This is a genomic window from Microbacterium aurum, assembly GCF_016907815.1.
Taxonomy (GTDB): domain Bacteria; phylum Actinomycetota; class Actinomycetes; order Actinomycetales; family Microbacteriaceae; genus Microbacterium; species Microbacterium aurum.
This window is the reverse complement of the sequence record NZ_JAFBCQ010000001.1, coordinates 2,708,172-2,762,528: the sequence shown is the minus strand read 5'-3', so window position 1 is coordinate 2,762,528 and position 54,357 is coordinate 2,708,172. Positions and strand designations below refer to the sequence as shown.

Here is a 54,357-nt window from a genome sequence, read left to right as displayed (position 1 = left end):
CGCGGAGGTCTTCGCGCGCGGCGAGGAGGAGGCCGACATCGAGGTGCGCTGGGCGAGCCTCGACGAGGTCGTCGACGCGGTGCTCGCGCGCCGCGTGCAGAACCCCTCGCTCGCGATCGGCGCGCTCGCCGCACACGCCGCGCGCGCCCGCGGGTGGGCGACGCTCGCGCCGGGCGACGCGCCGTGGCCGCAGCGCCCCCGTCCCCTCGGGGAGACACCCGGCCGGGGCGCGTAGCGCCGTGCGTGCCGATCGCGCCGTCGAGGCGTACCTGCGGCACATCTCGATCGAGCGCGGCCTGTCCGAGCACACCGTCGCCGCCTACCGCCGAGACCTCGCGGCGTACCGCGGCTGGTTGAGCGACCACGGCATCCTGGACACCTCCGAGGTGACGCCCGCGATCGTCGCGCAGTTCGCCGCGGAGCGCGCCTCGGCCCAGCCGCCCGCGGCGGCGACATCGCTCGCGCGCCTGCAGTCCTCGGTGCGCGGCCTGCACCGTTTTCTCGTGCGGGAAGGGCTCGCCGACACCGATCCCAGCGAGCGGCTGCGTCCGCCGAAAGCCCCGCAGCGGCTGCCGAAGGCGCTGTCGATCACGCAGATCGAGGCGCTGCTGGATGCCGCCGGCCCCGCCCCCGGCGACACCGGCGCGACCGGCGACGACCTCGTGCTCCGCCTGCGCGACCGCGCCCTCCTGGAGTTGCTGTACGCGACGGGGGCACGCGTCTCGGAGGTCATGCAGCTCGACGTCGACGACCTCGCGCACGGCGACGTGCTGCGGGTGCGCGGCAAGGGCTCGAAGGAGCGGATCGTCCCCGTCGGGTCGTACGCCCGCGCCGCGGTGGACGCCTACCTCGCGCGGGCGCGTCCCGAGCTCTCCCGCCGGGGACGGGCGACCCCGCGGCTGTTCCTCGGCGCCCGCGGCGCGCCGATGTCGCGGCAGGGCGCGTGGCTGGTGATCCAGGCGGCCGCCGAGCGGGCGGACCTGCAGGCACACGTGTCGCCGCACACGTTCCGCCACTCCTTCGCGACGCACCTGCTGCAGGGCGGCGCCGACGTCCGTGTCGTGCAGGAGCTGCTCGGCCACGCCTCGGTCGCCACGACGCAGATCTACACGCACGTCACGGTGGACGCGCTGCGCGACGTCTACGCCACGTCCCACCCTCGCGCCCGCTGAGCGCGCCCCCGTCCACCCCGCCCGTCAATCCCGCGGATCGGCGTCGGCGCCGGGGACGGCGAAGGTGCTGACGACGGCATTTGTCACGGTCGCTGCGGGGACGGCGGGACCCTCCGACGGCAGAAGATCGAGCCATGGCCTCTTCGGGCGGCATCCGGTCGCTGTTCACCCGCACCCCTGCCGCGTCCGCCGTCCCGGCTGCGACGCCCGCCGACCGCGCGGACTTCGCCTACCTGGCGGATCGGGACGTCTACCTCGACTCGGCCTGCCAGACCATGCGCCCGCAACCGGTGATCGACGCCGTGACGGCGTACTACACCGAGGACAACGCGTGCGGCGGGCGCGTCCGCTACGACGCGGGCCGCCGGGTCGACGAGCAGGTCGCCGCAACGCGGGCGGCCGTGCTCGGCATGCTCGGGCTGTCCCGGCAGCGCTACGCGTGCTCCTTCACGCTCAACACGACCTACGGCCTCAATCTGCTGCTGCATCAGCTGCCCGCGGGCCGCTATCGCCGCGTCGTCACGACGCACACCGAGCACAACTCGGTGTTCCTCGCGACGATGGCGTTCGCGCGGCGGACCGGCATCCCGCGTCTCGTCGTCGAGCGCACCGCGGGGGTGGTGCAGGTCGACGACGACGCCCTCGTCGACGCGCTCGTCGTGGTCAGCGCGATGGACAACGTCCACGGCACCGTCACCGCGAACCTCGCCGACCTCGTCGCCCGCACGCACCGCCGCGGCGGGACGGTGATCGTCGACGCCGCCCAGGCGGCGCCGCACGCCCTCGCGGCACTGCGCGGAACCGCCGCCGACGCGGTGTGCTTCTCGGCGCACAAGATGTACGGCCCGTCGCTCGGTGTCGTCGTCGCCAGCCGCGACCTGCTCGCCGCGCTCGAGCTGACCTTCGTCGGCGGCGGCCAGGTCGCCGCCGTCACCGAACACGACTTCGTGCCCGCCGACGAGCCCCACACCCGGCTCGAACCCGGCCTGCAGGCGTGGGCGGAGATCATCGGGTTCGGCGCCGCGCTGCGGTGGTTCGCGCGGCAGGAGGACGCCATCGCGCAGCGCGAGGGGAGCCTCGCGGCGCGCCTGTACGACGGGTTGCAGAGCCTGCCGCACCTGCGGGTCGTCTCACCCGCGGCATCCGCCGTCGTCTCGGTGCTGCCCGAGCGCGTCGACGCGCACCGCCTCGCCGTGTTCCTCGCAAAGGCGCACATCTCGGTGCGCAGCGGCCACTTCTGCGCGCACCACTGGCTGGCGGAGCGCGAGGCGCTGCCTCCGCTCGTCCGCTTCAGTCTCGGCGCCCACAACACCGGCGCCGATGTCGACCGTGCCCTCGAGGTCATGGGCCGCATGATGCGGGGGCTGTGACATGGTCTGCATCGTCGCCTTCGTCGTGGTGCTCGTGCTGTCCGCGGTGTCGGCGAAGTACCGCCGGCTTCTGGGACGTGCGTGGGGCTGCTTCGCCCGCCGTGTGACGCTCCGTCCGTGCGACACCTCGTTCCGCGACGACGTGAAGAGCTCCCTGCTCGCTCCGCTCGCCGTGCGGGCGCCCGCACTGGTCAAGCCCGCGAGCATCGCGATCGAGGTCGTCGCGTGGGTCATGGTGCTCTCGCTGATCGTGAGCCTGTACCTGCTCGGCCGCTCCGGCCTGAACCTCTTCGTCTACGGCACGTGCGACAAGCAGGACACCCAATCGTGCGCGCTCGCCGCCGAGGCGTGCTCCATCGGCAGTGAGACGCCGGGATTCTGGGAGTCGATCGGCCGCGGCGACGTGCTCGGTGCGTTCGGCAACGAGTTCGGCTCGGTCGGGCAGACCATCGCCGCGATCCCGAGTCGACTGAAGACGTGGGATGCCGCGGAGTACACCGCCGCGAACGCGACGTACCTCGGCGGCTACCGGGACGGCCTGCCGGTCGCTCTCGAGGTGCTCGACCCGGGCTGCCGGTTCTGCGCCGAGCTGTTCCGCAACATCGAGGAGTCCGGCTTCGCCGACACCCACAACGTGACCTACCTCGCCTACCCGATCTCGTCGGGGTTCGGATCGAAGTTCCCCAACTCGCCGCTCGTCGCGTCCTACCTCGCCGCGACGCAGGCCTTCGAGGCCGAGCGCGCGGGACTGTCCGGCACCACCGGCGACTGGTACATCCTCGAGCAGCTGTTCACGGGCCAGAACGCGGCGGGCACCGGCTGGCAGGAGTGGATGAACGAGGCGGATGCCGACGACGCCCGCGCCCGGCTGCAGGACTGGCTCCGCGACGCCGGCTACACGGACGCGGAGGTCACGGCGATCGACCGGCTCGCGGCATCCGACGCCGTCGCCGAGACCCTCGCGCACACGCGTCGCGTCGTCGAGGACGACATCCAGACCGTCGCGATCCCCACCCTCATCGCCGGCGGGAGGCTGCACGCGGGCCTCGCCGACGCGGACACCCTCCGCGACATCGGCCGCTGAGCCCGCTGGTGCCGCGCAGGTCCCGCGCGCGTCGCTCGGGTGCTCCGCCGCGCGTCCGGCCGAGCACGGCCCGGCCGCTGTGCGAGAATCGGTCAGACGCGAAAGAAGGCAGGAGTGTCGGTGACGGACAAGGCGCGGGGGACGAAGAAGGCCTCCTCGGAAGACATCCCGATGGGGCCCACAGGCCGGCCCTATCACGGCTTCCCGACCCCGCCGCCGCTGTCGGCCCACGGCCCCGCGCGCATCATCGCCCTCTGCAACCAGAAGGGCGGCGTCGGCAAGACGACCACGACCATCAACCTGGCCGCCTCCCTCGCGCAGTACGGGCGCAAGGTGCTCGCCGTCGACTTCGATCCGCAGGGCGCGCTGTCGGCCGGCCTCGGCATCGCGACGCACGACATCCCGACGATCTACGACCTGCTGCTGGACACCAAGCGCGACCCGCACGAGGTGATCGTGCACACCTCGGTCGAGGGCCTCGACGCCATCCCCGCCAACATCGACCTCTCCGCCGCCGAGGTGCACCTCGTGAACGAGGTCGCCCGCGAGACGATCCTCGCGCGCGTGCTGCGCAAGGTCGCGGGGGAGTACGACGTCATCCTCGTCGACTGCCAGCCCTCCCTCGGCCTGCTGACCGTCAACGCGCTCACCGCGAGCCACGGCGTGCTCATCCCGCTGGAGTGCGAGTTCTTCGCGCTGCGCGGCGTGGCGCTGCTGATCGAGACGATCGACAAGGTGCGCGACCGGCTGAACCCGTCGATCGAGCTCGACGGCGTCCTCGCCACGATGTACGACCCCCGCACGCTGCACTCCCGCGAGGTGCTGGAGCGAGTCGTGGAGGCGTTCGGCGACGACGTGCTGGAGACGGTCATCGGGCGGACGGTGAAATTCCCCGACGCCTCGGTCTCGGGCGTTCCCATCACGACGTTCGCGCCGGAGCACGCCGCGGCCCAGGCCTACCTGCGGCTGGCGCGGGAGCTGGTCGCCCGTGGCGCCGTCGCCTGATCCTTCGGCACCCGCAACGGCCGACGAGGCGTCCGAGCCGGCTCGCCCGGCGCACGAGCCCGCCATCCCGACCCCCGAGCCCGCCGAGGGGTTTCGCGTCTCGCTCGGCAACTTCGACGGTCCGTTCGACCTGCTGCTGACCCTGCTCGGCAAGCACGAGCTCGACATCACCGAGATCGCGCTCAGCAAAGTCACCGACGAGTTCATCTCGTACCTGAAGGGCCTGGATGCCGAGGAGGAGCTGGAACAGGCATCCGAGTTCCTCGTCGTGGCGGCGACCCTCCTCGACATGAAGGTGGCGGGGCTGCTGCCGCAGGGAGAGCTGGTGGATGCCGAGTCGGTCGCCCTCCTCGAGGCGCGCGACCTGCTGTTCGCGCGGCTGCTGCAGTACCGCGCGTTCAAGGAGGTGTCGGCCTGGTTCGAGCGGAGCCTCCGCCGCGAAGACCGCCGCCACGTGCGCTCGGTCCGCCTCGACGAGAAGTACCGCACGGCCGTGCCCGAGCTCGTCTGGACGCTGTCGAAGGAGGACTTCGCCGCGCTCGCGATGCTCGCCTTCGCTCCCAAGGAGATCCCGCATGTCGGGCTGGACCATCTGCACGCGCCGCTCGTGTCGATCCGCGAGCAGGCGGCCGTCGTCGTGACGCTGCTGCGCGACGCGGGGACGCTGAACTTCCGCGAGCTCGTCGCCGGGGTGACGCAGACCGGCGTCGTCGTGGCCCGGTTCCTCGCCGTGCTGGAGCTCTACCGCCACGCCGCCCTCTCGTTCGAGCAGCTCGAGCCGCTCGGCGAGCTGACCCTGCGCTGGACCGCCGAGCGCTGGTCCGAAGAGAACCTCGCCACCCTGGGAGCCGACTATGACCGCTGACGTCACCGACATCGCCGACGACACCCCGCCGCGCTCGCAGGAGCCCGTCGACATCGCCCGGCGGCTGGAGGCGATCCTGCTGGTCGTCGACGAGCCGCAGAGCCTCGTGGCGCTCGCCGCCGCGGTCGGCTCGCCGGTGCCCGCCGTGCGCCAGGCCGTCGCGGGGCTCGTCGCCGACTACGACGGCGAGACCGGCGGTCCGCGCCGCGGGTTCGAGCTGCGCGAGGTGGGCGGCGGCTGGCGGCTCTACGTGCGGGAGGAGCACGACGATCTCGTGAGCGAGTTCGTGAACGCGCAGGCCCCCAGCCGGCTTTCGCAGGCGGCGCTGGAGACCCTTGCGGTCATCGCCTACAAGCAGCCCGTCACCCGCAGCCAGGTCGCCTCCATCCGGGCCGTCAACGTCGACTCCGTCGTCCGCACGCTCGTCGCCCGCGGTCTCATCACCGAGCTGTTCACCGATCCGGAGACCGGCGCCATCAACTACGGCACGACCGACGCGCTGCTGGTGAACCTCGGCATCAACTCGCTCGACGAGCTGCCGCACATCTCGCCGCTGCTCGACGACGGGTCGGACGGCTTCGACGCGGAGACCCTCCGATGAGCGCGCAGAATCCGGCGGATGCCGAGGGCGTCCGGCTGCAGAAGGTGCTCGCGAACGCCGGGGTCGCCTCGCGCCGCGTCTGCGAGCAGTACATCGTCGAGGGGCGCGTGCGCGTGAACGGGCAGGTCGTCACCGAGCTCGGCACGCGCATCGACCCGGCATCCGACCTCGTCGACGTCGACGGCACCGCGATCCAGCTCGACGCCACCAAGCGCTACATCATGCTGAACAAGCCGACGGGCGTCGTGTCGTCGATGAAGGACGAGCAGGGCCGCCCCGACCTGCGCCGCTACACGCGGGAGTGGCCGGAGCGGCTCTACAACGTGGGGCGGCTGGATGCCGAGACCAGCGGCCTGCTCGTGCTGACGAACGACGGCGACCTCGCGCACGTGCTCGCCCACCCCTCGTTCGGGGTGACGAAGGTGTACATCGCGAAGGTCGACGGGCGTGTGACGGCGCAGACGATCGCACGACTGGTGAAGGGCGTCGAGCTGGAGGACGGGCCGATCGCCGCCGACAAGGCGCGGCTGCTCGGCACGGAGGGCGGGACGAGTCTCGTCGAGCTCACGCTGCACTCCGGCCGCAACCGGATCGTGCGCCGCATGATGGCCGAGGTCGGCCACCCTGTCGTCGACCTCGTGCGGCGCCAGTTCGGCCCCCTGCACCTGGGAACCCTCCCGGCGGGGCGCGCACGCGAGTTGACTACAGTGGAACGCGGTGCGCTGCTGACGATCGCGCGCCGCAGCACCCCCGACCCCGAGCATGACTGAGTGACGCCGTGACCGATACCACCGCCGCCGAGGCGCGTCCGCGCGCCGCGCGCACGTCGGGGACGGTGCGCGTCGTCGGAGCCGGCCTGCTCGGGTCGAGCATCGGCCATGCGCTGCGCGGCCTCGGCGTCGACGTCGTCCTCGCCGACGCTTCGCCCGCGCAGCTGCGCCTGGCGATCGACTACGGTGCCGGGCGTGCCGCCGCGGACGATGACCGGCCGGGACTCATCGTCGTCGCGACGCCCCCCGATGTCGTCGCCGACGTCGTCGAGCGCGAGCTGGCGTCCTACCCCGGCGCCGTCGTGACCGACGTCGCGAGCGTGAAGCTCGAGCCGCTGCACGAACTGCGCGCCCGCGGGGTCGACCTCACCCACTACATCGGCTCGCATCCGCTGGCCGGTCGCGAGCGCGGCGGGGCGATCTCCGCCCGCGCCGACATCTTCGTCGGCCGGCCGTGGGTGGTCTGCCGCGACGGGGAGACCCCGGCATCCGACCTCGCCCTCGTCGAAGGACTCGCGCTCGACCTCGGGGCGACGCCCATCGAGATGACGCCCGAGGAGCACGACCGCGCCGTCGCGCTCGTCTCGCACGTGCCGCAGCTGGTGGCCTCGCTCCTGGCCGGGCGGTTCGTCGACGCGCCCGACGGGTCGCTGCGGCTCGCGGGTCAGGGGGTGCGCGACACGACGCGCATCGCCGCGTCCGCCCCCGAACTGTGGGTGCAGATCCTCGGCGCGAACGCCGCGCCGGTCGTCGACGTGCTCGACGCGCTCGCGGACGACCTGCGCGCCGTCGCCGACGCGCTTCGCGCGCCGGAGCGGCCCGGCGCCCGCCGCGCCGTCGCCGACACGATCCGCCGCGGCAACGACGGCGTGGAGCGGCTGCCCGGCAAGCACGGGCAGAACCGTCGCTTCGAGAGCCTCGTGGTCATGGTCGACGACACGCCCGGTCAGCTCGGCCGCCTGTTCGGCGAGCTGGGCGAGCTCGGCGTCAACGTCGAGGACCTGCGGCTCGAGCACTCCCCGGGTGCCCAGTTCGGCCTCGCCGAGATCAGCGTCACCCCGAGCGTGCTCCGCCACGCCGAAGAAGGCCTCGCCGAGCGCGGCTGGAAGATCGCGAGCATCCCCTCATGAGCCTTTCGTCATCTGCCGAGACCGGTGCCGCGCCGGTCACCATCGCCATCGACGGCCCCGCCGGCTCGGGCAAGTCGAGCGTCTCCAAGCAGGTCGCGCGCGAGCTCGGCTACGGCTATCTCGACACCGGCGCCGCTTACCGCGCCCTTGCGTGGCACGCGCTGGCGCAGGATGCCGACACCGCCGACCCGGGCGCCGTCCTCGCCGCTGCGGCGGAGTTCCGCTACGCCATCTCGCTCGACCCCGACGACTACTGGGTGCGGGTCGGGGAGACGGATGTGACGGACGCGATCCGCGAGCCGCGGGTGTCCGACGCCGTCAGCGGCGTCGCGCGTGTGCCCGCGGTGCGCGCGCAGGTGACCGAGCTGTTCCGGGCGCTCGTGGCGGAATCGGGACTGCCGGGCGTCGTCGTGGAGGGGCGCGACATCACGACCGTCGTCGCCCCCGACGCGCCGGCGCGGATCCTCCTCACCGCCGCTGCCGAGGTGCGCGCGGCCCGCCGCAGCGCCGAGCTCACGTCGCACGACGCCGCCGCGGTCGCCGAGGCGCTGCACCGGCGGGATGCCGCGGACAGCACCGTCGTCGACTTCCTCACCGCCGCGGACGGCGTGACGGTGGTCGACTCGACCCACCTCGATTTCGCACAGACCGTGGCCGCCGTCCTCGACGTCGTCGCCGCGGGGAACATCCACTGACGGGAGCGCAGATGAGCGCCAACACGCACGACGACGCCGAGTACGAAGCCGGCCCCGACCAGCTCGAGGAGAAGCTCGCCAACCTCGACGAGGAGCTGGCCGATCAGCGTGCCGTCGCGCTGCGCGCGTCGCTGTCGGACTACGAGCTCGATGAGGAGGACGACGAGCTGCTCGCCGGCTTCACGGCCGGCGGCGAGGTCGTGCAGACCCTGCCGGCGCTCCCCGTCGTCGCGATCGTGGGGCGGCCGAACGTCGGCAAGTCCCAGCTGGTCAACCGGATCCTCGGCCGCCGCGAAGCCGTCGTGGAGGACACCCCCGGCGTCACCCGCGACCGGGTGACGTACAAGGCGGAGTGGATGGACCGCCGGTTCTCGCTCGTCGACACCGGCGGCTGGGAGCCCGACGCGCGCGGCATCGACCGCTCCGTCGCGGCGCAGGCCGAGGTCGCCATCGAGCTGTGCGACGTCGTGCTGTTCGTCGTCGACGCCATGGTCGGCGCGACGGCGACCGACGAGGCCGTCGTGAAGCTCCTGCGCAAGACAGACAAGCCGGTCTTCCTCGTCGCCAACAAGATCGATGACGCCCGGCAGGAGCCCGAGGCGGCGGCACTGTGGAACCTGGGTCTCGGCGAGCCGCACCCTGTCTCGGCGATCCACGGCCGCGGCGTCGCGGACCTGCTCGACGAGGTCATGAAGGTGCTGCCGGAGGTCTCCGCCGTGGCGAAGGCCGAGCTCGGCGGCCCCCGCCGTGTCGCCATCCTCGGCCGCCCGAACGTCGGCAAGTCGTCGCTGCTGAACAAGGCCGCGGGCGAGGAACGGGTCGTCGTCAACGAGCTCGCCGGCACGACCCGCGACCCGGTCGACGAGATCGTGGAGCTCGGCGGCAAGCTGTGGCGGTTCGTCGACACCGCCGGCATCCGTCGCCGCGTGCATCTGCAGCAGGGCGCCGACTTCTACGCGTCGCTGCGGACCTCGGCGGCGCTCGAGAAGGCCGAGGTCGCCGTCGTCGTCCTCGACGTGTCGGAGTCGATCAGCGTGCAGGACCTCAACATCATCGACCTCGTTCTCGAGTCGGGCCGCGCGCTCGTGCTGGCGTTCAACAAGTGGGACCGCCTGAACGACGACGACATGGAGAACGCCGATCGGCGTCGCTACCTCGAACGCGAGATCGAGCAGGACCTCGCGCACGTGACGTGGGCGCCGCGCGTCAACATCTCCGCACGCACCGGGCGTCACCTCGACAAGCTCGTGCCGGCGCTCGAGACGGCGCTGGAGTCGTGGGATCAGCGGATCTCCACCGGCAAGTTCAACGCGTTCCTCGCGGAGCTCGTCGCCGAGCACCCGCACCCGTTGCGCGGCGGCAAGCAGCCCCGCATCCTCTTCGGCACGCAGGCCTCGACCCGCCCGCCGACGTTCGTGCTGTTCACGACCGGGTTCCTCGACCCCGGCTACCGCCGGTTCATTCAGCGGCGCCTGCGCGAGATCTTCGGTTTCGAGGGCACGCCGATCGTGACGAACGTGCGGGTGCGCGAGCGCCGCCAGCGCTGACCCGGCCGCGGCGGCGCGGAAGTGGTTGCTCAGCGCACGACGAGACTCGCGAACCGCTCGACGGGGAGGTCGTCGAGCCGGAGCGGTGCCGCCTCGGCGTCCCCGACGCGGGGGAGCGGATGCCGGGTGCCCGTCTCGCGGAACCGCTGCACCGCCCAGCAGTCCACGCCGGCGTCGGCGAGGCGGCAGCCGAGCTCGCGCAGGCCGTCGTCGTCGATCGCGGCGGGGTGCACGGTCGTGCGCACCTCGATGTCGAGCGGCCGGTCGCTGCCGGCGCGCAGCACGCGGTTGCCGAGCACCAGCTCGAGCGAGCGCCAGGCGGCGTCGGCGCTGGGCGCGCGGCCGGTGACCTGGGCGTAGCCGGACGGCAGGGCCTTGATGTCCAGGCCCACCCAGTCCACGTGCGGCAGCGCGCGGGCGAGGAGCCCCGGGTAGGCGCCGCCGGTGTGCAGGCCCACCAGGAACCCGAGCGCCCGCACCATCCGCATCGCCGGGATCAGGGCCCGCTGCATCGTCGGCTCGCCGCCGGAGAAGACGACCGCGTCGAGCAGGCCGATGCGGTCGCAGAGGAGGTCCGTGACATCGCTCCAGGTGACCTCGCCCTCCGCCCTCGGGTCGATGAGGGCGGGGTTGTGGCAGTAGAAGCAGTTCCACGGGCACCCCTGCAGGAAGACCGTCGCGGTCATCATGTCGGGCCAGTCGACCGTCGAGAACGGCGCGATGCCGGCGATGTTCAGCTCACAGGCTGCAGCGGTGCGGACCATGACTCCTCCTGCGCGGTGGGGGCGACGAAGTATCTCCGCTCCTGAGCTTCGCCCTTCTTGCCGATGTTGAAGCCGGCTACGGGCCGGAAGTAACCCATCACCCGCGTCCACACCTCGCACGCGGCGGCGCACGTGGGGCAGCTCTCGTGATGGCCGGAGACGTAGCCGTGCTGCGGGCAGATCGAGAACGTCGGCGTGATCGTCAGGTAGGGCAGCCGGAAGCGTTCCAGAGATCGGCGCACGAGTTCGCGGCAGGCGGATGCCGACTCCATCGCCTCGCCGAGATACAGGTGCTGCACGGTGCCTCCGGTGTATTTCTGCTGCAGCGGCTCCTGCATCGCCATGGCCAGGAACGGGTCGCTCGTGTAGCCCACGGGCAACTGGGAGGAGTTGGTGTAATACGGGTTCGCCGTCGATCCGGCGTGGCGGATGCCGCCGGGGGCGGTCATGCCCGAGGTGAACCGGGCGATGTCCTCTTTCGCGAAGCGGTAGGTGGCGCCTTCGGCGGGGCTCGCCTCCAGGTTGTACATGTGGCCGGTCTGCTGCTGGAACTGCGTGATCCGGGTGCGCACGTGATCGAGCAGGCGCATCGCGAGGGTGGCCCCGGCATCCGTCGTGATGTCGTCGGCGTCGCGGGTGAGGTTGCGGACGTACTCGTTGAGACCGTTGACGCCGATCGTCGAGAAGTGGTTGTCGAGGGTGCCGAGGTAGCGCAGCGTGTAGGGGAACAGGCCGCCGGCGAGGTGGCGCGAGATGACGGCGCGCTTGGCTTCGAGGCTGTCGCGAGAGATCTCGAGCAGCTCGTCCAGGCGGGCGAGGGCGGCGCTTTCGTCCCCGGAGTGCAGGAAGCCGAGGCGTGCGCAGTTGATCGTGACGACGCCGATGGAGCCGGTCTGCTCCGCCGAGCCGAACAGGCCGTTGCCGCGTTTGAGGAGCTCGGTGAGGTCGAGCTGCAGGCGGCAGCACATCGACCGGATCATGTGCGGGTCGAGGTCGGAGTTGAGGAAGTTCTGGAAGTACGGCAGGCCGTACTTGGCGGTCATCGCGAACAGGGCCTCGACGTTCTCGCCGTCCCAGTCGAAGTCCTTCGTGATGTTGTAGGTCGGGATGGGGAACGTGAACGCACGCCCGTCGGCGTCGCCGGCCGTCAAGACGTCGATGAAGGCGCGGTTGATCATCGCCATCTCCGGCGCGAGGTCGCCGTAGGTGAACGGCTGCACCTCATAGCCGACGAGGGGATGCTGGTCGCGCAGGTCGTCGGGGCAGGCCCAGTCGAACGTGAGGTTGGTGAAGGGCGTCTGCGTCCCCCAGCGGGAGGGGACGTTGAGGTTGTAGACGAACTCCTGCATCGCCTGGTGGACCTGGGCGTCGGTGAGGCCGTCGAGGCGGACGTAGGGGGCGAGGTAGGTGTCGAAGGAACTGAAGGCCTGTGCGCCGGCCCACTCGTTCTGGAGGGTGCCGAGGAAGTTGACCAGCTGGCCGAGGGCGCTGGACAGGTGCTTCGGGGGAGTGCTGGAGATCTTGCCGGCGACGCCGTTGAACCCCTGCTCGAGCACCATCCGCAGCGACCAGCCGGCGCAGTAGCCGGCGAAGACGTCGAGGTCGTGGATGTGGAGGTCGCCGTCGCGGTGCGCCGTTCCCGCCTCGGCGGCGTACACCTCGTCGAGCCAGTAGTTCGCGATGAGCTTGCCGGCGGAGTTGAGGATCATGCCGCCGAGCGAGTACCCCTGGTTCGCATTCGCGTTGATGCGCCAGTCGGCGCGCGCGAGGTACTCGTCGATCGTGCTCTTGACGGCGACGGCGCGCGCGGGGGAGTCGGGGGTGGTCATAGCGGGGATCCTCTCTCAGGCTGTCGGGGCGATGCGACCACAATATGTAGTGGCGATGCACGCTGTCGCGTCTATATGTGGCGTGTCGCGATTGTGTCCTGACCACATGGACCGTGAGTATTCCGCGGGCTTCGGTGCGGGGTGCGCGGGTCACGAGGGGCGCGGGGCAGGCCCGTCTCTGCGCGTCGATGACGGCGATGGTCGCCGGGAGGCACGCGGCGCGGCGCGGTGTGACAGGCTGAACGGGTGACGATCGTGCCGCCCGCCCCCGGTGAGCCGCGCCGCCCGTCTGGGCCGCGCGACCCCGGTGATGCGTGGGTCGTGACCGAGGACGGCGCGAAGTACTGGGGCCGGTTCGGCGCGGCAGGGCTGCTCGCGGTCGACCCTCGCCGTGGGGTGCTGCTGCAGCATCGCGTCTCGTGGAGCCACTTCGGCGACACGTGGGGGCTGCCCGGCGGAGCGCGGCACGAGGGGGAGTCGGCGTGCGACGCCGCGCTGCGGGAGTCGGCCGAAGAGGCCGGGGTCCCGGCATCCGCCGTGCGTCCGCGCCTTCTCAGCGTGTACGACATCGGGGTGTGGAGCTACTCGACGCTGGTCGCCGACGTCGTGGCGCCGTTCGAGCCGGTGATCAGCGACCCGGAGAGCCGTGAGCTCGCGTGGGTGCCGGTCGACGAGGTGGACGCGTATCCGCTGCATCCCGGGTTCGCGGCGGCGTGGCCGCAGCTGCGGGCGCTGCTTGCGGTGCACCCGGCCGTCGTGGTCGACGCGGCGAACGTCGTGGGATCGGTGCCCGACGGATGGTGGAAGGACCGCGCCGGCGCGACGGCGCGGCTGCTCCAGGGTCTTCGTGCGCGAGCGCGCGAGGGGACGGATGCCGCGGAGCTCGCGCTGCCGGCGGACACGTGGTTCCCGACGTTCACGGTGGTCGTCGAGGGTCAGGCGCGCGAGGTGGGCGCGGACCCGGGTGCGGGTGTGGACGCCGGCGCAGGCGCGGGGGTCGAGGTCGTGCGGGCGCCGGGGTCGGGGGACGACGCGATCGTCGCGGAGACAGCGCGCCTGGTCGATGCCGGGCGCACCGTGACCGTCGCGACGAGCGACCGCGCGCTCGCGGCCCGGGTCACCGCCCTGGGCGCGACGGTGCGCGGCGCGGGCTGGCTGCGCGACCTGCGCTGAGGCGCGGGACCCGGCATCCGCTCTCTGCGCCCGGCATCCGCCGACCGCTTCCGGGGTCAGCCCGTCAGTCGCCGTCCCAGCGCGCGGGGTCGTCGCGGCCGCGCAGGCGGTCGATGTCGCGGCGCTCTCGCTTGGTGGGGCGCCCGGCGCCGCGGTCGCGGACGGCGAGCTGGGCGACGGGTTCCCGGACCGGCGTGCGGTCCTCGGCGGCCGCGGCGGCCAGTGGCGCGCTGACGCGCTTGGTGAGCAGCTGGCGCACGAGGAGGATGCGGTCGAAGCCCGCGATCCGCACGCGCACCTCGTCGCCGATGCGCACGGGCTGCGCGGCTTTGGCGCGGTCGCCGCCGATGCGGACGTGGCCGGCGCGGCACGCGGTGGTGGCGGCGGAGCGGGTCTTGTAGACGCGGACGGCCCAGAGCCACGCGTCCACCCTGACCGATTCGCTCACCGTGGCTCCTCCCGCAGCAGGCGGACGATGCCGTAGGCGAGCAGCCCCTGCCCGATCGTGTACGTCAGCATGACCCAGGGGCCGGCGAGGAGGCCGGTCTGGTCGGGCAGGAACAGCCGCAGCGCGAGGATCGTGTCGGAAGCCAGGAAGAACGCGCCGCCGGCGGTCGTGATCGCGCCGCCGCGCGTCGCAGCGACCGCCGTGCCGCCGAGGACGAGGCCGTACAGCGCGACGGCGATCGCGAGGGTGCCGAGGCTCGGCCACAGGACCGCGACCATGAGCACCCACCACACGACGTAGCCGAGGGTCCAGCGCGGTACCGCTCGCCGCGGGAGGAAGCGGAGGAACAGGAGGATGTAGGCGAGGTGCGCGAGACCGAAGCACAGCAGCATTGCGGGCAGCTCGTCGTCGAGGAACGGGAAGAAGAATCCGGCGCCGTCGCCCAGCCATGAGAAGGCGAGCGCGACGAACAGGACGGATGCCGCGCGGGTTGCGGTGGAGGTGTCGAACGACCCGCGCAGCGCCCACAGTGCGGCGATCGCGAGTGCGGGCATGAGCATGAGCTTCGTGGGGAAGACAATCACGTCGGGGCCGACCACGCCGCTGACGATGTGGATCGCCGAGACGAGCGCGTAGAGTCCGAAGCCCCACCAGCGGGTGCGATCGGCGAACGCGGGGCGGGTGCGGGGATGCGCCGGGTCGAGGGTCACGCAGTCATCGTACGGTCAGCGACACGATCGGTCGTGCCGGCGCGGGGCGAGCCACCTCATGGAAGCCCGCGTCGAGGAAGCTGGAAAGCGCGCCGTGGAAGAGCTCGTTGGCGGAGGACTTCTTCGCGTCGACGTCGACGGGGTATCCCTCGATCACGCGGGCACCGTGGGTCGTGGCGTGGGCGATGGCGGCGCCGAGCAGCTGGTTCGCGAGGCCGACGCCGCGGTGCTCGCGGCGCACGACGAAGCAGCTGATCGCCCACACGGAGGTGACGTCGAACGGCTCCGGTGACTGCTGGAACGCCTTCGTGAGCGCGAGGCGGGGCTGGTCAGGGCGCGGCGAGACCTTCACCCACCCCGCGGGCTCGCCGTCGACATAGGCGATGAGGGCGGATGCCGGAGTCTGTGCGAGGTCGGTGCGCAGCAGCTCGCGCCGCTCGTCGTGCGTCGTGGCGTTGAAGTCCTTGTTGCGCAGCATCCACCACTGGCACCAGCAGGAGGCGCCGTCGCCTCCGCCGGTGAGGGCGTGCTCCGCGTCGGCGAAGCGGTCGGCGGATGCCGGGGCGATGACGATCTCGGTCATGCTCCCGACCGTACGCCGGGTCACCGACATGCAGAAGACGCGTGCGTTCGCGGCCGCTCCGCCGAGCGGGTAGGATAGGGGAGTTGTCCGCGCAGCGGACGATGGACCGGGATGTGGCGCAGCTTGGTAGCGCACTTGACTGGGGGTCAAGGGGTCGCAGGTTCAAATCCTGTCATCCCGACCGGAGAAAGCCCCGGAATCACGCAGTTCTTGCGGGTTCCGGGGCTTTTGTCATGCCCGCCCCGGTCGGCTGTGTGTGCAGTGTGTGTGCACTTGCTCGCGGAATGAGCGCCGAAGCACCCTCCGCTGCACGTCGACCGGCGTCGCCGATCAGGTGCGTGTAGATGTCGCTCGTGATCGAGATCGACGAGTGACCGAGGCGCTTCGACACGAGCGCGATGTCGGTGCCGCTCGCGAGCAGCAGCGACGCGTGCATGTGCCGCAGCCCGTGCAGCGTCATGTCGGGCAGCCCGATCTCGCTGCGCAGCGTCTCGAATAGTCGCGTCACGTACTGGGGCCGCAGCGGCGTCCCGTTCTCGTACGTGAAGACGTGCCCGTCGCCCTCCCACAGCGTGCCGCAGTTCACCCGGTCGGCTTCCTGCGCGATCTGCCATGCGACGAGCGCGCCGACTGCCGCGTCGTCGAGTTGCACGACCCGACGCCCGGCGCTCGTCTTCGGCGAGTTCTCGATGACGGCGCTGCGTGTCTGCACGCGCGTCGTCCGCACGGTCAGTTCGCGTCGCGCGAGGTCGACGTCGCCCCATCGCAGCCCGAGTAGTTCGGCACGCCGCAGCCCGGTCAGCACGGCGATCTCGAACAGCGCGCCGAGACGGTGCTGCGCAGCCCGGTCGAGGAACGCCCCGACTTGGACGGGCGACCACGGCTCGAACTCGTGCGCGTCGACGACGGGCAGCCGCACGCCGCGGGCGGGGTTTGCCGCGATCATGTCGTCTCGCAGGGCAGCGGTGAGCGCACCCTGCACGACGGCGACGATGCGGCGCACGGTCGTCGCGCCGCGCCCGTCCGCGATCAGCGCGTCGATGAAGCGCCGCACGTCCGCCCGCTTGATGTCGGTCAGCCGCAGCCTGCCGAGCGCGCTCGGCTTGATGTCGGCGTCGACGTATCGGCGGTAGTTGTCGAGCGTCGAGCGCTTGATGTCGCCGCGCTGCTCGCGCCCGTCGAGCCATTCGTCGAGCCACTGCCCGAACTTCACGCGACTTGTCTCGACGAACTCGCCGCGATCGTGCTCGGCGCGTGCCTTCGCGAGCGCGGACTGCGCCGCCCGCTTCGTGTCGAACCCGGCGACGCGGGTCTGTAGGCGCTTGCCTGACGCGTCGGTGCCGCGCGCGAGGCAGTAGCCCCACTTGCCGTGTTTCGGGTCGCTGAGCAGCCGCGGGCACGTGTTCGCGGCCTGTTTGTCGGTCGGCTTCTCGGGCAGCACGGCGTACTGGGTTCTCGAACCCGGTCGCCTGCACGAGCATCTGCGATAGATCATCTGTCGTCCTTTCTTGTGTGCTGGGCGCCTTGGCGCCCTTCGGGGAACAGCCCGCGTTCGTGAGCGAGATCGAGATGTCGCTGCACGCTCGCACGGCTGAGGTTGACTTCCCGCATGGTGGCGGCGATCGCGCTGCGCGTCTGGCGGGCGTGGCGGCGGTACGCGTCGACGACGCGGTGAAGTTGGTCATCGGTCGGCCCTGGGCGTCCGCGCTTCGTCTCGGCGGGCGCTGCGCTCGCGACCGTGTGCTCGATCTCCATTGCGACGCCTTCGAACACCGCGAGGCCGATGGGGGAGACGTCGCCGACCGACTGCGGCGGCGGCGAACCCGTCGCCCGCCACGCGATCGTCTTCACGATCTCGGGCAGACTGATCTCGCGCATCGCGCGGGCTGTCAGTTCGATGTCGCCGTCGATGTGCAAGCCGACCACAATGAGGCGCCCGCTGTCGTCTTCGCCGAGGCGTACGAATAACGGCGCGATCTTGCGCGCGGTGTCGATGATGCGAATCCAGCCGTCGAGGCCGGGCGCCGTCGTCTCGGTGTCGATGTCCCACCGTGAGTGCTGCGTGCGCGGGCCGGGGATCGGCTCGGGGCGCGGATCGGCGGCGAGGGCTGCCTCGCGGCGACGCTGTCGCTCGGCAAGTTGCCGTTCTTCGTCGGGCGTCAGCGGTCGCGGCTCGCGCTTACGGTGATCGTCGCTCATGGCTCGATGCTACATGCTCGTAACAAATAATGCGACATGCGTGCGCGAGACATTCGTAATGCGTAGATCGGCGTGGATCCAGCGGTGCGGGTGTCTCACGAGCGTGCACCGAAGTCGAGACGGCAAAGACGTGCACACATGTTGCAGAAGTGGCTACGGTGAAGCCATGACGACGACACTGATCGACGAGGAACGAGCCCGGCGCGAACTTCCGCGGCCCGCGCTCGCCCGAGCAGTCCGAGAGGCCGCAGGCGTCAGCCAGGACGCGATCGCCCGCGAACTCGGCGTGACGCGCATGACGATCTGTCGCTGGGAGGCGGGCACGTTCAAGCCGTCCGGCGACCGACTCATCGCCTACGCGACGCTGCTGCGCGAACTTCAGCAGATCACCGGGGGTGCGCGATGAGCACGACCACGACGAGTGCACTGACGCTCGACGATGTGCGAGGCCGAGCCGTGCTGACCATCGACGAGACGGCGGCGCTGCTGGGCATCTCTCGCCCGAGCGCCTACAAGCAGGCGCGCACGGGCGAGTCGTTTCCGGTCAAGCGAATCGGGCGCCGTCTCGTCGTAAGTGTCCCTGCGCTCATCGCGTGGCTCGGCGAGGGCTGACGCCCGCTGAACGACCGACAGACCGACCACCACTCGACGGGAGCGAGAACCCTTGGGCTTCATCCAGATTCCAGACTGGGCCGCACGCGGCGTGCTGCATCCACGCGAGTTCGCGGTCTACGCCGCGCTGCTCTCCCGCGCCGACGCGAGGACGCGCGAGTGCTACCCGTCGTACGGGACGCTGGCGAGCGATTCAGGCGTCGCGCGCCGACAGGTCGGGTTCGCGCTCGCCGAACTCATCGACGAAGGGCTCGTCTCGAAGCGGCTCGGGCGATCCGTCAATCGCTACATCGTCGAGCGGTTCGCCGACGTGCGCCCCGAGGGGTTCCGCTCGCGCTTCGAGCGTGGGGATCGGCTTGCCGTCCGCGCCACAGTGCGCGAGACGCACTCTGCACCGAGCGATGACGTCGACACAGTGCGCGAGACGCGCTCTGAGGGTCCCGACACAGTGCGTGAGACGCCTTCCGCAGAGTGCGCGATCAGCACTCCGCAGAGTGCGCGAGACGCCCTAGAACCATACCCAGTAGAACCAGACCCAGAAGAACCATCTCGGGTGCATCGCGATGCGACGCACGCCGAAACGGATGATGACGTCGACGTCTCGGCCTTCGAGGCGGCTGCCGCTACCAGCGCGGCAACGACGACCCGAATCACCGACAGGCAGTTCGCGTTGCTGAACGACTGGTGCATCCTCGCAGGCTTCGGCACCCCGAGCGACAGGACGGTCGCGTGGATGCGCTCATTGACGGTCGAGCAGTTCGAGGGCGTCAAGCGGAACTGGATGCGCGAGCGCGATTCGCGGGGGCGCGGTCCCGGCTACGACGGCCCCGGCGCGGGGGATGCCGAGTACGAGCACCTGAGCGCGCGCGGCAAGCAGTGGGCCGATGTCGGGTGCATGCCGGGGGAGATGCGCCGATGAGTTCATCACTGCACGCACAGCGTGAACACACCAAAGGAAACCCCAGATCACAGCCGACCGCCTTTGACGCGAAGTCAGGGACTCGACGAGAGGAACCCACGATGACCGATGACGCTTTCCGCGCGCTCGTCGACCGTGCACACCGCGTCGTGACAGATCCCGACCGAGACGCCCTGCGCGACGTGAAGCGCGAACGGCGCGCTGCGCTCGGCGGCTACATCGCCGCGATGAACACGGTGTCACGCGGCCACGAGGCTGCGATCAAGGCCTACATGAGCACGTTCACCGCGGAAGCCGCAGCGCATCGTGCAGAGGCGCGCGAACTGCGCGAACTGCTTGTCGCGCTCGTCTGCACCGTGCACGGGGGTGCGCGATGGTCATGAGCGAGTACCGGCGCATTCACGCCGAACTGAAGCGCACCCGCGGCTCGGCGGTCGGCCAGTCCTGTGCTGCGCCCGGCTGTGACCGCCTCGAGGACGGCTGGGGGCTGATCGGCGAAGGGCTCATCTTCGGCCTGAAGGACGGCGATGCAACCCCGACGACGTGCCGGTGCGGTGGTCACGCGACCCGAAGGACTATGCCCCGCTGTGTTACTCGCACAACGCGCAGTTGGATCACGGCGGCGACTGGCTCTACTGCCCGCGAGGCCACTACCGCCTGACGTTCGGCAAGGACTCGAAGGGCGATTGCATCGGGTGCCGTCGCGAGCGACTGCGTGAGTTCAAGCGTCGTCGACGCGCTGACGCCGAGTACCGAGCGCATGAGCGCGAACAACGACGGACACGCCGCGCAGCGGCACGAATGGGAGGAACCGAGCAGTGACCACGAACGAACCGAAGACGAATGCCGAGCGGCGCCTGACCGCGGCGCAGCGCGCCGACGCAGCCCTGCAAATGCGGCTGCGCCGGGCGACGTACCGCGAGATCGCTGCCGCGCTCGGCTACTCGAACCCCGGCAACGCGCACCGCGCCGTCGAGCGTGAAATCGCGAAGGTACCGCGCGAGCACGCGAAGCAACTGCTCACACAGGAACTCGAATTATTCGACGCGTTGCAGCGGGAACTCATGCCCGCCGCGCTCGGAGAAGGGACGACACGCGACGGCTCGCCGAAGGCCCCCGATCTGTGGGCCGTCGATCGGGTGCTGTCGATCATGGATCGCCGCGCTCGGCTCATGGGGCTCGACAAGATCAGCGGCGATTCGGGAGTCGACGAGTTCAAGACCGTGCTGGCCGCATGGGCGATGACGATCACCGATCAGGTGAACGCCGCCGAGAAGACCACTGCTCGCGACCGCGTGCAGGACACCGAGGGGGAAGGAACCCAACAGTGACCACGAACAACTACGCGACCGCCGTGCGCGGCTACCGCGACGAACTGGGAGCGGCGATGCAGTACGCCGACGCTGACCTCGCACCCGAGGCGATCGCGACCCGTAGGCGGGCGCGCGTGCACGCAGCCCGTCAGGCGCTGCTCGCGGCGCGCCCGGTGCTGCCGCAGAACGTGCCGACGCGTGACGGCGTGATCGCGTCGCTGCGCCCGAAGACTGCCGACGAGATCGCACGCGTGCAGCACGAGGCGGTGAAGGTACAGGCGCTGCTCGACAAGGGCCGGCCACTCGCGCAGATCATCGCGAACGCGGACGAGACGCGCGCTCTCGCGATCGCTGATCTCGTCGAGACGCTGCCGCAGGTGCTCGACTCGAACGCGGCCGACGAGATCATCGCGGAGGTTCATGGGCTCGTGTTCGACCGGCTCGCCGATCTCGGCGTCGAGGCTGCGATGTCGGTGCGCGATGCCGAGCAGCAGTACGCGCCTGCGATCGCATGGCACCGCGCCATGACCGAAGCCGCCGAGGGCAGCGACGCGACGGTCGGCGCGTGGCAGGACGTCTACCGCGCCGATCAGTCCGGGTACGAGGCGATCCGCGGCGGGCTCGACGGCGCTGTCGATCAGTGGGTCGGTCGGCTCGACGCCGCCGACGAGTAAGGCCGGTGCGACGCGTCGGTCATCCGCGTCGCATCCGCGAGGGGCGGTGCTGTCGTACGTCTCGCTCCGCCCCTCGCACATGTCCCGCGGCAGCCCAGTGCACGTCAGAGCATGGCAAGAGATTGGAGTGCGCGAGCGACGGCGGCATCGTGCTCGAACCGCGCTTGAGCGATCAGGCCTCTTCGCAGTTGCTTTCGCAGTTGACCCTCGCTCGGCCATTGCTTTGCGCGGCCTTGCTTGTGGATGTCCCACGCATCGGCTGCCACCGATGCTCGGTCCCCTCCCGAGACGGCGGCGTTGATGGCTTCGACCACCGATCTGCTCGCGGTCGTGGCCAGTCCGAACTCGACAGCATCGCCGCCGACGAGGATTTTGATCGTCGAGTACGCCATCCCGGTCTTGGTGATCAGGGCTGCGCTCACGGCGCGGATCGGGATATCAAGGTCGCCTCCGACCCCCGCGTTGATGCCGGTGACGGCGGTGCTGACCCCGAGGGTTGCGGCGCCTAGGAACGCCTTCCACACTGAAACGCCGCCGGTCGTCGAGATGAAGAGACGCGACGTAGACACGTGCACCTTCGCTGGCTCTCCGCCGCGCCCGATGGTCGCGATGCTGAGGAGAGTTCGCTCGGGGGGAGTGGCGGTGGAAACCTGCCGATCGGCCCTGGTGGGTACTGCCGGGGTAGAGTTCCGCGTCGTCAACCAGACTTCGTAGTAGGCGTGAGCGGCATCGCGGTCGTCTGCGAGTACAACGGCCTCTTTGTCGGTGAGTTCAATCCCCAGCAGTCGTCGAGCCGTGGAGTTCCGCAGGCACGCGAGAAATTGCTCATACGAGGTCCCCATGCGGGCATCCTAGTGATCGGAGACTGCTTGCGGTCGTTTGTCGATAGACCTGTCCGGGTCTCGCCCACATATCGCGTGTTCCCTGCGCCGACCGCCGTTGATCTGGGCTATCTGCGCGCGCTGCACAATGGTCGTGCAGCGCGCGCGTTCCTAGTCGTCATCGGGCCGTGTGACCCTCGTCGACCCGGCTGAGGTTCGGTAGCGTCGCTATCGAGAAGGGAGGCTGTGTGATTGAAGGAATCGTCATCACTGTGGTTGCTGCAATCGTCGTCGCAACCGGTCGAGCGCTTTGGAAGCGGCGGGGCGCTCTTCCCCGGATGTATCGCGAACAGCGCGAGGCCGACTTGACGATGAAGCGTGAAGATGCTGCTGAAGAACTCAGGGCCCTGTGAGAGCAGGTCTCTGAGGTCGCTCGCACTCGAAACGATGCCATTCCCATCTCGTCGAGGGGCACCAACCCGACCATCGTGACTCTCTCCGAGGGGTCGATGCGGTACTACTTCCGAGACCACGCTGCCTATGTGCGCCCGATGCGTGCGGGTCAGGTTCCACCGACACGGACGTTCCGCGGCAAGGCCCCTGTGCCGGTCTCCCGGTGGACGCGCGACCTCTTGAAGCAGTGGCTCGCGGACAACTCGCGCCAAGCGAATCGATCGCGCGCGCCGCATCAATCCGATAGGCGCCCGGTCGACGTCGACGAGCACGCGCCGCCGCGCGCGGGAGATCAGGAATGGGCGATCCTGCATGGGTGCCCGAGCAAGCGGATAGTCGTGCAGCACCATTCCGGACCACGACCCGCCGCTGCTCCGCGTGCTCGCGTGCGAACGGTGTGGCTGCCCACACAGTGAGCACGCGTCCCGAGAAGTCGCAGATCAGCGGGCGTTGGCCGTTGACTCCGTGTCAACAGCGGGAGCGGCGCAGCGGGTGTGTCGGCGGGCGCCGCGGGGGAGATTGGTGCGGCGCCCGCGCTATGCCGGGCAGGGCGCGCTCGCAGCCCGTGGCTGGCACGACGACAGCCTGAGCAGCGATCTCTCGCCTACGGGGCGCTCAGCGCCGCTGAGCGGGCAAACAACGTTTCGTGAGTTCGGCGGCAATAGCATGCAGGCATGACGACACCCGCCGAGATCGCCGCCGAGAGCGCGACGAGCGCCTTCGACCTGGCTGCACTGATCCCGCTCGGCGCCGTCCTCAGCCTGATCGGTGTGCTCATCGCCGCAGCCTGGGCCGCGCGCTCGGCAATGATCGTCCGACTGCTCGACTCGCAGCGTGCCGCCGCGGATCGGTTCGCCGCGTATCAACAAGACGCCGTCGCAGCGATCAACGAACTCGGCCTATCGATGGCGCGCTATATCGAGCAGGCTCAAGATGCAGTGAAGCGGGGGGCAGCCGACGCAATCAAGGCAGCCCCGGAACCGGCGCCCGACCAGATCAAGTTCGATGTGAGTCTCGATCCCGAATGGCAGGCGCGCGTCACGCGCGCAACGGACGCATGGCGGCTCATCCTCGCGCGAGGGCATGCCTTCGCTGGCAACGGCGTGCACGACGCCCTGGCCGCGGTCGACGAGCAGCGAGCCGTCGTGGTCGGACATCTGAACAAGCATCGCTTCGGCGACGCGAAGTCCGCGGTAGATCGGTTGCGCGAGTACGAGTCGCGTCAGGTCTATCGCCGCCTTCAGGTCGTGGCGCTCGAACGCGAGGTCACGATGATGCGGCTCGTGCAGACACGGCGCCTGCGCCGGGAGATGAAACGCGCCGAAGCGTTCGCGATCGAGCAACTGCAACGCGGCGAGCAGATGATCGCCGACGCCGAGCGCGAGCATCGGAACGGCGGCACGCCGCAGACGGGTGCGTAGCAGCCCGGTCGATCAGTCGAGCGTCATCGCGCAGTGGTGCGGCTCACCGTTCGCGCGCACCCAGTGAAGTTCAGCTGTGATCTGCGGCGGTGACGCCATGCTGCGCCACCAATCGAGCCGGAACGACTGGCCCGGGCGCATGTTCTTGGTGTCGGGCATCGTCACGCTCAGTCGCTCGTTCGTGTGCTTGTCGTCGATCTTCACGCTGACGTCGGTCACCGGCCCGTCGCCGCCGAGATGGAACTTCCACGCGCGACCGCTCTGCACGTACTCGGGTACGCGAGTCCACCGGTTCTTGTAGCGCTCGCGCTCGGCCCGTTCGACGGCGTTCCGTTCTTCGATCGCGGATGCGATGCGCTCGGATGCGGCGGCGGCGCGTTCTTCGTGCTGCTGTGCTTCGCTCGCCGACGAGCGGGCGTCGAGGCGAGAGCGTCGGGCTTCCCACGCCTGCCACCCTGCGATCAGCGCGGCGACGACAGCAACGATGGGTGCGATCCATTCCATGTCGCGCGCGATCGCCGGGGGCGCCGACATTGTTCTCGTCAGGCGAGCGAAGTATCTGTGCGACAATCACCCGATTCAAAGACGCACCTGACTAGACTCCCCAATGTGGCGAGGAAGAAGAAGATCAACCTCGGCGGCACGATGGTCGAAGGTACGGAGATCGGGTTCCGGCCCTCTGGGGAGCACTGGAACGAGTACCTACTCGACGACGGAACCGTCGTTCGGATCAAACTGGTGCTGACCAGCGTTGTGCGTATCGACGGGATGTACGACTCGGAGGGTGAGCCGGTCTACTTCGTCAACAGCCAGAATGTCATGGGCGTCTCTGCGCCCGATGATCTCAGGAGAGAACCCGATGCTGACGATCAGTAATCAGTGGCAGGAACAGACGTCCTTCCGCAGCGACGAGGCGTCTTCGGCTTCGGGAACGGCGTCGAAGCGCACGACACAGTGGATTCGTATCCAGGAGAGCCAGCCGCGAGTGAGCGTCGAGATGATCGCAGGTATTCCCGAGCGACTGCTGCACGACTACGCCGAGGCGGCGGTGCGCCACGCGCGGACACACGAGATCGAGCCCGGTGAGTGGTTCTCGGAGATCGTCGGCTTCGAGGGGCTGTGGGCAGACGGCAGCAGCCGCGAAATGGCCGAGGCCGACCTGCTCTCGGCGATCCCCGGATGGGTCGAGTTGCGACTCAGCGCGGGCGGAGACGTGCCGGTAATCGACGGCTACGATCTCAACCTTCCGCTGGCAGGGTGAGTCCCCTACCGGCTCAGACGACCCGGAAAGAGTTGATCGCTCGACTACGGGCGATGGGCTTCGATGGGCCGTTCGCCGGGACGGGTAAGCATCCCGAGTTCATGCAGCGCGGCGCTCAGACGGTGCGGCTGCCGAACAAGCACAGCCAGAAGAGCGATATCGGACGCACGTTGCTCGCGAACATTCTTCGGAACGCTGGCATCACGACGATCGAGTGGGAACAAGCGGGCTGATCCGGGCGACTGCTCGCATCCGCTGCACGCGATCGAGGTAGTCGAGATGCGGCCATGTCTCGATCTCGCCCGTCGCACGGTCGACGGTGATCCACGCGCCGCCCGCCATGACGAGCCCGCGGCTCTCGTCGTCGAGCACGCGCTGCGGCGTCACGAGGAAGACGCCGTCGTCCTCCCAGCCGTCACGAACGAACGGCTCGCCGAAGTGCCCGGCAGCGATCCGCAGCGCGGCGTCGAACGTCAGCATCATGTGTCCTCTCGGAAGCATTCGGGGCGGCAACGTTAGGGAGGGCAACGGCCCTTTTGTGTGTGCACCTGTGTGTGCACACTGCCGATCACTGCCTGTCACGGGTTGTCATGGGGGAGGGCATCGGCACCGGGGAGAGCCAACTCTCGACTACTCCCCGGCACGCGATGTCACTACGTGTCACGGCGGGGCGCTCTCTGGGGGTCAAGGGGTCGCAGGTTCAAATCCTGTCATCCCGACCGGAAGAGGCCCGGAATCTCGCAAGAGGTTCCGGGCCTTCTGCATGTCCGCGATAGCCCGAGGGCACGTTTGGGGCACGCGGTGTCGGAATCGAGTGCCATGCTGTGCCTGTGCCGAACCCCTATGACGACGACCTGTCTGTGCTCCAGGGCCTGAACTTCCTCCAGGAGTCTGACTCGGCGAAGCATCTGCTCGCGTATGGCATCCGGGCATTGCGAACCGCGGCGTTCATCGAGACGACGCGAGACCCGATCATGACGATGTTGTCGATCGGCGTCGAGAAGATGTTGAAGATCGGTCTTGGACTGGACTACCTGGCGACCAACCGCGTGTGGCTGCCCTTAGCGGTACTCAAGAACGACTACCGGCACAATCTCGTCAAGATGGAGGCGCTGTTGCGTGACGCTATTCGAGACAACGTCGGTCGAGCCACGCATCGCTATTACATCGACCAGGCCCTCGCGGCGGTGGAGAGTGATCCCGTTTGGATGCCGCTTGTCGCCGCACTGAACCGATATGGACAGGAGGGTCGGTTCTACTATCTCGATGCGCTCGCCGAGAACCCGCAGAGGGAGGAGAGCCCACAGGTGTTCTGGGATGCGGCCGAACGTGTAGCGCTCGAGAACGAGCCTGAGCTCAATGACCTCTTCCGCAAGATGGTCGATGACTTCTCTCTTTCGGAGGAGTTCTACAGCAAGCTCAACTCGCGCATGGCCGACAGTCTGCAGCGGTATTGGGACCTGGTCGCGATGGCCGGGGTTCAGGGTGTGCTTGGGGATCGCGGCAAGGGGTGGGGTTACGACTTCAAGCTGATAGGGCGTCAGATCGCGGGCGACTGACCCGGAGTCCGCGATGATGTGGCTGTGGCGAAGAACGACCTCAACCAGCGCATCCTCGATATCGCTGCCGCAACGGAAGCTGAAGCTCAGAAGGCCGCCGATTCAGGCGATCTGGCCGAGGCTAAGCGTGTGCTGTCGAATGGCATCCGTGACCTGCGCGACTACAAGCGAGAACTGACCGAGGCCGAGCGTTCGATTCGCGAACAGTTTCAGGATGCAAAGCTCAGCAACCGGGCTTCCGGACAGACTGTCGGCATGTTCGTCGGGAGCAAGACGCGCGCCGCCATGGCGCGCGGTCGAGCAGCCCAAGGGTAGAAAGCTCGCCGCCAATCAGTCCGCTGCGTTGCAGCCATATGCTCAGGCGAAGATGAATGTCGACCGAGCCATCGCCACCATCGACCGAGCCAAAGCTGACGTCACGAACGAGGTTGCACGGCTGCGAGAGAGTGGCAAGACGCCCGCTGCCCGGCCAGCGGCCACGGCTGAAAGAGCCGCCCAGGTCGAAGCGGCATCACCCCCACCGCCCCCGCCACCACCGGTTCCAGCTCAGTGGGCCGCGGACCCGCATGGGCGGCACCAACATCGATACTGGGACGGCGCGCGGTGGACCGAGCATGTCGCGAATGATGGAGTGGCGTCAGTCGATCCTCTCTAGACCCCGATCGCCACGATGGGCGCGGGAGCGACCGTCCCGGCTGCGATGTGCGCCGAGAACGCGGCACGGTGGCGACTGTAGTCGCGCGGGCGCAGGTGGGCGTAGACCTTGTCGGTGATGGCGTAGCTTGCGTGCCCCATCGCGCGGGACAGCTCGTGCATGTCGAGCGCGCCGCTCTCCAGTGCCAGCGTGGCGAAGGTGTGTCGCAGCTCGTGGAAGTGCAGCCCCCTCAGGCCTGCGCGGTCGCATGCGGGCTTGAAGGTGTAGCGGTAGAAGCCCTTCGGATCGAAGGCGTACTCGTAGCTGACCTTCCGGTGCCCTGGAACCTTCCCCGGCCACAGGTCAGCTTCGAGGTCGTCGCGATGAGGGTGATTCCGCAAATACACTCCGATGTCGCGGAACAGACCTTCGTCCAGGATCGGCACGGCGCGAACGGCGCGGGCGGTCTTCGGAGCGCCGGTGATGTACCCCTTGCTGGTGTGCGTCTTGTTGAGCTTCACCTGGACCTCGCCGCGGCGCAGGTCGATGTCGCGGATGCGCAGCGCGGCGACCTCTCCAGCACGTAGGCCGGTCAGCGCGGCGAAGCGCACCAGCAAGTCGTATGGCGGTTGAGCGACCAACTCGGCGGCGAGCGCGTTGACAAGGATGCCGAGGCCACTCTGGCTCCCCGGCAGGATCACCACATCCCGTGCGGACGGGGCGGTGAGACCCGCGGGAGTGAGCGCGCCGAGTTCACCTGCGAACCAGGATTGCAGCTCGGGCAGGCCCGCACCAGGCGGCCGGCTCACCACCACCTCGCTTCGTGCAGCGCGAGCGAACGCGGCCCGCACGAGACGCTCGGGCAGTAGCTCCCTATCGGGGTAGCCGGAGTGCAGCGCGATCACATCGTTCGGCGTCGTGCGGAGCGCCGCCGACCAGCCCGGGATGCGATGCCGCGGGGAGCCGAGCGCTGCCGTCTGCCAGCCGTAGTCGTTCGGGCGGACCGCACGGATCCCGCGCACGAATGAACGCAGGCTCAGGAAATGTACGTCAGTTCCGCCCTGCAGGCCGTTGCTGTCGATGTCGTCACCCAACCGGCCTGGCGCACGCACCTGCGCTCGCTCAGGCAGCAGCTCACTGGACGTCGCGATCTCCTCATCGGCGCGTGTCGGTGGCCATGGAAAACTGCCCGTAGGCGGTCACGAGACCTGCCCGTAGGTGGCCAGGAGAACTGCCCGTTGGTGGCCATGAGTTCTGCCCACGTCTGATGGTTCCGCCCCGCGCGTCGTCGCGATGGTGGGGCCCCTTCCCGGTTCGATGACGGGTGCTTAGGTCGTCGTCGCCCGGGAAGGGGCTGTGTTGAAGTCTGACGGAGAAGTCATGGAGATTCTGGAAGCGTTCGATGCGACGGGGTCGTATCGGGCTGCGGGGCAGCTCGCGGGTTGCTCTCATCACACGGTCGCCGCGTATGTCGCGGCGCGGGACGCGGGCCGGCCTGTCGGCGCTGCGGCGCGCAGGCCGCGCGTCATCGACGAGTTCCTGCCGAAGGTCGAGGAGTTGGTCGAGAAGACGAAGGGCAAGGTTCGGGCCGACAAGGTCCACGAGGTGCTGACCTCGATCGGGTTCGAAGGGTCGGAGCGGTCGACCAGGCGGGCGGTCGCTGCGGTGAAGGCGTCGTGGCGGGCGGGGAACCGTCGGGTGCATCGGCCGTGGGTCACCGAGCCGGGGCTGTGGTTGCAGTACGACTTCGGCGACGGGCCCGTGGTCGGCGGGGTGAAGACGGTGCTGTTCGTCGCCTGGCTCGCGTTCAGTCGGTTCCGGGTGGTGATCCCGATCCGCGACAAGACCCTCCCGAGCGTGTTCGCCGCGTTGGATCGGACGTTCCGGGCGGTCGGGGGCGCGCCGACGTATGTCCTCACCGACAACGAGAAGACGGTCACCACGATGCATATCGCGGGGGTCCCGGTCCGCAACGCGCAGACGGTGTCGTTCGCCGCGCATTACGGGGTCACGGTGCTGACCTGTCAGCCCGCGGACCCGGCCTCGAAGGGTGGCGCGGAAGCGTCGGTGAAGCTCGCGAAAGCGGACCTGGTGCCCACCGATGCGAACCTCCGCGACCAGTACGCCTCATTCGGCGAACTCGAGGCGGCCTGCGACGCGTTCATGGACGACGTCAACGGGCGGGAGCACCGGGTGACCAAGCGGCGCCCGGTCGAGGTGCTCGCTGAGGAGCAGCAGCGGCTGCACCCGGTCCCGGGTCGTGCTCACACCATCGCGTTCGGAGTGTCCCGGCGGGTCGGGGAGAACACGCCGATGGTCGCGTTCGAGAACGGGCAGTATTCCGTCCCGCACCTGCTGATGGGCGCGGAGGTGTTCGTCCGTGTCCAGGGCGCCGCTGACTCCGAGCGGGTCGTGATCGTCCACCACGGCATCGACGGGCCCGTCGAGGTCGCCCGACACGACCGCGCCCGCCCCGGGACCCCCAGGATCGACGACGCCCACTTCCCCGCCCAGCCGGGGGTGAAGGTTCCCGGCGACTACACGATCAAGGCCCGCAGCACCGAGGAGGCGGAGTTCCTCGGTATCGGTCACGGCGCCGCGGCCTGGCTGCTCGAGGCCGCAGCGGCCGGGACGCAGCGGATGAACCAGAAGATGCGGGAAGCCGTCCAGCTCGCCCGGATCCACGGGATCGAGGTCGTCGACGAAACCCTCGGCACCGCAGCCGCGTATGGCCGGTTCGATACCGGTGATCTCACGTCGATCCTCGGCAGCCGGATCACCGCGACGCCGGCGAGAGCGGCGTCGGAGACCCGGTCGCTCGCGCAGGGCACGTCCGGGTGGGCCGCGATCGGCCAGCCGCGGGGTGTGATCGTCCCCGTCGTCGAGATCATCGCGACGGACGAGGAGGACGAGCTGTGAGCGTCGCGACCCCTGCCGCCCCGCCGATCCCGGCCGAGTTGGAGCAGACCATGCGGCAGCTGAAGATGCCCTACGCCCGCGGCATCGCACCCGACGTGTTCGCGACCGCAAGGGCACAACGCTGGGAACCCGCGGAGGTTGTCAAAGCACTCCTCGACGCCGAGATCGCCGGCCGGTCCCGGTCCATGCTCGCCGCCCGCCGCAAGGCCGCCGGGTTCCCCACCGGGAAGACCTTCGACTCCTGGGACCAGTCCCTGTCGACGATCCCGGCGCCGACCCAGCAGGCGTTGCGGACCCTGGAATGGGTGCACCGGCGGGAGAACCTCGTGATCTGCGGGCCCGCCGGGACAGGGAAGACGTTCTTCCTCGAAGCGCTCGGCCAGCACGCCGTCGAACAAGGCCTCCGCGTCGCGTGGTTCCGGCTCGAGGACCTCGGCGCGCTGATCCGCGCGCACCGCGTCGACGACACCGTCACCCGCACCGTCGCCCGGATCCTCCGCGCCGACCTCGTCGTCGTTGACGACATCGGTCTACTCGGCGTCGGCGACGACGCCGCGGAAGGCCTCTACCGGCTCGTCGACGCCGCCTACGAGAAACGATCGATCGCGATCAGCTCGAACCTGCACCCCTCCGGGTTCGACGAGCTCATGCCCAAGACCCTCGCGACCGCGACCGTCGACCGGCTCCTCCACCATGCCCACCTCGCGCAGACCACCGGCGAGTCCATCCGCCTCGCGCAGGCCCCTCGCCGGCACGGGGGTGACCCCCATGACCTGACCCGGCGGGACTGCCTCACGCGGCCAGGGCCACCACAACCCGGTGGGCAGAACTCCTGGCCGCGAATGGGCAGTTCCACTGGCCACCAGCGGGCACTTCCGCTGGCCGCCTATGGGCAATTCCTACTGGCCGTTGACAGGCGCGCTCCGCGAGCACGCCCCGGCTGCGCACCTGGATGCCGTACCGCGCGGCGGTCTGAACCTCTGGCTGCGCCTACCAGAACACACGAACCTGCTTCAGCTCGCCCAAGAATGCGAAGCCCACGGCGTCATCATCGCTGCAGGCGACGACTGGTTCCCCGCCGAACCGACCGGCCGCTATCTTCGCCTCAAATGCTCTGGCCCCAACCCCACCGCGTTCCCTGAAGCCGCGCGAGTCATCGGACACGCCCTCGCGAACGGACAGTGATTTTCTTCGGTGTCGATAGCGCTCCTGGGGTCCTCCCGTTCGCACTCCATACGGCGGCTCTCATGATTGGATGTCGTCTTCCTTTCTCGGGGGTGGGAGCTGGCCGGCGACCATCGCGATGAGCGCGGCGGCACGTGCGGAACGCCGTCAATGAGAAGAGCCGGCAGCAGAAGGACGAGACCGGCCGCGGTGAGTTGCCACCCGGCAAGGCCAACGTCGGAAACCCCTTCTCCTGGCGCGAGCACGAGAATGCCTTGATGCAGCTGCACGGGCTGTGCTCGGGCGGTTCCATCGCGCCCACCCTGCGGTGCGGATCAAGCTCCGAGGCGGCCACCTCGCATTGCCTCGCTTCACGAACGCTTGACGAGTTCTACTGTTCCTTCGCGGTCCTCGGTTCGCTGGACGAATCCTTCGCTCGTGTATAGGTGGAGGTTCTTTGTGCTCCGCGATCCGGTGCTGAGCTCTATCCGGTCGCAGGAGCTGGCGAGAGAATTCGCCGCGTGCCGGAGCAGCCAGCGTCCGATTCCACGGCCAGAGAGATCTGGAACGACGGCGAGTCTGCCGATGTGCCCCGTTTGCGATGTGCGTCGAGCGCGAACCATTCCGATGAGGCGGCCGTGGAGCCAGAGTCCGATGGTCTCCCACTCGGTGAGCCAGGTCCGCACGTCTTCCAGGGTCTCGGTGAACGGAGCGAGGTCCAGCGTTTCGTTGCTCAACGCCTCGTCAACCCAGCAGCATCGCTGCAGAACCAGTACATGCGGCGCGTCGTCGAGAGTCAACGGACGGGTGTAGCTGCCGGGCAGCGGCCCGGCGTCGATACCGGGTCGTGCGGCCTCCCGCATGGGCTTAAGTGCGTGAGCCAGTCCGACCAGTTCCTCCAGCAAGCCGTTCGCGGACGCGGTCAGGTGTGCGCTCGGCCGCACCGCAGCCGAATCGATCGTGTCTTTCAGGCGCAGGGCGATGGTCGAGCCGAGCGGGACGAGACGAAGCGTCGTGATCACCTGTTTCGCGTGCTGGACGGATCGGGTGCCTGCCGACGTATTGCCGTAACTCACGAACCCCATGGGCTTCCACGCCCACTCATGGCTCAGGTAGTCGAGGGCGTTCTTTAGCGTTGCGGGCATGCCGTAGTTGTATTCAGGCGTGACCGCGATGAAGCCATCCGCCTCGTCGACGATCTTGCTCCACGCTTTGGTATGCGCGTTGCGATAGGCGCCGAGAGCGGGGTGGTCTTCCTCGTCGAAGAACGGGAGGTCGAGGTCGCGCAACGACACGTGCTGAAGCTCCACGTGGAGTGACTCAGCGTGAGGGGCGACAGTTCGCACGAGCCAATTGGCGACCGCCGGGCCGATCGCTCCGGGCCTGGTGCTGCACGTGAGGACCACAACTCTCAGAGGCTTCGTTGACATGTAAACGAGCCTAGATCGTAGAATGATTACATGTCAACGAAACGAATGGGGTCGGCGGCGCCGTGGTTGAGTGAGGATGAGGAAGTCGCCTGGCGTGCTTTCCGTCGCATGGCGATCGCCGTGCAGGCCGGTGTGGTGCACGACCTCGCCCCGTCGGGCCTTTCGGAGCCCGACTACGACGTGCTCAGCACCCTGGTCGAAGCGCCAGAGATGACGAGCACACTGCATGCCCAGGCGCAGAAGATGGGGTGGTCACGGAGTAGGCTCTCGCGTCACGCTGGCAGGATGGAAGCGCGCGAGTTGATTCGCCGTGACCCTGACCCGGCAGATGGTCGGGGTTGCCTGCTCGTCCTCGCCCCCCTCGGTCTCGAGGCTCTGCGTGGAGCGACGGCCATGCACTTGGAATCCGTGCGCCGCCGCTTCGCCGATCGGCTCGATTCGCGTGACCTCGACGACATCGTGCGAGTCTCTGGAAAGCTCGCCCAGGCCCCCGAGTCGGATCTATGACACGTAGGCCGTGAGCAGTCTGTCGAGGACCTCGTGGGACTGCTGACGAGCCAGATCGGTGTCATCGTGTTGGGCCGTCCACAGGGCGGCCTCGTTCATCGCCCCGGAGAGCTGCGCAGTGGACGCATCGAGGGTCTCTTCTGGAATCCCTGCCGCACGTAGGGCCTCCCGCAGATGCGTCGCCGAGTTCTCCGCGTCGAGTCGGCGCCACTCTTGCCAGCCGGTCACCGCTGGTGCATCGACGAGCAGAATGCGCATGGCGGCTCCGTCCGTGATCGCATCGAGGAACGCGTGTGACCCGGCCCTGAGCTGTTCGTGAGGATGTGCGTCCGCCCTCTGCGCGGCCGCCACGACAGCTCGTGCGACGTCGGCTTGGAGCTGGGCGACGACCTCGTCGAACAGTGCGACCTTGTTTCGGTAGTGGTGGTAGACCGCTCCTCGCGTGACCCCGGCGTCCCGTGCGACGTCATCGACCGACACGTCGCTGAAGCCTCGTACGGAGAAGAGCTCTTTCGCCGAATCGAGGATGCGTTGGGCCGTCTGGGCGGCGTCGGCTGCGGAGGCGCGGGGCATGGTCTTCTTCCTTTACATACAGCGTGTATGTATGCTGGCTTCGTTACATTCACATCGTACGTAAAGGATCGCAATGTTCGTCACCAGCCTCTATCCCGTGCTCATGTCTGGCGATGTCGGCGCCGCGGCATCCTTCTACCGCGACCTCATCGGTTTCGAGACGACCTTTGAATCCGACTGGTATGTCAGCTTGCGCTTGGGAGAGTTCGAGCTGGCGATCGTGGCTCATGATCACTCCACGGTGCCGGCGGGATATCGTGAGCTTCCGCGCGGAGTGATCGTGAACCTCGAAGTCCGCGACGTCGATGCCGTCCACACGCGGCTGTGCAGCAGAACAGAGGTGAACGTGGTGTTACCGGTTCGCGACGAGGACTTCGGTCAGCGGCACTTCATCGTTGCCGCCCCCGACGGCGTGCTCCTCGACATCATCCAGCCCGTGACCCCCAGCGAGGACTACGCGAGCGCGTATGTGCAGCCATGATGGCTCGCGTTCAGCGAGACCCTGATTCCGTTCACCTCGGGTCTCGCCGAAGGGGAACGAAGACGGCGAGAATCGCCGCAACGAGCGCGTAGGCCACGAGGATCGCGGCGCCGATCATGGGTGAGACCATCGCTGCGGGTGTCAGCGCTGTCTGGCTCGCGATCGCGCCGGTGAGGAAGTCGAAACTCGTCAGCGATGCCGTTGCCCCGCCCGGCAGGAACGAGTAGATTGCGTTGACGCCGGGAACCATCATCAGGACGTACTCGACGAACAGGAAGTAGCCGAGCACGACTCCGATCGCGACGAACGGGGAACGCGCCAACGCGCCGATCCCCACTCCGAGCAGCATGTAGGCGGCAGCGGCGAGGCTGAGCTGTATGAGTGCCGGCGCCAGATCCACCACGTCGACGCCCAGCGGTATGCCGCGGATCCATGTTGCGACCATCAGGGCGAGCAAGGCCGACAGGGATGCGATCGTCCCGTAGGTGAGGCCGAGCACCGTATACACGGCGAGCTTGGCCGTGAGAACTCGACCCCGTCGAGGGGCGAGGAGGAACGTCGTGCCGATCGTGCCGTGCCGGTACTCGCTTGTGATCGCAGTAGTCCCGATCAGCGCGGGAACGAACAGAAGCACGGTTCCGATGCCGAGCACGATTCCCACGCCTTCGGGGGTGTCGATGTCCGGCATGGGCGGCTGGGCGTTCTGTGGTCCGGTGAGCGCTAGGAGGAGCGTCAAGCCGCCACCACATGCGAGCGCAACCAGTGTCGACCACAGTGCAACTCCAGTGGCTCGCAGCCGCGCGGCTTCGCCGTAGACGACATTCACGAGAGGGGTCCTTTCTGCGTGAGGCGCAGGAAAGCTTCCTCGAGGGGAGCATCTTGCGCCACGAGCTGTTCGAGTGCGCCCGTCCAGATGATGCGGCCCCGGTCGATGAGGACGACGTCGTCGATCGTGTGCTCGATCTCATGGAGCACATGGCTGGAGAGCAGTACTGCGCCGCCAGCATCGGCGAATGCGCGCAGGAATGTGCGAAGCCAGGCGATTCCGCCCGGGTCGAGGCCATTCGAGGGCTCGTCGAGCACGAGGATGTCTGGGTCACCGAGCATCGCGGTGGCCAGCGCGAGGCGCTGGCGCATCCCGGTGGAGAAGGTGCCGACCCGACGATCGGCGTACGGCTGCGCCCCCACGAGCGACAACGCGGTGTCGACCCGTGAACGATCCATTCCGCCGAGTGCCGCGTACATGTGAAGGTGGGCGCGTGCCGTCACGCGCGGATGCGCCGACGCGATGTCCAGGACCGCGCCCACCGTCTTCGCGGGCGCAGGCAGATGCGTGTAGGGCAGACCGGCGATGTGTGCGTCACCGCTGTCTGCGCGGACCAGACCGAGCAGTGCGCGCATGAGCGTCGATTTCCCTGCGCCATTGGGTCCGAGGAATCCGACGACGCGCCCGTACTCGACGCTCAAGGTCGCATCTTCGAGCGCAACGATCGCTCCGAACCTCTTGGAGAGTGTCCTCACCTCGATCGCAGCGTTCAAGAGTGCACGTCCGATCGGAGGTGTGCCGCGATCGACTCTGCAGCATCGGTGCTCAGGAGGATCTCGTCGAACCCGACGGCGGTCCGGTCGACGGAGATCCGCAGCAACGGGTACCCGCGCGTCATCGAGACCATGCGCCGCACTCCGGAAGGGTGCCTGAACGTGCCCAGTTTGCGGTAGCCGGAGATGACGAGACCGGACTTCATTCCGAGGCTCTCGGAGGTCCATCCCTGTTCGGTCGATACGTCGCGGATGGCCCACCTCGGTACGACCAGATGTGACAGGCCGGCCATGGTCGCCTCCCAGCCGGGAAACTGCACGTGCACTCCCGTTCGGTCGCATGTGATGTCCGTCATCGCGCACTCCTTGATCATTAGGATGGAATCGTCTTGAGAACATTATCAGCGTGATAACAATGGAGGTCAAGGTGCCGGACAACACTGCTCTGGCGGACGTCGTGCTGCATCCGGTGCGCTTGCGGATCATCCAGCAACTGGGCGGTCGCAACCGCACGACGGCGCAGTTGCGCGAAGCACTCCCGGATATCCCGCAGGCCACGCTCTATCGACATGTGGCTGCCCTCGTCGATGCCGGGGTTGTCGCCGTGGTCGACGAGCGTCGGTCTCGAGGCGCGATCGAGCGAACCCTGGCGCTGGGGGACCGAATGGCCGCCATCGACCACGCCGAGCTTTCTGCGATGAGCGGCGCGCAGCTGCGCACGGCCTTCCTTACTTTCCTGGGAGACGTCACGGGCGATTTCGATCGCTTCCTCAGCGCGGATTCTCTCGAAGCCCGCGAACTGGTCGGATTCGCCCGAACGCCCTTGTATGTGAACAGCGAAGACCTCGCCACGATCCAGGCAGGCCTCGCCGAGCTGCTGACCCCGTACCTGACGGAACGGGAGGACGGTCGGCATCGCGTCACCCTCGCCACGATCCTCCTTCCCGACCCGTGAACGCAGACACAGAACAACGGCAACGCAAAGGAGCCAAGATGCCAACGACGAAGCACATCCTTGTGTACTCGGACTCGCTGACCTGGGGCATCGTCCCGACGACTCGGCAGCGACTCCCTTTCGAGGAGCGCTGGCCCGGAGTCCTGCACGCCGTGCTCAACGCGGGAGGGGATGATCGCATCCGGCTCACGGAGGACTGTCTCAACGGGCGTCGAACCGCCTTCGACGACCCATACAAGCCTGGTCGGAACGCCCTCAGCGGCATCCAACAGGTCATAGAAGCGCGATCCCCGCTCGACCTCGTGATTCTCCTGCTCGGCACGAACGACTTTCAATCAATGCACCAGCACACGCCCTGGCACTCCGCGATGGGCATCGCAGCGCTCATCGACGCGATCAGGAGGGCGCCGATCGAGCCCGGGATGCCGATCCCACCGATTCTCGTCGTCGCGCCCCCGCAACTGGACAACCCTCGAGGGCCGATCGGTCCGAAGTTCGTGGGCGGGGATATCGCCGCCCGCGGTCTCGCGCAGGCGATTCGACATGTCTGTGAAGACGCCGGCGGCGTCTTCTTCGACTCGAACACGATCATCACCAGCAGCACGCACGACGGCGTGCATCTCGACGCCGACCAGCACCACGCCTTGGGTGTCGCACTCGCGCCGGTCGTCGCGGGCGTGATGGCAGACCGCGATGCGGGGTGAGACTCTCCGGAGTGCGGGTGCGACTACTGGTCTCGCCCCGCAGCAGCAGCAGCAGGACGCGGTCGCCGTGGTGCAGCGATTCCACCACGTGCCCCGTCGCGCCGAGCTCAGTCCCCGTCGTCCGGCACCCAGCGCAGGAGGTCGCCCGGCTGGCACTCCAGCGCCGTGCACAGCGCGTCGAGGGTCGTGAAGCGCACCGCCTTGGCGCGCCCGTTCTTCAGCACGGCGAGGTTCGCCGGAGTGATGCCGACGAGCTCGGCGAGCGTGCCGACGGCCATCTTGCGGCGTGCGAGCATCACGTCGATGTCGACGACGATCGCCATCACACCACCTCGTCGAGCTCGGCGCGGAGCGTCTGCGCCTCGGCATCCCGCTCGATCGCCTGCGCGAGCAGGCGCCGCATGACGACCACCAGCAACGCGACCCCGGCGATCGTGAACGCGCCGCCGCTGATGAGCGCCACGAGTCCCGGCGCGACACCCCCCGGCGCAAGTGCGACCGCGAGCGCGAAGGTGAGGACGGATGCCGCGGCGATCGCCCCGATGATGATGTCGATGTACCGGAACGAGCGCACCGAGAACACCGCGCCGCGGCGCACGAGCGTCAGCAGGCGCCACACGCACACCGCGAAGACCTGCAGGGTGAGGATGACCGCCGCGAAGATGACGATGAACACGATCCGGCCGGGGACGGGCGTCCCGGCATCTGCCAGGTCGTTCCACACCAACGGCAGCATGACGAGCTGGACGAACAGCGACCCCGCCAGTGACAGCGCGATCACCACCTTGAGCACCGCGATGGTCACTCCGTGCATGGCATTGCCTCCCGTGAGTCGATGGAAATCGATCGTAAAACAATAGATTCATCAACGCTACGAACCGGCATCAGCTCCAGACGTCGGCGATCGGGATCTCGCGTCCGAGCACGCGCTCGGCGGCACGGTGCCCCGACAGCAGCGCGCCCGGCACCGTGGCGGGGTCGTCGGTCCACGTCGCCTCGCCCGCCAGGTGCAGCACGCCGCCGATCGGCTCGGCGAGATCGTCGTGGTCGGCCGGCACCGACCCGACCGCCATGTACGCGTACGCCCCGTGACTGAACGGGTCGTCCTGCCACGCCGTCCGCTGCATCGCGACGGGCTCCGGCACCGCGTCGCCGTACAGCCGTCGCAGCTGCGCCAGCACCGAGTCGGCGACCTGCGCGTCGGTCCACTCCCGTGTCGCGACGGCGGCCGGCCCGGCGGCGAAGGTCAGCAGCGTGGGGGAGTCGTGGAGCGCTGTCAGGTCGTACCAGGAGTGCCACCACACCCCGTCGGGACCCTGCTGGCGGATCGCGTAGACGCCCTCGTCCCAGAACCGGTGCGAGAAGCGGAGGAACACCTTCTCGAACGCGTTCATCCGCAGCCCTGACAGCGCCGCGGCGTGCCGCTCCGGCAGCGCCGGCACGATGGCGAAGTCCGCGGACTGCAGCACGCCGACCGGCACCGTCACGACCGCGCTGTCCGCCGTGAACTCCGCACCGACGCTCGTGCACACCGTGACCCCGCCCGATGACCACCGCACCGACGCGACGACGTGACCGAGGCGCACGTCGAGGCCCTCCGCGATCGCCGTCGGCAGCCGGTCGTAACCGTCGGGGAAGACCACCTCGTCCCCGTACACGTGGTCGTCTTCGAGCCCACGCGCGCCCATGTCCTCGATCCACGCGCCGTACTGCTCCTCCGACCGGTGCTCGAGGTACTCGCGCACCCGTTGCGCGCGCTCGGCGGGCCAGCCCTGCCGCGCGATCGCCTCGTCGGTGACGTCGCGATACGACGCCGTGACGTCGGATGCCGCGATCACCGCATCCAACTCGGCATCCACCGCGTGGATATCGGCGACGTACGCCGCCGCCTCCGCGTCGGTGAGGCGTCGGCCGTCGGGGCCGTAGTGCGCGATCGGGCGGCTGTCGGGCTGATACCCGCCCACCGTGAACTCGATCATGCGCATGCCGAACGCGGTGGCGGCCGCGGCCACCGGGCTGTCGTCGATCCCGTGGATCCACGACGCGCCGCGATCGGTGACGTACCCGTCGGAGCGGTCGGTCCACACGCGCCCGCCGACGCGGTCGCGTGCCTCCAGCACGACGACGCGGTGCCCGGCCTTCGTCAGCAGTCTTGCCGCGGTCACCCCGGCCACGCCGGCCCCCACGACGACGGTGTCGAATTCGGACATGATGTCCTCCCGCTGCCGAACATATCGCGGCAGGCCGCGGCGGGAGAAGAGTCCCGGGCTCAGCCCGTGCTGCGGACCTCGGCGAGCGCTTCGTCGAGGCTCGCGAGGATCGCGGCGCACCGCTCGACGTCCTCACGCGTGCCCGACAGCTCGAACTCGAACAGCACGGGCCGGCCCGACCGCTGCGACAGGTCTCGTGCGGCGGCCTGGTAGTACTCGCCGAAGTTGCGGTTGCCCGAGCCGATGATCCCCACCATCCGCCGCCGGGTCATCGGCGAGCGCAGAAACGCGCGCACTCCCGCCGGCAGCGTCACCTCGGCGGCGTTGCCGGCCTTGTACGAGGGCGTCAGCAGCACCCACGGCCCCGTGGGCTCGCTGCGGCGCACCTCGCTGCGCGCGAGGTTCAGCACGCGCCGTCCGTCGATGCGCGCCAGAGCCTCCGCGAAACGCCCCGTCAGATTCGATGACGAGGAGTAGTAGTACACGGGGATCTTCCGCATGCTCCCAGTGTCGTCCGCGCGACGAGACGGCGCGAGGCCCCACCGGCGTGACAAATCCCTCTCGCCGGCCGCTCCGGCGGTGGGGTGACTTGCTGGCATCCCGCCCCTATCTGGCGAGTGTCAGATAGAATGGGAGGCATGGATCCGCGAGCGCTCCGCAGCCGCACCGCCTTGCGCGGCGCCGTGCTGGCCCTCGCCGAGCAGACGCCGGTCGCGAGCCTCACCGTCGCGGAGGTCTGCCGTCACGCCGGCGTCACGCGTGACACCTTCTACCGCCACGCGAGCGGGCCCACCGAACTGCTCGCCGCGGCGCTCGCCGCCGAGATCGAGGCGCTCCCCGAGCGCGATCGCCTCGGCGACGCCGAGCGCGACCTCATCGTCCACATCCACGCGCGCCGTGAGGTGTACCGCCACGCCATGTCGCCGACGCTCGCCGCCCCCGTGCGCGCACAGCTCGAGCGCGTGCTGGCCGAGGGGCTGCACGCGTGGCTCGACGAGCATCCGGATCTTGCCCCCGAGCCGGTGCGGACGGATGCCGCGGCCCGCGACATCGCCGTCGCCTACGCCGCCGGGGGCACCGTCGCCGCGCTCGAGGCGTGGCTGCGCCGGGGGGACGATGCCGGCGCCGCCGTCCACCCCGGCGACGACATCGAGAGCGCGACGAGGGCGATCCTCGTCGCTTCACCGGAATGGTGGCTGCGTACGCGCGGCCGTGACGAGAGGAGAGAGCCATGAAGGCTGCCGTGTTCCACGGGAAGGAAGACCTGCGCGTCGAGGACGTCGACGAGCCCACCGCCGGCCCCGGCGAGGTGAAGCTGCGGAACGCCTTCGCGGGCATCTGCGGGTCGGACCTGCACGTGTACTACGCCCCGGAGGCCGCGGGTCTCGACCTCGACAAGCCGCACCCGGTCACCGGCGCGACGCTGCCGCAGATCCTCGGGCACGAGTTCGCCGGCACCGTCGTCGACGTCGGCGAGGGTGTCGAGGGCATCGCGGTCGGCGACCGCGCCGCCGTCTGGCCGGTCTACTACTGCGGTGAATGCCCGGCGTGCCGCAAGGGCAAGTACAACGCGTGCCAGAAGATCGGCTTCCACGGCCTGAGCTCGCACGGCGGCGGCATGGCGGAGTTCACGACCGTCCCGGCGAGCAAGATCCACCTGCTGCCCGAGAACGTCGACCTCACGCTCGGCGCCCTCGTCGAGCCCATGTCGGTCGCGTGGCACGCCGTCGAGCGCTCGAACGTGCAGGCCGGAAAGACCGCCCTCATCGCCGGCGCCGGCCCGATCGGCATCGGCGTGTGGTTCGCCTTGAAGGCGCGCGGCATCGATCGCGTGCTCGTCTCCGAGCCGAGCGCCGCCCGGCGCGAGACGATCGCAGCCGTCGGCGCGAAGGTCGTCGACCCGGTCGGCGAAGACCTCGCCGCCGCGGTCGCTGAGCTCACCGGTGGCGACGGCGTCGACGTCGCGTTCGACGCGGCCGGCGCCGGCCCCGCCATCACGTCGGGGATCGCCTCGCTGACGCCCGGCGGACGCCTCGTCGTCGTCGCGATCCACGAGCGGCCGATGGAGTTCCTGCCGACCCAGCTCGTGATGGCGGAGACCGAGATCGCCGGTGCGCTGGCGTACCTGCCCGCCGACTTCGACGCCGTCATCGAGGCCATGTCGCGTGGCGTCTACGAGACGACCGGCTGGGTCGAGACGGTGCCGCTCGACGGCGTCGTCGGCGCGATCGAGAAGCTGCGCGGCGGCGCCGGCGCGAAGATCCTGGTCAGCTCGGCGAACTGACCGGGCGCGCCGCCCCGTGCACATCGGTCGTCCGGTACATCACGCGCCAGGCGCGCGCCTCGAACGGCACTCCTGTCAGCTCCTCGCTGCGCACGAGCGACCCCGGCGCGCCGTCGAGGGCGCCCGCGGGCTGGTCGTAGAAGGCGGCCAGGTTCCGCTGCTCCACGGCATCCCCGATGAGCCGAGCCTCGCCCACCGCGACGAAACCGGCGACGCCGGCCAGGAGCGCGGCGAAGAACGCGATCCAGTGCGGATGCCGGCGCCCGCGCCGACGCGGGGGTCGGTCGCTCGGCGGCATGCTCGGAGCCTACGGCACGGTGGCCGCGGCCGGGAGGTGGGGAGTGGGCGAGGCCTCCCGGCATCCTCTTGTGTGGTCAGACCACATGTGTCATACTGGGTTCCAACAAGGCCCGAGAGCCCTCGGACCCGGAAAGCGATGACGCGGACGACGTGTCCGCGCCGGGTAGGAGAACCCACAATGTCCACCTCGATCGATGCTCTGGTCGATGGCGCGCAAGCGGCGCTCGCAGAGTACGCATCCTTCACGCAGGAGCAGGTCGACCACATCGTCCGCAAGGCGAGTGTCGCGGCGCTGCACGTGCACGGCGAACTGGCCACCATGGCCGTCGAAGAGACCGGCCGGGGCCTGTTCGAAGACAAGGCCGTGAAGAACATGTTCGCGTGCGAGCACGTGACGAACTCGATCATCAATCAGAAGACGGTCGGCGTCATCTCGCACGACGAGCTCACCGGCATCACCGAGATCGCCGACCCCGTCGGCGTCATCTGTGCGCTCACGCCGGTCACGAACCCGACCTCGACGGCGATCTTCAAGTCGCTGCTCGCGCTGAAGACCCGCAACCCCATCATCTTCGGGTTCCACCCGTCGGCGCAGAAGAGCTCGGCCGAGGCCGCGCGCGTCGTGCGCGATGCCGCGATCGCGGCCGGCGCCCCCGAGAACTGCATCCAGTGGATCGAAGAGCCGTCGATGGAGGCCTCCGGCGCCCTCATGAACCACCCCGGCGTCGCGCTCATCCTCGCCACCGGCGGCAACGCCATGGTCCGTGCCGCGTACTCGTGCGGCAAGCCGGCCCTCGGCGTCGGCGCCGGCAACGTGCCCGCCTTCATCGAGCGCACCGCCAAGGTGGGTCGCGCCGTCAACGACGTCGTGCTGTCGAAGTCGTTCGACATGGGCATGGTCTGCGCATCGGAGCAGGCCGTCATCCTCGACGAGCCGATCGCCGAGGAGGCGCTCGCCGAGTTCGCCCGGCTGCACGCCTACACCGCCACACCCGCCGAGAAGCGGATGCTGGAGGAGTTCATCTTCGGCGTCACCGCCGACAGCGAGAACTGCGCCGGCGCAAAGCTCAACCCGAAGGTGGTCGGCCAGTCGCCGCAGTGGATCGCCGAGAACGCCGGATTCACGGTTCCCGAGGACACCTCGATCATCCTCGCCGAGGTGGGGTCGGTCGGTCCGCAGGAGCCGCTGACGCGCGAGAAGCTCGCCCCGGTGCTTGCCGTGCTGCGCGCCGCGACGCCCGATGAGGGCATCGAGCTGGCGCGCCAGATGGTGGAGTTCGACGGCCTCGGGCACTCCGGCGCGATCCACTCGAACGACCAGGAAGTCATCGCCCGCTTCGGCGAGGTCGTCCGCGCCGTCCGCATCATCACGAACAGCCCGTCGGCGCTCGGCGGCATCGGCGACATCTACAACGCCTTCATGCCCTCGCTCACGCTCGGCTGCGGCTCGTACGGTCACAACTCGGTCTCCAACAACGTCTCGGCGGTGAACCTCTTGAACGTCAAGCGCATCGGGCGTCGGAACAACAACCTGCAGTGGTTCAAGGTTCCGGCCAAGACCTACTTCGAGCCGAACGCGATCCGCTACCTCGCCGACATGCGCGGCGTCGAGCGCGTCACGATCGTCACGGACGAGACGATGACCAAGCTCGGCTACGTCGACCGCATCGTCGACGTGCTGAACCGCCGCGAGAACCGCGTGCAGGTGCAGCTCATCAACACGGTGCGCCCCGAGCCGAAGGTCTCCGAGGTGAAGGCCGGCGCCGAGCTGATGCGCCAGTTCCGGCCCGACACGATCATCGCCCTCGGCGGCGGATCGCCGATGGATGCCTCCAAGGTCATGTGGCTGCTGTACGAGCACCCCGAGGTCGAGTTCTCCGACATGCGCGAGAAGTTCTTCGACGTGCGCAAGCGCGCGTTCAAGTTCCCCGAGCTCGGAACGCTCGCCAAGCTGGTCTGCATTCCGACGACGTCGGGGACGGGTTCGGAGATGACGCCGTTCGCGGTGATCACCGATGACGAGACGGGCATGAAGTATCCGCTGGCCGACTACGCGCTGACTGCCTCGGTGGCCATCGTCGACCCGCTGCTGACGACGCAGCTGCCGGGCTTCCTGGTCGCCGACGCTGGGTTCGACGCGCTGACGCACGCGACGGAGGCGTACGTGTCGGTGTACGCGAACGACTACACCGATGGCCTGTGCCTGCACGCGATCAAGCTCATCTTCGAGAACATCGAGCGCAGCGCCAAGGCGCAGCCGAACTCGACGGATGCCGAGGACATCAAGGCCCGCGAGAAGATGCACAATGCGGCATCCATCTCGGGCATGGCCTTCGGCAACGCGTTCCTCGGGATCGTCCACGCGATGAGCCACGTCACGGGTGCGACCTATCACCTGGCGCACGGCCGGACGAACGCGACGTACCTTCCGCACGTCATCCGCTACAACGGGCGCATCCCGACGAAGCTGACGAGCTGGCCGAAGTATGAGCGCTACGTCGCTCCGGAGCGGTTCCAGGAGATCGCGCAGCACCTCGGTCTGCCGGCTTCGACACCCGAGGAGGGCGTGGAGAGCTACGCCCGCGCCGTCGAGGAGCTGCGCGCGAAGGTCGGCATCCAGCCGTCGTTCCAGGCGCAGGGTGTCGATGAGACCGCGTTCATCGCGGGTCTGCATGACCTGGCGATGGCGGCGTACGGCGACCAGTGCGCGCCGGCGAACCCGCGGATGCCGATGATCGCCGACATGGAGACGATCATGGAGGCCGCCTATTACGGCACGTCGTTCGACGAGGTGCGCGCCGCCCGGCGTGGTGCCGAGGTCGAGAGCGACGCCGTGACCGGCACCGTGACGACCGTCGCCCCCGCGAAGGGTGGGCGCCGCGCTAAGACGAACGCGTAATCGGTCGCGCCCGGGCGACGGGCCGCGGAGGGGTCGGGGGAGCATACCCGGCCCCTCCGTCGTGGTCGCCCCGTCACGGTCGTTGAGCGAGGGAGCGCCAGCGACCGAGACGAAACGTCGCAAGCCTTCCCGGAACCTGTCACCCCGTTTCGTCTCGCTCGTTCCTCGCTCGCTCAACGACCGGTGGGCGGGGGTGCCCCATGGTCGCCCCGCGAGGGAGCGCCGGCGACCGAGACGAAACGTCGCAAGCCTTCCCGAGCTCGCTCAACGACGGGTGGGTGGGTGACGGTGGCGCGCGTACGCTCGAGCGCATGGACTCCTGCGCTCTCGGCCGCACCGGCCGGGCGAGGTCAGCGCGGACGACGCGTTGGCGCTGGTCGCGGTCGCGGTAGCGGGTCTGGATGCCGACGCGTCCGGCTCGCGGCCGAGCGCGGCCGATGGGGGCTGGCGTCACCGCTGGCGTCGCCGTCGGCATCCGTCGTACCCGTCGAGGCCGGGGCGCTGACGGGCGAACGGCCCAGCCGTTGGCGGCGGCGCCGATCTTCGTCGACCCGGAGGGCGAGCCGATCGGGTATCTGCCGCGGGAGGCCCCGTATTGCGGGACGGTCGAGCCCGTGATCGTGCACGACACACACGGGGTGAAGGCCCGTGATCATCCACCCGTAGCGAGCGGATGCCGGTGCCGCGAGGCCTGTGGATAGGCGTGTCGGATCAGCCGCGTCCTCGCTACTGTGGACACTCGTGCGCGGAGAGTTGTCTGAAGGCGTCGTATGCTCGCAATCCTGATCGCGCTTGCCGTGGCCGGGCTTGTGGCAGGGGCGTTGCTTAACGATCTGATTGCGCGCGCTTCCGCCGGCCGAGTTCCCGCGTCCGAATGCGGGTGTCAGCGCCGCAGTGCACGGGCCGGGTCCATTCCTTCGGTTCTCGCGGTTTCGTGGGTCCGGCGGCGTGGGAAGTGCGCGGTGTGCGGGCAACGGATGCCAACTCGCGCTCTCATCGTGGTGGTCGTCACCTCCGCAGCATCCGTCGCGGTCGCGGTCTGGATCTTCAGCGAGCATGGACCCTTGGACCAGCCGTGGGAAACGTGGTCGGTCGTGCCCGTGTTGATCGCCTATCTGTATCTCGCGGCCGTCAGCATCGCGCTGACGACCATCGACCTTCTCACCCACCGACTGCCTAACTCCATCGTGCTGCCGAGCTACCTCGTCATCGGTGCACTCCTGGCTCTTGCCAGCGTTCTCGGGGCGCAGTGGGAGTCACTGCTTCGTGGTGTCGTCGGGGCCCTTGCGCTCTTCGTGTTCTACGCCTTCCTCCGTGCGGTGGGTCCGGGAAGCGTGGGAGGAGGAGATGTAAAACTTGCCGGCGTGTTGGGAGCTGCTCTTGGGTTCGCAGGGTGGGGTGCGCTGGTCATCGGAGCCCTCGCGGCATTCCTCATGGCGGGGCTGGTCAGCGTCGCCCTCATGGTCGCTGGTCGGATCGGCCCCCGGGGCCGCATCGCCTTCGGGCCGTGGATGATTGTCGGTGCATGGATAGGTTTGTTCGCGGAGGACGTGTTCGCGCGTAGCTAGTGCAGGCGCCGACGCAGGTCCCCGTCGCATCCGCGCACGGGCGTGGACCTGTCAACCCCCGCCTCCCTGTCCGCCCGGGTCTCTATTCTGGGCGGCATGGACTTCTCCCGCGTGATCGCCTGGGCCCTCTCGCTCACCCCCGTCCGCGCGTTCCTGCGCTATAGCGAGCGCCGCGGCCCCATGCTCGCCGACAGTGTCACCTACCGCACGCTGTTCAGCCTGTTCGCCGGGGTCCTCCTCCTGTTCTCGATCGCCGCCCTCTGGCTGGCGGGCAACAAAGAGGCGTGGGATGCCCTCGTCGACGCCGTCGACCGCGCCGTCCCGGGGCTCGTCGGCGAGGGCGGACTCATCAAGACCGACCAGATCGCCCCGCCGGCCGGGCTCTCCATCGCCGGCATCCTCTCCCTCGTCGGTCTCGTCGGCGCCGCGATCGGCGCCATCGGCTCGCTGCGGACGGCCATCCGCGCGATCTGCGACCGACTCACCGATGACGTGCCGTTCTGGCTCGTCATGCTGCGCAACCTCGCGCTCGCGATCGGCGTCGGCGGCGCCCTCGCCGCCTCGGCGGTGGTCACGGTGCTCGGCACGGCGGGCCTCGGCACCGTCGCCGGCTGGCTCGGCGTCGCCTCCGACGACCCGCTCGTGTCGTGGGGGAGCAGGTGGCTCGCGATCCTCGTCACGTTCGTGCTGGATGCCGCCGTCATCGCCGTCTTGTTCCGCGTGCTCTCCGGTGTCCGCGCACCGGCGAAAGCCCTGTGGACAGGCGCCGTCCTCGGCGCGATCGGCCTGAGCGTGCTGCAGCAGATGTCGGGGCTGTTCGTCGGCGGCGCATCGTCGAACCTGCTGCTCGCCTCGTTCGCCTCGCTGATCGCGCTGCTGACGTGGATCAACCTGTCGGCGCAGGTCATCCTCATCGCGTCGTCGTACATCATGACCCTCGTGCAGGAGGATGCCGACCGCATCCGCGCGCGCCACGGTGCGACGACCTTCGCGCAGCGACGCGTGCACCAGGCGGAGGATGCCGTCGCCCTCGCCTCCGACGAACTCGCCGCCGCACGGGCGGCGGAGGCGAAGGAGCGCGCGGCAGCGGGGTGACCGGCGGTGGGGTGAGGCGTTTCGTCTCGGTCGCTGGCGCTCCCTCGCGGGGCGACCGGAGACGGCGACGACGCTCCGCAACGACCGGGGCGGCGCCCCGGTGTGTAACGACCAGGTAAGGCTCTCGTGAAAAAAGCCTCCGCGATGTGCGTGAAACCCGGTGTCGCATTAGCGTGTGAAGAGTGTCAGAATCCGAAACTGTGACCGGTCCCACTTCCGCGCATCATCCGCTCGGCGCGACCCACCCGCTCGCCCTCGCTCCCGTCACCGGACCGGCGAGCTCGGTCGACGGGTTCGTCCGCCAATTCCTGCGGAATCTCAACTATGAGCGCGGTGTGCCCCTGTCGGGCTCGAGCGACAACGATCGCTACTTCGCGTTCGCGATGACCGTGCGCGACTACCTCATGGCGCGGTGGCTCGAAGACCAGCGGCGCCAGTACGAGTTGCAGGCCAAGAGCGTCGTGTACCTCTCCGCCGAGTACCTGCTCGGGCCTCAGCTCGACAACAACCTGCTCGCATCGGGCCTCACCGACATCGCCACCGAGGCGATGGCCGCGTGCGGCATCGACATCAACGACCTGCGCACGCAGGAGATCGAGCCTGGCCTGGGCAACGGCGGTCTCGGTCGCCTCGCGGCGTGCTTCATCGACTCGCTCGCGACGATGAGCGTCCCCAACACCGGCTACGGCATCCGCTACGAGTACGGCATCTTCCGCCAGACCTTCGTCGACGGCCAGCAGGTCGAGCAGCCCGACTCGTGGCTCGAGCTCGGCTCGCCGTGGGAGTTCCCGCACCCCGAGGCATCCCGCACGATCCCCTTCGGCGGCCACACCGAGAAGTACATCGACGACGACGGCGCAGAGCGTACGCGCTGGGTGCCAGCGTGGAACGTGCAGGCGGTGCCCTTCAACTACATGGTCCCCGGCTACCTCAACGGCCGCGTCAACACGCTGCGCCTGTGGAGCGCCAAGGCCACGAACTCGTTCGACCTGCGCGTGTTCAACTCGGGCGACTACGAAGAGGCCGTGCGCGCGCAGACTTTCGCCGAGAACATCTCGAAAGTGCTCTACCCCGAGGACTCCACGCCGCAGGGCAAAGAGCTGCGCCTGCAGCAGCAGTACTTCTTCGTCGCGGCATCCATCGGTGACTTCCTCGACAACATGCTGTCGGACGGCTTCGACCTCAGCGCCCTGCCCGACCGCGTCATCTTCCAGCTCAACGACACCCACCCCGTGATCGGCGTCCCCGAGCTCATGCGCGTGCTCGTCGACGAGCGAGGGCTCGAATGGGATGCCGCGTGGCAGATCACCCAGAAGTGCTTCGCCTACACGTGCCACACGCTGCTGCCCGAAGCCCTCGAGGTGTGGTCGGTCGACCTGCTCGGCCGCCTGCTGCCGCGCCACCTGGAGATCATCTACCGCATCAACGACGAGTTCCTCGCCGCGGTGCGCGAGCGATTCGGCGACGACGAGATGCGCATCCGCAACATGTCGATCATCGCCGAGTTCCCCGAGCGGAGCGTGCGCATGGCCTACCTCGCCACCGTCGCCGGATCCAAGGTCAACGGCGTCGCCGAGCTGCACTCCCAGCTGCTGCGCGACAAGGTGCTGCCCGACTTCAACGAGTTCTACCCGGGCAAGTTCACGAACGTCACGAACGGCGTCACGCCGCGCCGGTTCCTGCGGCTCGCGAACCCGGGGCTGTCGGCGCTCATCTCCGCGGCGATCGGCACGGGCTGGGTCACCGACCTCGACCGCCTGCGCGAACTTGAGACGTACGCCGAGGACCCGGTGTTCCGGGCCGCATTCGCCGAGGTCAAGGCATCCAACAAGCGTCGCCTGGGCGACGTGTTGCGCGTGCGCGACGGGATGGAGATCAGCGACGGCCACATGCTCGACGTCATGGTCAAGCGCCTGCACGAGTACAAGCGCCAGATGCTCAAGCTGCTGCACGTGGTCACCCAGTACGAGTCCATCGTGTCGGGGCGCGTCGCGGCATCCGACGTGCAGCCTCGCACCGTCATCTTCGGGGCGAAGGCGGCCCCGGGCTACGTCATGGCGAAGCGGATCATCCACCTCATCAACGCGGTCGGCTCGGTCGTCAACGCCGACCCGCGGGTGGAGGGGCGCCTGAAGGTCCTGTTCCCGCCGAACTACAACGTCACCCTCGCCGAGCGGCTGATCCCCGCGGCCGACCTGTCGGAGCAGATCTCGCTCGCCGGCAAGGAGGCCTCGGGCACCGGCAACATGAAGTTCGCCCTCAACGGCGCCCTCACGATCGGCACCGACGACGGCGCGAACGTCGAGATCCGCCAGCTCGTCGGCGACGACAACTTCTTCCTGTTCGGGATGAGCGAGCCCGAGGTCGAGGACCTGTGGGCGCGGGGCTACAAGCCGGCGGAGTTCTACCAGAACGACGACAACCTCCGCCACGCGATCGACCTCATCGCCTCGGGCGCCTTCTCCGGCGGGGACCGCAGCGTCTTCGAGCCCATCGTGTCGAACCTGCTGTACGACGACCGGTTCATGGTGCTGGCCGACTACTCGTCGTACGTCGCCGCGCAGGAGCGCGTCGACGCCGCATACGCGGACCAGGATGCCTGGACGCACGCCGCCATCCTCAACGTCGCCCGCTGCGGATTCTTCTCGTCGGACCGCGCGATTCGCGACTACATCGACCGCATCTGGCACACCCCGCCCACCCGCTGACGCGCGGGCGGGGTGGGCCGGTCGGCTGGCGGACGTTCGCGGTCGGGTTCGGGCGGTCGGTCGGACGTTCGCGTTCGAAAAGCAGGCTGGATCGACCTCTTTCGGGCGCTGGCGCCCGCCGGGAGCCGATTCAGCCTGCTTTCGCGACGTCCGCGGCCGGTGACCGGCTGGTCCGCGGCCGGTGCCTCGCTGGTCCGCGGCCGGTGACCGGCTGGTCCGCGGGCGGTCAGCGGGCGTAGCGGGTGACCGGCTGGTGCCGCGGGCGGTCAGCGGGCGGTGATCGGCCGGTGCGAGCGGCCGGGGCCGCGGGCGGTCAGCGGGCGTAGCGGACGACGAACCGGCGCAGGATGCCGCCGGTGTGCACCACAGGCAGGCGCCTGACCGCGGCGAGCGTGAGGTCGAGCTCGCCGGCGGCGAAGTAGCCGTGGTCGGCGTAGGCGCGGATCCGGGTCGAGATCCCCTCGACGTCGCATTCCGGGTGGAACTGCGTCGCGTACACGTTCTGCCCGACCCGGAACATCTGCACCGGGCACGTGTCGCCGCGCACGAGCAGGGTGGCGGATGCCGGGAGCGCGCTGACCGCCTCCTTGTGTCCGACGAACGCGGCGAACGTGTCCGGCATGTCCGCCAGGAGCGGGTCGGCGGCCCCGGCATCCGTCCGGTGCACCTCGACGACGCTGATGGGTTCGCGGTAGGTGCCGTCGATGACCGCGCCCTGGTGCGCGCCGACCGTGCCGATGCCGTAGCAGGCGCCGAAGAACGGGAAGTCCCGGGCGATCACCTCGTCGAGCAGTCCGGAGATCTCCGCCTCGACCCGACGCTGCACCGCGGACTTCTTCTCCGGCGGATCCGATGCGTTGAAGGGGCCGCCGCCGACGAAGATGCCGGAATAGTCGTCCAGATCGATCGCCCCGAGCGGCTCGGCCTCCAGCCGCCGCCGCACAAGCTCGCCCTCGCTGAGCCCGGTGAACCGCAGGAACAGGGCGTACTCCTCGTCGGCGGGCACGTCCTCGGCCCGCGTCGCCAGCAGCAGGAACGGCTTCATCGCGCCATCACCGCCGTCGCGACCGCCGCGCCGGAACCCGCCGCGCCGGAACCCGCCGCGCCGGAACCCTCCGCACCGGAACCCTCCGCGTCGGAACCCTGAGCCGCGGCATCCTGCACCGTGCCGATGTAGGCGGTGATCGCCTGCAGCGTCGCCGCCACGGCGGGATTGCGGGGACCCTCGTCGCGCGCGACGGCCCAGTAGGCGAGCGGGTGCGCGTAACTGCCGTCGAGCACCCGCACCAGGCGTGGGTCGTGGTCGCCGAGGAAGTCGGGCAGGATGCCGATGCCCGCCCCGGCCGCCGTGGCTTCGACATGCGCGAACACGCTCGTGGACCGTACCGACGGCGGCGAATCGGGGAGCTCCTGCAGGGCGCGGTCGAGCTCGTCGACCTGCAGCGAACTCTCCACGTAGTACACGAGCGGGTGGGTCGACAGGTCAGCGATTGCCGCGGGCTCGCCGTGCGCCGCGAGGTAGTCGGGCGTCGCGTACAGCCGCAGCGAGTACGCGCACACCGGCGTCGCGTAGGCGCGCAGCACCTGCGGGCGCCCCACGACGATCTCGAGGTCGACGCCGGAGCGGTTCTGCCGCACGCGCTGCGTCGCCGACAGCAGTTCCACCGCGAGCGCGGGATGCTCGCGTCGCAGCGCCGTCATCGCCGGCGCGAGGAACACCGACGTGAACGCGTCGGGCGCCGAGATGCGGACCATGCCGTGCACGGCATCGGCGCCCTCACCCTCGACGAGTTCGCGCAGCGACGCCTCGATGCGCTCGGCGATCGCCACCGCACGCCGGCCGAGGTCGGTGACCTCCCAGCCGCCGGTCGTGCGCACGAGCACGCGCCCGCCCATCGCCGACTCCAGCGCCGCGATCCGGCGCGACACCGTCGAGTGGTTGACGCCGAGGACCTCCGCGGCGGCGGTGTAGCGGCCGAGCCGTGCCACCGAGAGGAAGGTCATCAGCGCCTCGAGCGGCGGATCGGCGGATGCGGCGGTCACGCCGTCATTGTGCACCAGTGCACATCCCGGGTGCAAACTTGCCGCACGGCTGTGCATTGAACTGCAGGATGCCGCGTGCCTACAGTGACACCGAGGCGCTCGCCGCGGAGCGTCCGCCGCACTGCCGCACACCTTCGACGACGCAGGGAGAACGCTCATGGCCACCATCGCCTTCATCGGACTCGGACACATGGGGGAGCCGATGGCGGGGCATCTCGTCGCCGCCGGGCACACGGTGCGCGGCGTCGACCTCAACCCGGCCGCCGCTGCGGCCGCCGCCGCGCGGGGCGTCGAGATCGTCGGCTCGGTCGCCGAGGCGCTGGCCGGTGCTGACGCCTGCCTGACCTCGCTGCCGAAGCCGGAGCACGTGCGCGCCGTCTACGGCGGCGACGACGGCATCTTCGCGCACGCCCCGGCATCCGCCGTTCTCATGGACACCTCCACCGTCGACGTCGAGACCTCACGGTGGTGCCACGACGCGGCGACCGAGCGCGGTCTCACGTTCGTCGACGCGCCGATCTCCGGCGGCACCGCCGGCGCCGAGGCGCACAGCCTGACCTTCATGCTGGGCGGACGGCCTGACGACGTCGAACGCGCGCGGGAGATCGTCGCCCCGATGGCCGGCAACGTCATCGCCTGCGGCGACGCGGGCGCCGGCATCGCCGCGAAGCTCGCGAACAACATGATGCTGTTCATCTCGGTGATGGCGATGTCGGAGGGCTCGCAGCTCGCCGAGCGGCTGGGCCTGGACCCGCGCGTCTTCTGGGAGGTCGCGCGCGTCTCGTCGGGCGACTCCTGGGCGCTGCGCACGTGGTATCCGGTCCCCGACGTCGTCGAGCGCGCCGCGGCGAACAACAACTTCGAGCCCACGTTCTCCGTCGACCTCGCGCGCAAGGACTGCGGCCTGGCGGTCCAGGCCGGCGACGTCACCGGCGTGCATCTGCCCGCCGCACGCCTCGCCCTCGCGCAGCTCGACGAGCTCATCGCCGAGGGCTACGGCGGCAAGGACTGCACCCTCGTCGCCAAGCTCGCCTCGCCCGACGGCACGCTGCGGGGCTTCGACCCGGCGGCGGATGCCGCGGCATCCGACGCTCCCGTTCCCACCCACGCCTGATCCACATCCCGAAGGACACCTGATGAGCACCACGATCGACGCCCCCACCCGCACCGCCATCCCGCACGTCGTCGGCGGTGAGCGCGTCGCCGGCGACGGCCGCACCGGGCCCGTCTTCAACCCCGCGACCGGTGCGCAGACGGGCGAGGTGGCCCTGGCATCCGCCGACTTCGTGCACGAGGCCGCCCGCACGGCGCAGGCCGCGCAGCGCGCGTGGCGCGACACCGGCCTCGGCAAGCGCCAGCAGGTGAT

At 69.3% G+C, this 54,357-nt stretch carries 63 protein-coding genes, 1 tRNA gene and 1 pseudogene (2 of these 65 running past the window's edge); 42 read left to right on the top strand and 23 right to left on the bottom strand.

All coding sequences use genetic code 11. The features are described from left to right. From JOD60_RS13640 to der, 11 genes are all read left to right on the top strand, one after another. Positions 1–235, top strand: partial view of an NUDIX domain-containing protein gene (locus JOD60_RS13640; RefSeq protein ID WP_076691173.1) — the final stretch only. 425 nt of this gene lie to the left of the window's left edge; 235 of the gene's 660 nt are visible here — the last part of the coding sequence; the start codon falls outside the window, past its left edge; it ends in the stop codon at positions 233–235. 4 nt (positions 236–239) lie between these two features. Next, a complete protein-coding gene (xerD, locus tag JOD60_RS13635) occupies positions 240–1,172 on the top strand; it encodes a site-specific tyrosine recombinase XerD (protein WP_076691171.1) in 933 nt (310 codons plus the stop codon). Between the two features lie 134 nt (positions 1,173–1,306). Continuing rightward, positions 1,307–2,542 (top strand): aminotransferase class V-fold PLP-dependent enzyme, encoded by a 1,236-nt coding sequence (locus tag JOD60_RS13630; RefSeq protein ID WP_076691168.1) that lies wholly within the window; start codon positions 1,307–1,309, stop codon positions 2,540–2,542. Position 2,543: 1 nt separating this feature from the next. Continuing rightward, the gene (locus JOD60_RS13625; RefSeq protein WP_076691166.1) at positions 2,544–3,626 is read left to right on the top strand and encodes a DsbA family protein; all 1,083 of its coding nucleotides are present in this window, start codon (positions 2,544–2,546) and stop codon (positions 3,624–3,626) included. 171 nt (positions 3,627–3,797) lie between these two features. Beyond that, positions 3,798–4,631 carry a ParA family protein gene (locus JOD60_RS13620; protein WP_076692223.1) on the top strand — a complete coding sequence of 278 codons (834 nt, stop codon included), beginning with the start codon at positions 3,798–3,800 and terminating at the stop codon, positions 4,629–4,631. Continuing rightward, positions 4,615–5,496 carry a segregation and condensation protein A gene (locus JOD60_RS13615; protein WP_076691164.1) on the top strand — a complete coding sequence of 294 codons (882 nt, stop codon included), beginning with the start codon at positions 4,615–4,617 and terminating at the stop codon, positions 5,494–5,496. The genes JOD60_RS13620 and JOD60_RS13615 overlap by 17 nt, the downstream gene beginning before the upstream one ends. Next, entirely contained in the window at positions 5,486–6,097 is a 612-nt protein-coding gene (scpB, locus tag JOD60_RS13610) for an SMC-Scp complex subunit ScpB (protein WP_076691163.1), read from the top strand. The genes JOD60_RS13615 and scpB overlap by 11 nt, the downstream gene beginning before the upstream one ends. Next, positions 6,094–6,867 carry a pseudouridine synthase gene (locus JOD60_RS13605; RefSeq protein WP_076691161.1) on the top strand — a complete coding sequence of 258 codons (774 nt, stop codon included), beginning with the start codon at positions 6,094–6,096 and terminating at the stop codon, positions 6,865–6,867. The genes scpB and JOD60_RS13605 overlap by 4 nt, the downstream gene beginning before the upstream one ends. Positions 6,868–6,875: 8 nt before the next feature. After that, positions 6,876–7,997 carry a prephenate dehydrogenase gene (locus JOD60_RS13600; protein ID WP_076691159.1) on the top strand — a complete coding sequence of 374 codons (1,122 nt, stop codon included), beginning with the start codon at positions 6,876–6,878 and terminating at the stop codon, positions 7,995–7,997. Continuing rightward, positions 7,994–8,692 carry a (d)CMP kinase gene (cmk, locus tag JOD60_RS13595; protein ID WP_076691157.1) on the top strand — a complete coding sequence of 233 codons (699 nt, stop codon included), beginning with the start codon at positions 7,994–7,996 and terminating at the stop codon, positions 8,690–8,692. Before JOD60_RS13600 ends, cmk begins: the two co-directional genes overlap by 4 nt. 11 nt (positions 8,693–8,703) lie before the next feature. Beyond that, positions 8,704–10,239, top strand: a complete 1,536-nt coding sequence (der, locus tag JOD60_RS13590) for a ribosome biogenesis GTPase Der (RefSeq protein ID WP_076691155.1) — start codon at positions 8,704–8,706, stop codon at positions 10,237–10,239. A 29-nt stretch (positions 10,240–10,268) separates the two neighbouring features. Here der and JOD60_RS13585 read toward each other — a convergent pair whose 3' ends face one another. Together JOD60_RS13585 and JOD60_RS13580 are read right to left on the bottom strand one after the other, a co-directional pair. Further along, positions 10,269–11,003, bottom strand: coding sequence for an anaerobic ribonucleoside-triphosphate reductase activating protein (locus tag JOD60_RS13585; protein ID WP_076691152.1), 735 nt, complete (start codon positions 11,001–11,003; stop codon positions 10,269–10,271). Then, positions 10,973–12,832: a ribonucleoside triphosphate reductase gene (locus JOD60_RS13580; RefSeq protein ID WP_076691150.1), complete on the bottom strand. Its 1,860-nt coding sequence runs from the start codon at positions 12,830–12,832 to the stop codon at positions 10,973–10,975. Before JOD60_RS13580 ends, JOD60_RS13585 begins: the two co-directional genes overlap by 31 nt. 246 nt (positions 12,833–13,078) lie before the next feature. On the opposite strand from JOD60_RS13580, the gene JOD60_RS13575 reads away from it, so the two are divergent. Next, positions 13,079–14,005, top strand: a complete 927-nt coding sequence (locus tag JOD60_RS13575) for an NUDIX hydrolase (RefSeq protein ID WP_076691148.1) — start codon at positions 13,079–13,081, stop codon at positions 14,003–14,005. 64 nt (positions 14,006–14,069) lie between these two features. Here the strand turns inward: JOD60_RS13575 and JOD60_RS13570 are convergent, their stop codons facing one another. From JOD60_RS13570 to JOD60_RS13560, 3 genes are read right to left on the bottom strand one after another with little or no spacing between them, the layout of a single operon-like run. Beyond that, complete coding sequence (locus JOD60_RS13570) at positions 14,070–14,453, bottom strand: RNA-binding S4 domain-containing protein (RefSeq protein ID WP_076691146.1); 384 nt, start codon at positions 14,451–14,453, stop codon at positions 14,070–14,072. After that, complete coding sequence (locus JOD60_RS13565; protein ID WP_232321617.1) at positions 14,450–15,163, bottom strand: lysoplasmalogenase; 714 nt, start codon at positions 15,161–15,163, stop codon at positions 14,450–14,452. The genes JOD60_RS13570 and JOD60_RS13565 overlap by 4 nt, the downstream gene beginning before the upstream one ends. 4 nt (positions 15,164–15,167) lie before the next feature. Beyond that, the gene (locus tag JOD60_RS13560; protein ID WP_076691144.1) at positions 15,168–15,746 is read right to left on the bottom strand and encodes a GNAT family N-acetyltransferase; all 579 of its coding nucleotides are present in this window, start codon (positions 15,744–15,746) and stop codon (positions 15,168–15,170) included. A gap of 107 nt (positions 15,747–15,853) precedes the next feature. Between JOD60_RS13560 and JOD60_RS13555 the strand changes: the two genes are divergently transcribed. Next, positions 15,854–15,927, top strand: a tRNA-Pro gene (locus tag JOD60_RS13555). Between the two features lie 18 nt (positions 15,928–15,945). Here JOD60_RS13555 and JOD60_RS13550 read toward each other — a convergent pair. After that, positions 15,946–17,241, bottom strand: coding sequence for a site-specific integrase (locus JOD60_RS13550; RefSeq protein WP_084202022.1), 1,296 nt, complete (start codon positions 17,239–17,241; stop codon positions 15,946–15,948). Next, positions 17,238–17,945, bottom strand: coding sequence for a hypothetical protein (locus JOD60_RS13545; protein WP_076691140.1), 708 nt, complete (start codon positions 17,943–17,945; stop codon positions 17,238–17,240). The genes JOD60_RS13550 and JOD60_RS13545 overlap by 4 nt, the downstream gene beginning before the upstream one ends. Positions 17,946–18,111: 166 nt before the next feature. On the opposite strand from JOD60_RS13545, the gene JOD60_RS13540 reads away from it, so the two are divergent. From JOD60_RS13540 to JOD60_RS13515, 6 genes are all read left to right on the top strand, one after another. After that, positions 18,112–18,351, top strand: a complete 240-nt coding sequence (locus JOD60_RS13540; RefSeq protein ID WP_076691138.1) for a helix-turn-helix transcriptional regulator — start codon at positions 18,112–18,114, stop codon at positions 18,349–18,351. After that, positions 18,348–18,557, top strand: coding sequence for a helix-turn-helix domain-containing protein (locus tag JOD60_RS13535; protein WP_076691136.1), 210 nt, complete (start codon positions 18,348–18,350; stop codon positions 18,555–18,557). The genes JOD60_RS13540 and JOD60_RS13535 overlap by 4 nt, the downstream gene beginning before the upstream one ends. A gap of 91 nt (positions 18,558–18,648) precedes the next feature. Continuing rightward, the gene (locus tag JOD60_RS13530) at positions 18,649–19,476 is read left to right on the top strand and encodes a helix-turn-helix domain-containing protein (RefSeq protein WP_076691134.1); all 828 of its coding nucleotides are present in this window, start codon (positions 18,649–18,651) and stop codon (positions 19,474–19,476) included. A gap of 101 nt (positions 19,477–19,577) precedes the next feature. Further along, complete coding sequence (locus JOD60_RS13525) at positions 19,578–19,859, top strand: hypothetical protein (RefSeq protein WP_076691132.1); 282 nt, start codon at positions 19,578–19,580, stop codon at positions 19,857–19,859. A gap of 435 nt (positions 19,860–20,294) precedes the next feature. After that, entirely contained in the window at positions 20,295–20,807 is a 513-nt protein-coding gene (locus JOD60_RS13520; protein ID WP_076691130.1) for a hypothetical protein, read from the top strand. Beyond that, positions 20,804–21,463 carry a hypothetical protein gene (locus JOD60_RS13515; RefSeq protein ID WP_076691127.1) on the top strand — a complete coding sequence of 220 codons (660 nt, stop codon included), beginning with the start codon at positions 20,804–20,806 and terminating at the stop codon, positions 21,461–21,463. Before JOD60_RS13520 ends, JOD60_RS13515 begins: the two co-directional genes overlap by 4 nt. A gap of 104 nt (positions 21,464–21,567) precedes the next feature. Here JOD60_RS13515 and JOD60_RS13510 read toward each other — a convergent pair whose 3' ends face one another. Continuing rightward, the gene (locus JOD60_RS13510; RefSeq protein ID WP_157127955.1) at positions 21,568–22,305 is read right to left on the bottom strand and encodes a hypothetical protein; all 738 of its coding nucleotides are present in this window, start codon (positions 22,303–22,305) and stop codon (positions 21,568–21,570) included. A 227-nt stretch (positions 22,306–22,532) separates the two neighbouring features. Between JOD60_RS13510 and JOD60_RS13505 the strand changes: the two genes are divergently transcribed. Together JOD60_RS13505 and JOD60_RS13500 are read left to right on the top strand one after the other, a co-directional pair. Next, positions 22,533–22,697, top strand: a complete 165-nt coding sequence (locus JOD60_RS13505; protein ID WP_157127954.1) for a hypothetical protein — start codon at positions 22,533–22,535, stop codon at positions 22,695–22,697. 714 nt (positions 22,698–23,411) lie between these two features. Continuing rightward, positions 23,412–24,158: a hypothetical protein gene (locus JOD60_RS13500; protein WP_076691122.1), complete on the top strand. Its 747-nt coding sequence runs from the start codon at positions 23,412–23,414 to the stop codon at positions 24,156–24,158. 12 nt (positions 24,159–24,170) lie between these two features. Here JOD60_RS13500 and JOD60_RS13495 read toward each other — a convergent pair whose 3' ends face one another. Further along, positions 24,171–24,692: a hypothetical protein gene (locus JOD60_RS13495; protein WP_076691120.1), complete on the bottom strand. Its 522-nt coding sequence runs from the start codon at positions 24,690–24,692 to the stop codon at positions 24,171–24,173. Positions 24,693–24,767: 75 nt separating this feature from the next. Between JOD60_RS13495 and JOD60_RS13490 the strand changes: the two genes are divergently transcribed. The 3 genes from JOD60_RS13490 to JOD60_RS13480 are packed head-to-tail and all read left to right on the top strand — an operon-like array spanning position 24,768 to position 25,652. After that, complete coding sequence (locus JOD60_RS13490) at positions 24,768–25,034, top strand: hypothetical protein (protein ID WP_076691117.1); 267 nt, start codon at positions 24,768–24,770, stop codon at positions 25,032–25,034. Further along, positions 25,018–25,419: a hypothetical protein gene (locus JOD60_RS13485; RefSeq protein WP_157127953.1), complete on the top strand. Its 402-nt coding sequence runs from the start codon at positions 25,018–25,020 to the stop codon at positions 25,417–25,419. Before JOD60_RS13490 ends, JOD60_RS13485 begins: the two co-directional genes overlap by 17 nt. Before the next feature lie 53 nt (positions 25,420–25,472). Further along, positions 25,473–25,652 (top strand): hypothetical protein, encoded by a 180-nt coding sequence (locus JOD60_RS13480; protein WP_198159053.1) that lies wholly within the window; start codon positions 25,473–25,475, stop codon positions 25,650–25,652. Here the strand turns inward: JOD60_RS13480 and JOD60_RS13475 are convergent. Continuing rightward, entirely contained in the window at positions 25,621–25,902 is a 282-nt protein-coding gene (locus JOD60_RS13475; protein WP_076691111.1) for a hypothetical protein, read from the bottom strand. The two genes, JOD60_RS13480 and JOD60_RS13475, sit on opposite strands and share 32 nt — an antisense overlap. Positions 25,903–26,249: 347 nt before the next feature. Here JOD60_RS13475 and JOD60_RS13470 point away from each other — a divergent pair, with 347 nt between their 5' ends. From JOD60_RS13470 to JOD60_RS17355, 3 genes are read left to right on the top strand one after another with little or no spacing between them, the layout of a single operon-like run. Continuing rightward, the gene (locus tag JOD60_RS13470; protein ID WP_076691108.1) at positions 26,250–26,978 is read left to right on the top strand and encodes a hypothetical protein; all 729 of its coding nucleotides are present in this window, start codon (positions 26,250–26,252) and stop codon (positions 26,976–26,978) included. Between the two features lie 24 nt (positions 26,979–27,002). Continuing rightward, on the top strand, positions 27,003–27,293 hold the full coding sequence (locus JOD60_RS13465) for a hypothetical protein (protein WP_076691106.1): 291 nt from the start codon (positions 27,003–27,005) through the stop codon (positions 27,291–27,293). Then, positions 27,193–27,633, top strand: a complete 441-nt coding sequence (locus tag JOD60_RS17355; protein WP_084202019.1) for a DUF2510 domain-containing protein — start codon at positions 27,193–27,195, stop codon at positions 27,631–27,633. Before JOD60_RS13465 ends, JOD60_RS17355 begins: the two co-directional genes overlap by 101 nt. Here the strand turns inward: JOD60_RS17355 and JOD60_RS17220 are convergent. Continuing rightward, on the bottom strand, positions 27,630–28,706 hold the full coding sequence (locus JOD60_RS17220) for a tyrosine-type recombinase/integrase (RefSeq protein WP_198159052.1): 1,077 nt from the start codon (positions 28,704–28,706) through the stop codon (positions 27,630–27,632). The genes JOD60_RS17355 and JOD60_RS17220 overlap by 4 nt on opposite strands. Here JOD60_RS17220 and JOD60_RS16810 point away from each other — a divergent pair. The 3 genes and pseudogenes from JOD60_RS16810 to istB all read left to right on the top strand — a co-directional run. Next, positions 28,647–28,784 (top strand): annotated as a pseudogene (locus JOD60_RS16810) (PLP-dependent aminotransferase family protein); the annotation flags it as partial. The gene JOD60_RS17220 and the pseudogene JOD60_RS16810 sit on opposite strands and share 60 nt — an antisense overlap. A gap of 187 nt (positions 28,785–28,971) precedes the next feature. Continuing rightward, the gene (istA, locus tag JOD60_RS13450; protein ID WP_232321616.1) at positions 28,972–30,531 is read left to right on the top strand and encodes an IS21 family transposase; all 1,560 of its coding nucleotides are present in this window, start codon (positions 28,972–28,974) and stop codon (positions 30,529–30,531) included. Then, positions 30,528–31,673, top strand: coding sequence for an IS21-like element helper ATPase IstB (istB, locus tag JOD60_RS17350; protein ID WP_372431161.1), 1,146 nt, complete (start codon positions 30,528–30,530; stop codon positions 31,671–31,673). The genes istA and istB overlap by 4 nt, the downstream gene beginning before the upstream one ends. 393 nt (positions 31,674–32,066) lie before the next feature. Here istB and JOD60_RS13435 read toward each other — a convergent pair whose 3' ends face one another. Then, positions 32,067–33,125 (bottom strand): bifunctional NAD(P)H-dependent oxidoreductase/GNAT family N-acetyltransferase, encoded by a 1,059-nt coding sequence (locus JOD60_RS13435; protein WP_076691100.1) that lies wholly within the window; start codon positions 33,123–33,125, stop codon positions 32,067–32,069. Between the two features lie 66 nt (positions 33,126–33,191). On the opposite strand from JOD60_RS13435, the gene JOD60_RS13430 reads away from it, so the two are divergent. After that, entirely contained in the window at positions 33,192–33,632 is a 441-nt protein-coding gene (locus tag JOD60_RS13430; protein WP_232321615.1) for a MarR family winged helix-turn-helix transcriptional regulator, read from the top strand. Here the strand turns inward: JOD60_RS13430 and JOD60_RS13425 are convergent. Further along, positions 33,627–34,205, bottom strand: a complete 579-nt coding sequence (locus JOD60_RS13425) for a TetR/AcrR family transcriptional regulator (protein WP_076691096.1) — start codon at positions 34,203–34,205, stop codon at positions 33,627–33,629. The two genes, JOD60_RS13430 and JOD60_RS13425, sit on opposite strands and share 6 nt — an antisense overlap. Before the next feature lie 73 nt (positions 34,206–34,278). On the opposite strand from JOD60_RS13425, the gene JOD60_RS13420 reads away from it, so the two are divergent. Next, positions 34,279–34,686, top strand: coding sequence for a VOC family protein (locus tag JOD60_RS13420; protein WP_076691094.1), 408 nt, complete (start codon positions 34,279–34,281; stop codon positions 34,684–34,686). 31 nt (positions 34,687–34,717) lie between these two features. Here JOD60_RS13420 and JOD60_RS13415 read toward each other — a convergent pair whose 3' ends face one another. The 3 genes from JOD60_RS13415 to JOD60_RS13405 all read right to left on the bottom strand — a co-directional run bounded on the left by JOD60_RS13415 (position 34,718) and on the right by JOD60_RS13405 (position 36,581). Beyond that, on the bottom strand, positions 34,718–35,374 hold the full coding sequence (locus JOD60_RS13415; RefSeq protein WP_232321614.1) for an ABC-2 transporter permease: 657 nt from the start codon (positions 35,372–35,374) through the stop codon (positions 34,718–34,720). A gap of 134 nt (positions 35,375–35,508) precedes the next feature. Further along, on the bottom strand, positions 35,509–36,207 hold the full coding sequence (locus JOD60_RS13410) for an ABC transporter ATP-binding protein (RefSeq protein WP_269746933.1): 699 nt from the start codon (positions 36,205–36,207) through the stop codon (positions 35,509–35,511). A gap of 14 nt (positions 36,208–36,221) precedes the next feature. Beyond that, entirely contained in the window at positions 36,222–36,581 is a 360-nt protein-coding gene (locus tag JOD60_RS13405; protein WP_076692221.1) for a hypothetical protein, read from the bottom strand. A gap of 59 nt (positions 36,582–36,640) precedes the next feature. Here JOD60_RS13405 and JOD60_RS13400 point away from each other — a divergent pair, with 59 nt between their 5' ends. Both JOD60_RS13400 and JOD60_RS13395 read left to right on the top strand, forming a co-directional pair. Then, a complete protein-coding gene (locus tag JOD60_RS13400) occupies positions 36,641–37,180 on the top strand; it encodes a helix-turn-helix domain-containing protein (protein ID WP_076691089.1) in 540 nt (179 codons plus the stop codon). A 38-nt stretch (positions 37,181–37,218) separates the two neighbouring features. Further along, positions 37,219–37,884: an SGNH/GDSL hydrolase family protein gene (locus JOD60_RS13395; RefSeq protein WP_076691086.1), complete on the top strand. Its 666-nt coding sequence runs from the start codon at positions 37,219–37,221 to the stop codon at positions 37,882–37,884. A 107-nt stretch (positions 37,885–37,991) separates the two neighbouring features. Here the strand turns inward: JOD60_RS13395 and JOD60_RS13390 are convergent, their stop codons facing one another. From JOD60_RS13390 to nrdI, 4 genes are all read right to left on the bottom strand, one after another. After that, entirely contained in the window at positions 37,992–38,207 is a 216-nt protein-coding gene (locus JOD60_RS13390; RefSeq protein ID WP_076691084.1) for a helix-turn-helix domain-containing protein, read from the bottom strand. Then, positions 38,207–38,698, bottom strand: coding sequence for a DUF2975 domain-containing protein (locus JOD60_RS13385; RefSeq protein ID WP_076691082.1), 492 nt, complete (start codon positions 38,696–38,698; stop codon positions 38,207–38,209). The genes JOD60_RS13390 and JOD60_RS13385 overlap by 1 nt, the downstream gene beginning before the upstream one ends. A 70-nt stretch (positions 38,699–38,768) precedes the next feature. Beyond that, a complete protein-coding gene (locus JOD60_RS13380) occupies positions 38,769–40,127 on the bottom strand; it encodes a flavin monoamine oxidase family protein (RefSeq protein ID WP_269746964.1) in 1,359 nt (452 codons plus the stop codon). 26 nt (positions 40,128–40,153) lie between these two features. Next, positions 40,154–40,594, bottom strand: a complete 441-nt coding sequence (gene nrdI / locus JOD60_RS13375) for a class Ib ribonucleoside-diphosphate reductase assembly flavoprotein NrdI (RefSeq protein WP_076691077.1) — start codon at positions 40,592–40,594, stop codon at positions 40,154–40,156. A gap of 138 nt (positions 40,595–40,732) precedes the next feature. On the opposite strand from nrdI, the gene JOD60_RS13370 reads away from it, so the two are divergent. Both JOD60_RS13370 and JOD60_RS13365 read left to right on the top strand, forming a co-directional pair. After that, a complete protein-coding gene (locus JOD60_RS13370; RefSeq protein WP_076691074.1) occupies positions 40,733–41,329 on the top strand; it encodes a TetR family transcriptional regulator in 597 nt (198 codons plus the stop codon). Next, positions 41,326–42,378 (top strand): 2,3-butanediol dehydrogenase, encoded by a 1,053-nt coding sequence (locus JOD60_RS13365; protein ID WP_076691072.1) that lies wholly within the window; start codon positions 41,326–41,328, stop codon positions 42,376–42,378. Before JOD60_RS13370 ends, JOD60_RS13365 begins: the two co-directional genes overlap by 4 nt. On the opposite strand, the gene JOD60_RS13360 is transcribed toward JOD60_RS13365, so the two are convergent. Next, the gene (locus JOD60_RS13360; protein ID WP_076691071.1) at positions 42,362–42,676 is read right to left on the bottom strand and encodes a hypothetical protein; all 315 of its coding nucleotides are present in this window, start codon (positions 42,674–42,676) and stop codon (positions 42,362–42,364) included. The genes JOD60_RS13365 and JOD60_RS13360 overlap by 17 nt on opposite strands. A gap of 180 nt (positions 42,677–42,856) precedes the next feature. Between JOD60_RS13360 and adhE the strand changes: the two genes are divergently transcribed. The 4 genes from adhE to JOD60_RS13340 all read left to right on the top strand — a co-directional run bounded on the left by adhE (position 42,857) and on the right by JOD60_RS13340 (position 50,948). Further along, positions 42,857–45,577, top strand: a complete 2,721-nt coding sequence (gene adhE, locus JOD60_RS13355) for a bifunctional acetaldehyde-CoA/alcohol dehydrogenase (protein WP_076691069.1) — start codon at positions 42,857–42,859, stop codon at positions 45,575–45,577. Between the two features lie 770 nt (positions 45,578–46,347). Beyond that, the gene (locus JOD60_RS17050) at positions 46,348–47,145 is read left to right on the top strand and encodes a prepilin peptidase (protein WP_076691068.1); all 798 of its coding nucleotides are present in this window, start codon (positions 46,348–46,350) and stop codon (positions 47,143–47,145) included. A 96-nt stretch (positions 47,146–47,241) separates the two neighbouring features. Next, positions 47,242–48,240, top strand: coding sequence for a YihY/virulence factor BrkB family protein (locus JOD60_RS13345; protein WP_076691067.1), 999 nt, complete (start codon positions 47,242–47,244; stop codon positions 48,238–48,240). Between the two features lie 200 nt (positions 48,241–48,440). After that, positions 48,441–50,948, top strand: a complete 2,508-nt coding sequence (locus tag JOD60_RS13340; RefSeq protein WP_076691066.1) for a glycogen/starch/alpha-glucan phosphorylase — start codon at positions 48,441–48,443, stop codon at positions 50,946–50,948. A gap of 313 nt (positions 50,949–51,261) precedes the next feature. On the opposite strand, the gene JOD60_RS13335 is transcribed toward JOD60_RS13340, so the two are convergent. Then, complete coding sequence (locus tag JOD60_RS13335; RefSeq protein WP_076691065.1) at positions 51,262–51,993, bottom strand: glutamine amidotransferase; 732 nt, start codon at positions 51,991–51,993, stop codon at positions 51,262–51,264. Then, positions 51,990–52,991, bottom strand: a complete 1,002-nt coding sequence (locus JOD60_RS13330) for a LysR family transcriptional regulator (protein WP_372431153.1) — start codon at positions 52,989–52,991, stop codon at positions 51,990–51,992. The genes JOD60_RS13335 and JOD60_RS13330 overlap by 4 nt, the downstream gene beginning before the upstream one ends. A 157-nt stretch (positions 52,992–53,148) precedes the next feature. Here JOD60_RS13330 and JOD60_RS13325 point away from each other — a divergent pair, with 157 nt between their 5' ends. Both JOD60_RS13325 and JOD60_RS13320 read left to right on the top strand, forming a co-directional pair. Further along, positions 53,149–54,105: an NAD(P)-dependent oxidoreductase gene (locus tag JOD60_RS13325; protein ID WP_076691064.1), complete on the top strand. Its 957-nt coding sequence runs from the start codon at positions 53,149–53,151 to the stop codon at positions 54,103–54,105. Between the two features lie 22 nt (positions 54,106–54,127). Further along, positions 54,128–54,357, top strand: partial view of a CoA-acylating methylmalonate-semialdehyde dehydrogenase gene (locus tag JOD60_RS13320; RefSeq protein WP_076691063.1) — the 5' portion only. 1,279 nt of this gene lie beyond the right edge of the window; only the first 230 of its 1,509 coding nucleotides appear in the window; its start codon is at positions 54,128–54,130; its stop codon lies off the right edge, out of view.

Coding starts and splice junctions, on each gene's coding strand:
- JOD60_RS17050 (WP_076691068.1), top strand. CDS start 46,348: ATGCTCGCAATCCTGATCGCGCTTGCCGTGGCCGGGCTTGTGGCAGGG.
- nrdI (WP_076691077.1), bottom strand. CDS start 40,594: ATGCGGAAGATCCCCGTGTACTACTACTCCTCGTCATCGAATCTGACG.
- JOD60_RS13475 (WP_076691111.1), bottom strand. CDS start 25,902: ATGATGCTGACGTTCGACGCCGCGCTGCGGATCGCTGCCGGGCACTTC.
- JOD60_RS13535 (WP_076691136.1), top strand. CDS start 18,348: ATGAGCACGACCACGACGAGTGCACTGACGCTCGACGATGTGCGAGGC.
- adhE (WP_076691069.1), top strand. CDS start 42,857: ATGTCCACCTCGATCGATGCTCTGGTCGATGGCGCGCAAGCGGCGCTC.
- JOD60_RS13630 (WP_076691168.1), top strand. CDS start 1,307: ATGGCCTCTTCGGGCGGCATCCGGTCGCTGTTCACCCGCACCCCTGCC.
- JOD60_RS13370 (WP_076691074.1), top strand. CDS start 40,733: ATGGATCCGCGAGCGCTCCGCAGCCGCACCGCCTTGCGCGGCGCCGTG.
- JOD60_RS13585 (WP_076691152.1), bottom strand. CDS start 11,003: ATGGTCCGCACCGCTGCAGCCTGTGAGCTGAACATCGCCGGCATCGCG.
- JOD60_RS13605 (WP_076691161.1), top strand. CDS start 6,094: ATGAGCGCGCAGAATCCGGCGGATGCCGAGGGCGTCCGGCTGCAGAAG.
- JOD60_RS13540 (WP_076691138.1), top strand. CDS start 18,112: ATGACGACGACACTGATCGACGAGGAACGAGCCCGGCGCGAACTTCCG.
- JOD60_RS13485 (WP_157127953.1), top strand. CDS start 25,018: ATGCTGACGATCAGTAATCAGTGGCAGGAACAGACGTCCTTCCGCAGC.
- JOD60_RS13480 (WP_198159053.1), top strand. CDS start 25,473: ATGGGCTTCGATGGGCCGTTCGCCGGGACGGGTAAGCATCCCGAGTTC.
- JOD60_RS13425 (WP_076691096.1), bottom strand. CDS start 34,205: ATGCCCCGCGCCTCCGCAGCCGACGCCGCCCAGACGGCCCAACGCATC.
- JOD60_RS13500 (WP_076691122.1), top strand. CDS start 23,412: ATGACGACACCCGCCGAGATCGCCGCCGAGAGCGCGACGAGCGCCTTC.
- JOD60_RS13510 (WP_157127955.1), bottom strand. CDS start 22,305: ATGGGGACCTCGTATGAGCAATTTCTCGCGTGCCTGCGGAACTCCACG.
- JOD60_RS13545 (WP_076691140.1), bottom strand. CDS start 17,945: ATGAGCGACGATCACCGTAAGCGCGAGCCGCGACCGCTGACGCCCGAC.
- JOD60_RS13625 (WP_076691166.1), top strand. CDS start 2,544: ATGGTCTGCATCGTCGCCTTCGTCGTGGTGCTCGTGCTGTCCGCGGTG.
- JOD60_RS13435 (WP_076691100.1), bottom strand. CDS start 33,125: ATGTCAACGAAGCCTCTGAGAGTTGTGGTCCTCACGTGCAGCACCAGG.
- JOD60_RS13405 (WP_076692221.1), bottom strand. CDS start 36,581: ATGACGGACATCACATGCGACCGAACGGGAGTGCACGTGCAGTTTCCC.
- JOD60_RS13365 (WP_076691072.1), top strand. CDS start 41,326: ATGAAGGCTGCCGTGTTCCACGGGAAGGAAGACCTGCGCGTCGAGGAC.
- cmk (WP_076691157.1), top strand. CDS start 7,994: ATGAGCCTTTCGTCATCTGCCGAGACCGGTGCCGCGCCGGTCACCATC.
- JOD60_RS13385 (WP_076691082.1), bottom strand. CDS start 38,698: ATGCACGGAGTGACCATCGCGGTGCTCAAGGTGGTGATCGCGCTGTCA.
- JOD60_RS13335 (WP_076691065.1), bottom strand. CDS start 51,993: ATGAAGCCGTTCCTGCTGCTGGCGACGCGGGCCGAGGACGTGCCCGCC.
- JOD60_RS13395 (WP_076691086.1), top strand. CDS start 37,219: ATGCCAACGACGAAGCACATCCTTGTGTACTCGGACTCGCTGACCTGG.
- JOD60_RS13580 (WP_076691150.1), bottom strand. CDS start 12,832: ATGACCACCCCCGACTCCCCCGCGCGCGCCGTCGCCGTCAAGAGCACG.
- JOD60_RS13560 (WP_076691144.1), bottom strand. CDS start 15,746: ATGACCGAGATCGTCATCGCCCCGGCATCCGCCGACCGCTTCGCCGAC.
- der (WP_076691155.1), top strand. CDS start 8,704: ATGAGCGCCAACACGCACGACGACGCCGAGTACGAAGCCGGCCCCGAC.
- JOD60_RS13415 (WP_232321614.1), bottom strand. CDS start 35,374: ATGCCGGACATCGACACCCCCGAAGGCGTGGGAATCGTGCTCGGCATC.
- JOD60_RS13420 (WP_076691094.1), top strand. CDS start 34,279: ATGTTCGTCACCAGCCTCTATCCCGTGCTCATGTCTGGCGATGTCGGC.
- JOD60_RS13495 (WP_076691120.1), bottom strand. CDS start 24,692: ATGTCGGCGCCCCCGGCGATCGCGCGCGACATGGAATGGATCGCACCC.
- JOD60_RS13345 (WP_076691067.1), top strand. CDS start 47,242: ATGGACTTCTCCCGCGTGATCGCCTGGGCCCTCTCGCTCACCCCCGTC.
- JOD60_RS13550 (WP_084202022.1), bottom strand. CDS start 17,241: ATGATCTATCGCAGATGCTCGTGCAGGCGACCGGGTTCGAGAACCCAG.
- JOD60_RS13525 (WP_076691132.1), top strand. CDS start 19,578: ATGACCGATGACGCTTTCCGCGCGCTCGTCGACCGTGCACACCGCGTC.
- JOD60_RS17355 (WP_084202019.1), top strand. CDS start 27,193: ATGCAAAGCTCAGCAACCGGGCTTCCGGACAGACTGTCGGCATGTTCG.
- JOD60_RS13400 (WP_076691089.1), top strand. CDS start 36,641: ATGGAGGTCAAGGTGCCGGACAACACTGCTCTGGCGGACGTCGTGCTG.
- JOD60_RS13620 (WP_076692223.1), top strand. CDS start 3,798: ATGGGGCCCACAGGCCGGCCCTATCACGGCTTCCCGACCCCGCCGCCG.
- JOD60_RS13360 (WP_076691071.1), bottom strand. CDS start 42,676: ATGCCGCCGAGCGACCGACCCCCGCGTCGGCGCGGGCGCCGGCATCCG.
- scpB (WP_076691163.1), top strand. CDS start 5,486: ATGACCGCTGACGTCACCGACATCGCCGACGACACCCCGCCGCGCTCG.
- JOD60_RS13390 (WP_076691084.1), bottom strand. CDS start 38,207: ATGGCGATCGTCGTCGACATCGACGTGATGCTCGCACGCCGCAAGATG.
- JOD60_RS13325 (WP_076691064.1), top strand. CDS start 53,149: ATGGCCACCATCGCCTTCATCGGACTCGGACACATGGGGGAGCCGATG.